Raw genomic sequence first — 57,671 nt, 5'->3', positions numbered from 1 at the left:
CTTGAAAGCAAGGGGAATATGGCCGAAGTCGTCGGCGTATAAATCTTAGCTTATACCAGACATATTACAACGCGAAAAACATCACCAGGTCAGCATATTAGTCTTCAATTCTGTATGGCCCGATGCATTAAAGGTACGGAAAATATTAAGTATGGGAAACCCCAAAGAAGTGCAGGATGAAAAACCAGTTAATGCCCCGTTTATTGTGGGTGTGGGTTCTTCTGCCGGTGGCATCGAAGCTCTGATTCGTCTGGTATCAAATTTACCCGATAAGCTTAATGCCAGCATAGTAATTGCACAACATTTGTCGCCAAGTCACGAAAGTCAGATGGCCGATATCTTAGCCCGCGAAACAAATTACGACGTGCGCGAGTTAAAAGACGATACCAAACCTGAGGTTAATATTATTTATGTGGGCCCTCCAGGGCGACACATTGTTTATCGCGAAGGCCGTCTGCGATTAGACAAGCACCCAGACGAAGTGACCCCTAAGCCATCGGCCAACATTTTGTTTGAATCCTTAGCCGATGAGCTGGGTGACCATAGTCTGGGCGTGGTGCTATCGGGCACCGGCAGCGATGGTTCGCGTGGCCTGCGTTCAATTAAAAGCGCGGGGGGCTATGTCATAGTGCAAAGCCCGGAAACTGCTAAATATGACGGTATGCCAACGGCTTCATTACAGGCAGTAGAGGCAGACAGAGTATTGTCACCCGATGAAATTGGTCACGAAATTGCCAACTTTTGCAGCAGTTTGCTAAAAAGTTTTTTTCCTAATTCAGAGCAGGAAAAAAGCCGCATAATGACTGAACTGTACGAAGTGGTGCGTGAAACCACCAAAATAGATTTCAGTTTTTATAAACAAGCGACACTATTACGCCGGGTCAATCGCAGGCTTATTGCGACCAAAAACAAAAAATTAGAAGATTACCTAAAGCAGCTGCACCACGATACCGACGAAGTGAGGGCGCTTTCTCGTGAGTTACTGATTTCAGTCACAAACTTTTTTCGCGATAAAGAAGCTTTTAAATCTATTCGTAACTTTATAAAAGAAACCGTAGATAAGAAAAAACCGGGAGAAAACGTACGGGTGTGGGTGGCTGGTTGTGCAACCGGCGAAGAAGCATATTCATTAGCTATTTTGTTTTTAGAAGAAATTAGTCGCCAGGAAAAAAACCTGACTTTTCAGCTTTTTGGCACCGACATTGACGAAAATGCATTAACCATTGCCCGAAAAGGCAGTTATTCGGCCCATTCGGTCAGCAGTGTTGATTCAACGCTGGTCGAAAAATATTTTCGTTTTGAAGATGACTCCTATTACCCCACCAAAAAACTTCGTGATGTCATTACATTTTCGCGTCAGGATATTACCCGCGATCCGCCTTTCTTGCATTTAGATATGATTTCATTTCGAAATGTAATGATTTACTTCAATACCGAGCTACAGCAACGGGTATTGTCACTGTTTCGTTATGCACTGCTAAATACCGGCATATTATTTTTAGGTAAATCAGAATCTATTGGCCTTAAAGAAGACTACTTTGTGCCGGTAGACCGACGTAGCCGAATATTCAGAGTATGCCAAAATTCTAAGCGTCCCGCGGTTCCGCGCATGCTAAAAGGTGTGGTTACCCCCAGCCGGCCCCGAGAAAGCACCGGGCAAGGGTATGAGCGTCTTTTTAATGAAACTATTATTAAAGAATTCGGGGCCTCGGTTTTAGTTAATCCGCAATTTACTATTTTGCATTCACGGGGCGACTTACAACCTTTTGTGAATTTTCCATCGGGTGCACCTGATCTTAATCTGTCAAAACTGATTGTTTCAGAATTTGCTGCCGAGCTTATTTCATCGTTTAACAAGGCTAAACGGGAAAGCGAGGTAGTGATTAGCCGCCCTCGTCAGGTTGAAAAGGACGACCGAAATCATTGGAAACTGGCGGTTATTCCGCTAGACAGTCCAGACAATAATTTGTTTATCGTCAACTTCAGACGCAGCGAAGAGATAACGAACGTTTCTCCAAACAGCTCCTACAACACCGACAACGCTGACGTGGCAGAGCTTATTGCCGCCCGTGAACAGCTGCAAACCCTGACCGAAGAAATGGCCGCGTCTGCCGAAGAAATGCAGGCGTTAAACGAAGAAGTTCAGGCAGCGAATGAAGAGCTGCAAGCGAATAATGAAGAGTTGGAAGCCACCAACGAAGAGTTGCAAGCGACCAACGAAGAACTTATCAGCGTTAATGAAGAAAGCATGCGAAAGTCGGGCGAGCTTTCCTCTATCAATGGTGAGCTTGAAAGTGTGTACAACACGTTAGATTTTCCTTTGTTTGTATTTGATGATGAGCTAAAGGTAAACCGGGCTAACGATGCTGCCAGCCGCAAATACCACTTAAATAGCGGCATTTATAAAAAGCGTCTGAAAGAGCTGCATGTTCCTGAATACTTTATTGATATTGAAAGTAAACTGCGTGCGACCATCAAAACATGCCGTAAGATGAATATCATTATTAAGCCCACTGACTCAGAAACGCTAAATTTATTCATTACGCCGTTGATGAACGCAAAACAGCAGGCGAAAGGTGCAATTTTAGTCATTATCGACAACTCTGAGCTGGTAAAAGCGCATGAAGATGTCGAAAAAAATCAGGATCAGTTGCTCTCGATAATGAACAATTCACTGTCTGTGGTGGCACTTAAAGATAACTCAGGACGGTATGAGTTTGTTAACGCCCGTTTTGAAGAGATTTTTGGGGTGACGTCTTCAGATGTTATAGGCAAAACCGACAATCACATCTTTAATAAAAATATGGCCAGAATGCTGCGCGAACGTGATTTGGACACGATGCGTTCATTGTCGCCGGTACGCACGGTAGACGAATTTGACCGCGACGACGGCAACGTGGTGCTTGAAAGTGTCCGTTTTCCTATTTTTGATAACGACGGTACCGTTAAGTCTATCTGTACTCAGGCAAATGATATTACCCGTTCTCGGCACGCTAACGAACAGCTCAAATTAGCCGGCAAGTTATTTGACCGTACCGGTGAAGCCATTCTGGTTACCGATGAAGAACGTAGAATCATTACTTCAAATCACGCTTTTACTGAGCTGACCGGATACAGCATTGATAAACTTGTAGGTAAAAATCCGCGGGATTTTACTGCCGATATTTATACCCCCGCGTTTTTTGAGCAAATTGATGAAGCGCTGAATTTACAGGACTATTGGCAGGGGGAAGTGACGTATCTTAATATCGAGGCTGAAGAAATAAAGTTGTGGGTCACCATTAACGCGGTTAAAGATAACGACAATCAGCACACCAATTTTGTCGTGACCTACAGCGATGTGAACGAGATAAAAAATGTTCAGCGCAAGATTGAGTTTCTGGCCACCCATGACGAGCTTACGCGCCTGCCCAACCGCAGTGTGTTGATGGAGCGTCTGGGAATGATGCTGACTACCGCAAAACGTCAGGAAAGTATGTGCGCGGTGTTGTTTTTTGACCTCGACGACTTTAAGAAAATTAATGACAGTTTAGGTCATAACGTGGGCGATTTGCTGCTTAAACAAGTCTCAAGACGGCTACAAAAATGCATTCGTGATACCGACATACTGGCACGTATGGGCGGCGACGAGTTTGTGGCTATTTTGCAGTCAACCAGTGTTAATGAAATAGACGAAGTTGCCCAGCGCATCATCAAAGTGATTAATGCGCCGTTTGAAATAAACGAACACACTTTGTTTGCCTCGGCCAGTATCGGCATTTCTGTTTATCCTAACGACGGGTACGACAATTTTGTATTGCTGAAAAACGCCGACACCGCCATGTATCGGGCTAAAGAATTGGGGCGCAACCAGTATCAGTTTTTTACTGAAGAAATGAAACTGGAAGCCATGCACAAAATGGAAATTGAAAAGGCGCTGCGTAATGCGTTAGCGGAAGGCTTGTTTAGTATTGCGTTTCAGCCTCAGGTAGATGTAAATACAGGATCGATTGTGGGTCTTGAAGCATTGCTACGCTGTAACAGCGAAGATTTAGAAGGCACTTCGGCGCAAAAGTTTATCCAGGTGGCAGAAAGAGGGCGGTTGATTGAAGAGATTGGTTTGCATGCGCTTGAGTTGGTATTTAAAGAAATAAGTTTGTGGCGTAAGAAATCTATCAGCGTGCCCAAAGTAGCGATTAATATTTCGGTTAAACAATTGAAAGACGAAAGTTTCGTCTCGCACGCCGAATTTATGATGAAAAAATACAATATCAAGCCAGAACAGCTAAAGTTTGAAATAACCGAAAGCGCAATCGCAGAGCGGATGGATATCCTGATTGATGAGCTTAACAAGCTTGAAAAATTGGGGATAACCTTAAGTGTGGATGATTTTGGAGTAGGTCAATCGTCGTTGTCACAATTGCGTCGACTACCTATACATGAGCTTAAAATTGATAAAAGCTTTATTGCTGGCATGACTGAGTCTGACGAAGCTCACAATATCACTCTGGCTATTATACGCATGGCTCATGCTCTGAACTTGCAAGTGGTGGCTGAGGGCGTTGAAAACGCCGCGCAATTAGACATTTTAAAGCTGGAACACTGCCAGATTATTCAAGGGTTTTATTTATATGAACCTGCGGGCAGCAATGAGATTGCACAGATGTTATCGTCGGCGCCTAAAAACGCACTATCTACCTAATATGGTGAAACCGGAGGTTGTATGAATGTCAGCCAGTTGTTAGCCAACTGCGAAAAAGAACAATTACACTTATCGGGCAAAATTCAGTCATTTGGCGCACTCATTGTACTGGATGAAGAGTCGCTGGTGGTAACTTATGCCAGCCGTAATATTGATAATTTTATAGAAGGCGGAGTACAAAACGTACTGGGCGCCGATATTGGTCAGTTAGAATGGCTACGCGAAGACATGCTAAGCGACTTGCCGCAATCGCCGGGCCAGCGAGTGACGTTTTATGATTATGTCGTAGGGCCACACATATGCCATATTCGCTTGATTCGAAGTGAAGGGACCGTGGTCATTGAGCTGGAAGAGGCGCACAGGCCCCAGTCATTTATGAGTTATCAAGCACTGGAGGCCAGGCTATATCCTGGTACTGATGAAACCTGGAATGAAAACGATTATTTCGAAAGTTTACTAAGTACATTGCATGAAGTTCTGCCCTATCAACGCCTTATGTTATATCGTTTTGAAAGTGACTGGGTTGGTGAGGTCGTGGCGGAATCAGTCTCGCGCGGCGAAAAAGATTACCTGGGGTTAAAATTTCCTGCATCAGATATTCCGGAAATAGCAAGACGTCTGTATTTTCAAAATCCATCAAGACTGATCCCTGATGTGAAAGCTACGGCGGTTGACGTGGTCGGGCTGGCGGATAATACAGTCGATTTAACCTGGTCCGATTTACGCAGTGTGTCGCCGGTACATTTGCAGTATCTGTCAAATATGGATGTTGGCGCGTCTTATTCTATTCCACTTATTATTTCGGGCAAATTGTGGGGCATTGTGGCCTGCCATAATCCACAATCGGTCGCCATGGATGTGACCAGCCGTCAGACTGCCGAAAAACTGGCCGCACAATTTTGTACTTTGTTTAACTCCTATCGCTCCAGGCAGCGTTTAATCCTGCTGCGCAACATTGAACAGCGTGTAGATGAGATGGTGCGGGTTCTTTCCGGGCAGGATCCCCAAACAAGTTGTCAGTTTTTGGCCGATATTTTACTGTACGAATTAAACGCGTCTTCTACCGCTTTGCTGTTGGGCGGAACCTGGTATCAGGCAGGACCTCGGGTAGATGAAAAATTATTGAACCAACTCGACAGCGAAGTAAAGTACGAATTTTCTGACTATATATTTCAAACTCAGAATATTACTGAAAACTATGGTGATGAATTAAACCATGCTTCTATACGCGGCGTGCTGGCGATAAAACCAAACTTTGAGACCATGGCATTGCGTTGTTATGCTTTCAGGATGCCTGAAGCACAGTATTCGCAATGGGCCGGAAACCCAGATAAAACTGAACAAAAAGCCGATGCTTCAGGCACTTTGTCGCCACGCTCATCCTTTGAAAAATGGGTAGAAGCCCGGGGCGAGAGCAGTCGCGAATGGACCCGCGAAAACGTGTTACTAGCCAAAAAAGTACGCGCAGTCATACTAAAAGAAGCGGATAAGTTTTTGCTGGCAGATTAACCGGGGAAGTTTTTAGCATAAAGTCCAGTTTAAACGACTTAACACACTTTGTTACGGCCCCGGGTTTTGGCTTTATAAAGCGCCTTGTCAGCACGATCCAGTATGGTTTCCCAGCTTGCATCATGATTGTAAGCAGTGGCAACCCCAATACTTACCGACAGTGAAATACAGACCGATTCGTTAAATGGAAAGGCAACAATTCGGGCTCTGATATCTTCGGCAATCTTTAAGGCAGATTGTTGAGTTGTGTTTTCCAGCAATAAGGCAAATTCTTCCCCGCCCAGCCGGCAATAAAAACTGGCAGAGGGGGCGGCCATCCGTATTTGAGTAGTGATGTGCTGCAAAACCTTATCGCCAATACCATGGCCATAGGTGTCATTGACCATTTTAAAATGATCGACATCTACCACCAAAATGCTTAGCCGGTTACATTGAGTAAGCGCGTTTGCAAAAAGTTTTGGAGCCTGGTGCATTAATGCCCGGCGGTTTTGCCATTGTGTCAGGCTATCGGTAAACGAAGCGGTATGCAGGGCTTGTTCTTTTTCCCACGTGATCAGATAAGCAAAGCTCATTGATGACGCCAGAATATACAGCATTACAAACAACGCCCCTACCTGGTGCAGTTGCAAGTTCACCGCAACTTCCAACCCGACAATATTCAGGGTAAACACGAAGACTCGAACCAATAACTGAGCACAAAATAACCCCAACACCAACAGTAAAGGGCTGAAACCGTTGTGTGGTTGGCAGCGACGGTATCGAAGAATGTAGAAAATAGAGCCTGTTAGTACGAATAAGATTAAAAAATGAAATACGATAATACGCAGGGTTAGTGACTGCGCTATGGCCGGAACAAAATGAAACAACAGGGTTATTACAGCTACGATAACGGTGAGTTTGTAGCCATTTTTTTGAGTAATATGCCGTCGTATGCCACTGAATATGAAGCAATGTCCGAGTAAATACAACGTGTTGGCAATACCCGGGCTTAGTACCGCCGGAAAATAGGTAGGCAATGGCACTACATTTAACAGGCTTGAAATAAAAAAGCAGCTCATCGCCAAAACCCAGTCAGCGGTGGCCGAACTACGGGGGCTTGTTCCCTGTAAACCTATCATGGTCGCCAACATTACAATACTGATCAGCATTGTGCACAACGAAAGCGTAAAAATATCCAAACAACTAATCCTTAACGTTTGTAACTTATGTATGCCTTTTTTCCTGTCTAACCTATAAGCGTAGTGGTAAATAATGAAAAAAGAAAAAAAATTAATAAAAAAGTCCCCGTTAGATGCGTTATTCAAAACATAGACAATTTACACTATCCTGAGCCTCGCCAATGAGTTTCGCTTTAATGCCTTAAAATAATCAGCTTAAACATGCGCTTGTCTAATGTACGCCGGAAAGTAAGAACCAGCCATTTTTTAACTTTTAGTCGGATTATAAAAAAGAGAAGTGGGGCGGCCAATGAATCAGACAAAGCCATATTTAACATTTCGCCGTTTAATAATTTTTCAAATAAGATTGTATTTACCCGCAACATAACGAAAAATATCAGCATCTGAAATGTTAAATGGTTAAAAAATTGTCTGTAGTACGTAAAATAAGTACGGTGCTTGCCGTTCTCGTCGTATTGTTGTTTGGTCTGCTGGTACTTGCCTTAGATACCACTGCACTCGTTAAGTCGACAGCAGCTGAACAAATTGGTGAAGCAGAGACGGTAAAGCAGCTTATTCGTCAGGTAAAAGACAGCATTTCGGACAGGCATAATGCCCACACAATCGAAATTAGCGAAAAGCAGGCCGCCAGTTTGGTTGGTTTTGTACAGCGCGCGATACCTGATATTCAGGGCAATGTAGAAATTACCCGCCAGGAAAGCCAGATTCAGGGTACGTTAGCTTTGCCGGTGCTCGGTCAGACGGTATATTTTAATGTCGATATGCAATTGCTTCCCGATAATAAACTTAATGTTGATTACGTGAAAATAGGCAGTTTGCACTTACCCGGCTGGTTTGCGGTGAAATTGGTCGAGTATTTTATCAATGGCTATACCGACAGTGAAATTGGTAGCAAAGCACGCGAACAGATTTCCAAGGTTACCATGCAGCCCAATGTGGTGGCTGTTACGATAGCGCCGATGGATGAATTTTTAAAAGAGCTTAATCATATTCGTACGAATTTAGGGAGCCATGACAATGATGAGCTTACCGAGCTTACAGGGTATTACTTACGCTACATCGCTGGCCGTGAGTTGTCTTTAGCCAAAAAACCTCAGCCTTTCAATCTGTATTTAAAGCATATAATGGCCCGCGCCCGTGAGCAAAGTACCCCAGATAACGTTTTGTTGCATAACAAAGCCTCAATTTTGGCGCTGGCAATTTTTATCGGGCATCACCGGGTGGCCAATTTGGTCGGCGAAGTACAGCCCGATAGCGAAAAAGCATTAAAGCCCGCAGCGCCTGCACTACTGCGTAACCGTAACGATTTGGCTCGGCATTTTATTATATCGGCCGCCATTAAAATGGTAAGCGAACAAGATGTTTCTTTTGCGGTGGGCGAATTTAAAGAGTTGATGGACCGGAGTATGGGCGGCAGTGGCTATAGTTTTGTCGACTTAGCCGCAGATATGGCGGGCGTAGAGTTGGGGGGGCTATTAGGAGATATTGATACCGCTCTGGCCACTCAGGATGCCTTGGCTAAAGCACCCAGTGAAGATGTCTATATGCCTTCAATAGAAGGGCTGACTGAAGGTTTGAGCAAACAACAATTTATCGAACGCTACGATGCGGTCGATAGCAAAGCGTATTTAAACGAAGTGGCAAAAATACGCCAGCGGCTCGCAGCCATGCCTTTATATCAGCGTTAGCAGTGTCTGAGTTATACCGTTTGTTTGAATTGATCCAGCGTTTTTAGTGCCAGTTGAATTTTTTCGACAAGTGGCACTAAGGCGGCTTTCATTTGTTGCTCATCCAGTTCTTTAAGCGCTTGCCAGTCTTCGGCAATTTCCTGAACATAGGGAGTGAAACGTTTGGCCTGAGTACGAAACCCGCTGTCAGTGGCAAAAATCGCCGAAAATTTTCCTTGCTTAGCCTGCTGCAAAGCATCCAGTTTATTATCTGCATCTACCGCTTTGCGATAAAGGGTTTGAATGGTGTCTTGAAGTTGTTGATGAACCGCTTGCATCGCGCCCCTTCCAATTATTTTCTAAAGATAAGCCTGTGCAGGCCGATAGCTTGTTGAGGCGGGCAATATTGCCTGCTTTTTAGTTTTGCTACAAGCAACAAAGGAAAACAGGTATGGATATATCAGGAGCGGGTGGCTCTGCAACATCCGGTGCCTCGCTTGAGTTGGCCTCACTTAAACTGGCAAAAAGTCAGCAAAAACAAGAGGGACAAGCGACGCTTCAGCTGCTCGAATCAGCCGCTGACGTACCAAAGTCCACATCAGCAAACCCGGCGGTAGGAGCCAACGTTAACACCTACGCTTAGTTTTGCGGTTGTAAAAGTAAATCGATGGGCGTTTTGCCGGGCTGGCCACCAATTTCGCGCGTGAGCTTGGGAACCAAAAAGCCCGGCAAGCGCTTTATCATTTCATGCATAATTGCGCGCGCCTGAGGCTCAGTAACCTCAAAATGTGCCGCTCCCTGTACTTTGTCTAATAAAAACAGATAATAAGGCAAAATTCCTGCGTCAAACAACGCTTCACTTAGCGCTACCTGCGCTGTACTACTGTCGTTAACGCCTTTAAGTAATACGCCTTGATTAAGCACCGTAACGCCTTTGGTTTTAAGTATCTCAATGCGCTCTTTTAGTATACTGCTTACCTCATTAGCATGATTAATATGCAGTACCAATACCGGCTTTAACCGGGTTTGGGTAATCCACTGCACAAACTGCGTATCAATACGCTCGGGCAAGACTACCGGCAGGCGGGTATGAATACGTAACCGAGTAACATGCGGTATAGCTTCAAGTTGTGTGGTTAGCCAACCCAGAAATTCATCTTTGGCCATCAGCGGATCGCCGCCCGAATAAATAACCTCGTTAATTTGCGGGTGGGCTTTGATGTAGTCGATATTCTGCTGCCATTGCCTACGGCTAAGCGCATTTTCAGCGTAAGGAAAATGTCGCCTGAAACAATATCGGCAATTTACAGCACAGCCTGTTTTAATCAGCAACAGCACCCGGCTTTGGTATTTATGCAGCAACCCTTTACTGGCGGTATCATGTTCTTGCAGTGGGTCGGGGCTGAATCCGGCTACCTCGTTAAATTCTGCGTCTAGGGGCATGACCTGCCGTAACAAGGGGTCTTGCCAGTTGCCTTTTTCCATTAACCCGACAAAATGCCGGGGCACCCGCAGTGCAAATAGTTTGCGGGCGTCGCCATGATGGGCAAGGGCTTCGGTGTCGAGTTGTAAGTGCTCAAGCAGTTTTTTAGGGTCTGTAAAGCAATAAGACAACTCTTTTTGCCAGTTATGCTCTACAGTCACGCTATTTTTAGGTATTATTTGCACCACTTTGTTCTTTACACCTTTTGTTTTAGCAGAGGATTTATGGCTAATTACAGCACTAATGAGTTCAAAGCTGGCCTGAAAATTATGCTGGATGGCGAGCCTTGCAACATCATGGAAAATGAGTATGTCAAACCCGGTAAAGGGCAGGCATTCAACCGCACCAAAATTCGAAAACTAATTTCAGGTAAAGTACTTGAAAAAACATTTCGTTCTGGCGAATCAGTTGAAGGCGCCGACGTGCTTGATACCGAACTGGCCTACTTGTACACCGACGGTGAATTCTACCATTTTATGAATAATGAAACATTTGAGCAAATCGCTGCAGATGAAAAAGCGGTAGGCGAAAACATAAAGTGGCTGGTAGAAAACGATGTATGTACCATTACCCTGTGGAATGGCACGCCGATTACAGTAACCCCGCCTAATTTTGTAGAGCTGGAGATAACCGAAACCGATCCGGGCTTAAAAGGTGATACTGCCGGTACCGGTGGTAAGCCAGCGACCTTGAGCACTGGCGCGGTAGTACGTGTCCCGCTGTTTGTACAAACCGGCGAAGTGATTAAAGTGGATACTCGTTCAGGTGAGTACGCTTCGCGCGCCCAAAAATAACTTTTTGATATAGCAGGCAGCGCATGGCTGCCTGTTTGTTTAACATTACCTGGCTGTTATCAGCCGTCAGACAAGACTTTGTTTGTATGAACTGGCAACCTACCACCGACCATTCTCAACGTATGGCCCGGGCGCAGCTAATGCGCTCTATTCGTGAGTTTTTTTACCAGCGCGATGTATTAGAGGTCGAAACTCCGCTATTAAGCCGCGGCACCGTCACCGATTTGCACCTGAGCGCCTTTACCTGTGAATTTAATTTTGACGATTCCGGGCAATCTCTTCCTTTGTACTTACAAACATCTCCCGAATATGCCATGAAGCGTTTGTTGTGCGCCCAAAGTGGTCCTATTTATCAGCTTTGCAAAGCGTTTCGGCATGAAAGCGCCGGGCGCTGGCATAATCCCGAATTCACGATGCTAGAGTGGTATCGGCCCGGGTTTGACCATGGCCGGCTAATGCATGAGGTTGATGAGTTATTGCAAGAGACTCTTCACACTGCCCCTGCTGATAGGCTGGCCTATCAGCAGGCCATGCAAACCTACGCCGGACTCGACCCCTTAACCGCATCACATACCGCTTTGGTTGATAAGTTACCGATACTGAATATTAATATCGATAATGCCAGTGAGTTATCTTATGACAGTTTATTGCAGTTGATATTTTCGACTGTGGTTGAGCCGGCGATAGGACAAGACAAACCCTGCTTTATTTATAGTTTTCCGGCATCGCAGGCAGCCTTGGCACGCATCAATACCACCGATCCTAAAGTGGCCGACCGGTTTGAGGTCTATTTTAAAGGCGCTGAATTAGCGAATGGTTTTTTTGAACTCGCCTCGCCGCATGAGCAGCGTGAACGTTTTAAGCAGGACAATGCACTTCGGTCCGAAGCGGGTTATCCGCAAGCGCCGGTCGATGAACATCTGCTTAGCGCACTGGAAGCCGGGCTACCCGATTGCGCTGGGGTGGCGTTAGGCGTCGACCGATTGCTTATGCTTAAAACCGGAGCAAGCCATATTCGTCAGGTCCTTAATTTTGGGATAGACCGGGCCTGACGTAGCTGGTTTCTTATCCCCCAGAGGTCACCTTCCCGGCTATTTTTTTGTCCATCGCCTTTAAATTCTGCAGCGTTCATTTATTCCCTTTAAAACAATAGCTTGTTATCTATTGCCGCCTTCTTTTTCTGGATGAATAAAAGGGCGGAGGATTGCCGTCATTATTTCTACCCCAGACGACAAGCGCTACAATTCTGCCGATAAGCCGCCATTGACAAACCAATAGAATCACGTAAAAATGTTATAACATAACACTTGTTGCAGCACTCAAATAATAAACGCGGAAAATTCTATGTATAAACGTAAGCTTATTGCCTCTTCAATTCTTTTGGCGTGTTCGCCGGTAATATTGGCAAATACCATTAGCGGTACGGTTACCAACGAAGCAGGAAACCCCGTTGCCGATGCCAAAATTAGTGTGGAAGGCTCACGTAAAGTGGTTTATACCGATAATAGCGGTCGCTACCTGTTAGAGAATGTTTCACCGGTAGATGTTCACCTGCATGTATCTTCTTCAAATTACCTGCATGGTGACCGGGATTTAGGGGCGATAAAAAGTGACAAAGTTATCGATTTTGTACTGGCATCTTCTTCGGTAGAAAACATCACCGTGACCGCTACTGCCATGCAGTCTTCAATTCTGGAGTCGGTGACCCCCGTTTCAGTATTGGGCGCAGATGAATTGCGTAAGCGTCAGGCGCCCACTTTAGGCGAAACACTTAAGTCTACCCCCGGCGTGCATAGCACGTACTACGGGCCGGTATCTTCAAGCCCGGTTATACGCGGCAATGATGGTCCCCGGGTAAAAATTGTCCAAAACGGCCTGGATGTGTCAGATGTATCGCGGATTGGTCCTGATCATAATGTTGCCGCAAATACCTCAAGTGCCACTCAGGTTGAAGTTTTACGCGGCCCGGCGACACTGCAATACGGAAGTGGTGCCATTGGGGGTGTGGTGAATGTGGTCGATAAGCGTATTCCTGAAAGCGTTCCACAGCAGTTAGAAGGTGAAGCCGAAGCGCGCTACTCAACGGCTGATAATGGTAAATTTGCAAAAGCGGATATTACCGGCGGTAAAGACGCCATTGCCTATCACTTTGATGGCTTTACCCGCGATACGCAGGATATTGAAATACCGGGTTTTGCCTCGGCCGCACCCGATGGCGACGAGCCTTACGGGGTTTTGGAAAATAGCTCGATGGAAACGACCGGTTTTACCGGTGGACTAAGCTATGTGCAGGATGAAGGTTACATCGGCTTTGCGGTAGAGGGTTTGGATAATCTTTATGGGGTGCCCGGTCATGCGGCTCATGGCGAAGAAGAGGCCGAAGAGCACGATGATGAGCTTCACAGTGAAGAAGCCCACGTAGAAGGCACTCAAATAGATGTAGAGATGACCCGTTATCAACTGGCAGGTGAACTATATTCGCCCGTGTCCTTTTTAAATAGCATCAAGTTTGCCGGTGCCTACACCGACTATACTCACGTTGAGATTGAAGACGGGGCCATTGGTACGCGCTTTAACAATGACAGTACCACTATGCGCCTTACCGCCAATCATATTAAAGTTGACGGCTGGCACGGTATCGTTGGGGTGCAGGCCAGCACCAGCGACTATGAAGCAGTAGGCGATGAAGCATTTTCACCGCCCACCCAAACCGACACTTATGCGCTTTACGTGGTAGAACAAAAAAGCTTTGGCAATCTGACCGCTGAACTGGGTGCCCGGATAGAGCGCACCGAATACGAGGTGGGCGATACTCAGATTGATTTGCACTCAGCCGCTCATGATGAAGAACACGAGGCTGAAGAAGCGCCAATGTTGTTTTCATTTGATGACTATCAGTTTACTTCTACGTCGTTCTCGGCAGGGGCTAACTGGGAATACAAACAAGGTCAGTCGATGGCCTTGACCGTGTCGCGTAGTGAGCGTGCCCCCAGTCAGCAGGAGCTGTTTTCAGGGGGTGCACACCTGTCGACTCAAACGTATGAACTGGGTTTGGTTTTTGATTTAGATAATGACGGTGAGGTGGGCTCGTCGTTACAGGAGGTCAACGAAGAAGTTAGCACCAATATCGATCTGACTTTTCGTAAGTATACCGGAAGCTGGGGTTATACCGCGTCGTTTTTCTATAATCAGGCAGATGATTATATTTACCAGTCTGACACGGGGTTAATAGCAGAAGCCGGGCATCAGGAACACGATGAAAGTGAACCACAAGAACATGCAGGCGAAGAAGCTCAAGATGAGCATGAAGAAGGCTTACCGGTCTTTGTCTTTAATCAGGCTGACGCGGATATTTACGGTATGGAAGCTGAAATTTATTACGATATAGACACCTCGTGGAGGGTAGAGGTATTTGGCGATATGATTCGTGCCAAGCTGGATAATCAGGATTTACCTCGTATTCCACCTTTGCGTGTAGGCACCCGGTTAAGTTATACCGGTACGCAGCTTAGCGGTGAAATAGGGGCAACCTACAATGACGAGCAAGACAACACGGCCCCGTTTGAAAGTCAGACCGACAGCTACACCCTGCTGAATGCCAATGTTCAGTACGAAATGATGTCAAAAGGCATAAACTGGGTATTATTTGCTAACGCCGATAATCTGACTGACGAAGAAGCGAGGGTGCATACCTCTTTCTTAAAAGACAAAGCGCCCCTGCCGGGCCGTAACTTTACGGTCGGTGTGCGAGCATTGTTTTAAGCTCAGCACTGCGCCAGTAAAGCCATATAGCCATGAAGCCGACTTCTTCGGCTAAACTCAGGGATGAGCCGGCTAGCCTTCCTTGATATACTTTTGCCAAAGTATGTTTAAAGCAGGTATAGGTTTTGACGTTAAGTCAGTTGCAGCAATGGTTTGGCTCTTTTGATCATCAACATCTGATTTTAGGGTATGGCTCGCTTATTAACGCCGACAGTCGTCGGCGCTTTTCTGACATGACCCACAATGGATTGTTAGTGCATGTCAGTGGCTTCGCCCGAGGCTGGATAACACGCAGTTTACAGGAACAACAAACCTACGTTGGCGCCTGGCCCGATGCAAACGCCAGTCTTAATGCTTTGATGCTACCTACCGCACTAAGCCCCTCTTTAGCCCGCCGTGAAAAAGATTACACATTTGTGCAGGTGTCAGCGCAGGCGCTGACCACCGAGCTGGACTCTCACGCCAACAACTGGCTTCACGAGCAACTAGCCAGTAAAAAAATCTGGATCTGCCAGTCTTTGTATCAGCAACACGCTGACGCTGAGTATCCGGTTTCACAGTCTTATGTTGATACGTGTCTTGCCGGTTGTCTGGAACGAGGCGGCGAAGCCAGCGCCCGGGAATTTATTCATACAACCGCGTACTGGCCATCCACATTAAAAGATGACCGTCGCCAGCCTGTTTATCCACGGCCAGGGCGTGTAAGTAGGGCCCAGCAACAACAAATTACAAAGCTACTTAATCAGGCGCACTGATTATGACTTATGAAATGAGCACCGGGCGCGTGGGGTTACGCCAACCGGTAGAAGACGACGCTTCCTGGCTGTATACCCTGAATAACGATCCACAATGGGTAAGATTTATCGGCAATCGAGGGGTGCATACTTTGCGGGGAGCCAAACGTTATATAACGGTGACCCAAAATCATTTCAAACAGTGGGGCTACGGGCTGTGGGTGGTGTCTCGCCACATTGATAACAAACCTATGGGATTGTGTGGTCTGGTTAATCGCGGCATTTTTAATAGCCCTGATTTAGGCTTTGCGCTGCTTGAAGAATTTCGTGGTAAAGGGTTTGTCGGTGAAGCCGCGACGGCGGTTTTACAACGTGCTCACAACCATCATAAATTTGCGACGATTAGTGCGCTGGCTCACAGACAAAACACCGCGTCGTGCAATGTGTTAAACCGTCTTGAGTTTTCGCACTATGGTCAAATTTGTATACCGGGTCTGGCCCGCCAGAAGTTGTTCTGGCGGGCCCTGGGGTAAATATTATTGATTTGCTGGTAGTACGGTCGCTTTTTCTAAAATAATGGGTTCGATAGGGCTGTTGGGTTCGCGCAGCCGCAGCTGATACTCAGTTTCAACCTCCATCATTTTGTCGACCACTTCCTGGCCTTCTACAATCATGCCAAATACGGCATATCCCCACTCTTTGCCAGGGTCCAGTGATGGGTTATCGTTCACATTAAAAAAGAACTGGCGCGTAGCCGAGTGTGCGTCATTTTGTCTTGCCATTGCAATGGTATAAAGCTCGTTTTTCATGCCATTGCCTGACTCGTTAAAAATCTCCGGATAACTGGGCTTTTCGTCATAGTCGGTATTATAACCGCCACCCTGAACCACAAAGCCCGGCACAACCCGATGAAACAGGGTGCCGTTGTAGCCATGCTTTGACACATAGCGTAAAAAGTTATTAGTGGTAATAGGTGCGCGGCGACGATCCAGCTCTACCACAATGTCGCCCATGGATGTCTGTATTTTTACCTGAGGATAAAAATTGTCTGGCTGCACATTGGAGCCATCTTCTTTATCTTTTGCCATTGCCGGAGCTGCGGCAAAAATCAGAATTAATAATAAATAACGAAGCATACAGGGTCCTTAACTTAACGTTTGGCTGCACTCAAAATAACGAATTTACGATTACTTGCAAGTATCTTTACCCCGCCAAACAGCTTTTTGAGTTTAATATGGTATTCCAGGTGTCGGTTAGCCACAACGATAAGGTGGCCGCCACGACGCAGCACCGTCCGGCTATCATTAAACATTTGCCAGGCAATATGATCGGTTACGGCGTTTTGTTGGTGAAATGGCGGGTTGCATAACACTTTGTCGTAGCTTTGCTGGCCCTCGTTTTGTAGCAGCGTTTCAAGACAATTACTGGCCACAAACTGACATTGCTGCTGAGCCTCGGCAAAGTTGGCAGCAACATTGTCGCGGGCACTGGCCAATGCCATAAACGACTCATCAACAAACGTCACTGCCGCTTCTGGCGCCATTGCCAGTGCATTGAGTCCCAAAATGCCATTGCCACACCCCAGGTCGATGACCTTCTCATGATTAGTCACATGCATATGTTCAAGCATAAGACGAGCGCCAATATCTAGCGACGCACGCGAAAACACATTGGCGTGATTATAAAGGGTCAGCGACAATCCGGTGCTGGCTGCCTGACGCCATTGAGTTGGATAAGGAGAAGGTAGTGGCTTATTCAGGGTTTGTTCTTGCGGTTGACAAAAAATAAGGCGAGATTTTTTTTGCGCCAGCGAGGTAGTGGTAGGACCAATGTACTTTTCAAGCAACGTAAGTACGGTTTTGGTGACGCTTTTTACTTTACCTGCTGCGATAATTTGTGTGTGTTCGGTTATTTTTTCGCGTAAAACCAGCAACTGCTGCTCTAATAATGCCAGGGTGCGCGGAATTTTGATCAGCACCAAAGCAGGCGTAGCGGGTAAAGCTGATAGCTCAGATACCGCCCTCACCGGGTGGTCCACTAAACCTGAGTCATGACACCTTGCCGATAATTGATTATTTTTCAGGTTCGCATAAAGCGAACGGTGGGCAATCCATGAATCGCTGTACCAATGAGGATTTGCTGATGCGAACCAGGTGCCCAGTGCACCGAAATCATCGTTTAGTATGATACCATTGCCCTGCGCAAAAACGATATCGTGAGTGGCTAAATGCTCGATGATCAGCTCATCGGCACTGTCCCAGGCTTGTAATGATTTATGCTGATGTTTGGCCGGGTAGCGAATCAGATTGAGTTGTTTGTCCAGCAACGTAAAACAGGTATTCATAGGCAATCTTTATGGTTGAATCAGGGGGGCATATGCAGCTTGGCTTATTTGGGGACGCCGCGGCATCTGAACGTATAATTAAGCTGGCCCTGCCTGATGCAGATGTCAGTTATCAGGCAAACTGGCTGGATAATCGCCAGGCCACTGCGTTTGCAGCCCGTTTAAAAACAGAATTACAATGGCAGCAGGATACCATTAAACTGTTCGGCAAGCTGGTAAAAATTCCACGTTTACAGGCATGGTATGGTGACCCTGAGGCCCAATATCAGTATTCGGGACTTACCATGACTCCGTTACCCTGGCACCCGTTGCTAAGCCAGTTAAAACAACGTCTTGAGCACCACTGTGATTGTCGCTTTAACAGTGTGCTGGCAAACTGGTATCGTGATGGCAATGACAGCATGGGTATGCACAGTGATGATGAGCCCGAGCTGGGGGCAACGCCAGTTATTGCGTCGCTAACATTGGGACAAGCCCGGCCCTTTGCCTTTGTACACAAAGCGTCAAAAGTGCGTACTACCCATACTTTGGAGCACGGCAGTTTGTTGGTGATGCAAGGCGAAACACAGCGTAATTATCGTCATGGTATTAACAAAACCAGCCGGCCTGTCGATGACAGAATCAACCTGACCTTTCGCTATGTCTATCCGGCTTAAGAAAACCTTCACTAAATAGCAGGCTATTATGAACATTCAGGATTTTATTGAACAAACACTTGATCGCGAACTGACACCTATTTTTTTAGACGTGGCCGATGAAAGTCACATGCACAATGTAGCGCCAGGCGCTCAGAGCCATTTTAAGGTCACCGTAGTCAGTGCCAAGTTTGAGGGCGAGCGTCTGATTGCCCGACACCGTCGGGTAAACACCTTGCTTGCCGAAGCGTTAGCCGGACCGGTTCATGCCCTGGCCCTGCATACTTATACGCCCTTGCAATGGCAAGAGCGAGGACATGAAATTAATGTGTCGCCTCAGTGTCTTGGGGGCAGCAAAGGCGGATAGTTTGTATATATCTTTACAGCAAGGCCAGTTCACTAAGCACACTGAAGGCCAAAGCCGTGACTGGCAATGAGACCAGTGTGGTTACGGCAATAATACTGGCGGCAAGACTGGGGTCGCCCCCTAAGCTACGCGCCATTACGTAGCTGGCCGCCGCGGTAGGAGCAATACTTAGCAGTAAAATTACGCCTAACTCCATGCCCCGAAAATTCAGCAGGTATGCGGCACCCACCAGCACCATCGGGTAAACCAGACATTTACTGATCACCGCAATACTGATGTTTTTTCGATTAATTCCAAATGCCCGAAATTGTAAGGACGCGCCCGTACAAATAAGCGCCAAAGGAAGAGTAAGCTGAGCAAAATACTCGCCCGTGGCCTGCACCAGCGTAGGCAACTGAAGTTGCAGATAAGAAATCGGCAGCGCCAATAAAATAGCGATAATCAACGGGTTGGTAGTGATCCCCAACAAATGCTGCAGTACCGAGCGTTGCACATCAAGGTAAAAGTTTAAAACAAACACCGACAATACATTAAATAAAATTGTTACACCGCCCAGGTATACCGAAGCAGTGGCCAGACCTTCTGTGCCATAGGTATTGGCGCAATATGCCAGTCCAATTATGCCCATGTTCGCGCGAAAACCGCCCTGAACAACCACCCCACGGGCATTGGAAGGGGTTACTAACGCCTGGCAAAATGCCATTAACAGCGCAAAATACCCCAGTGTGCCTAACAACCCTACCAAAATAAGCTTGCCATTAGCCGCGCTGTGAAAATCGGCCTGTGCAATAGACAAAAATAACAGAGCTGGCAAGGCCAGATTAAATACAAGTTTAGAGCCCGCCTCGATAAATTTTTCATTCAACATACCGCGCCGAAACAAAAAGTAACCCATAAGCAGCAATACCAGCACCGGGCCCAGGGTGTTAGTGATAAATCCGTACATAAAAAAAGGGGCTAGCCTTAACAATGAAAAGTCTGTGGCAAGTATATCAAATAATAATGGCTGCTATGCACTATGCACAATGCACTTTAAGCAAGGCGTCTTGTTAAAATTGTGAAGCGTAGTGGGTAACTAAAAATAGTAATTAAATAACCTGACAGTCTGCAACTCCCACAAATACAAAGGTAATCTGTTGGTAAACTTTACCAGTATGCATAGCAAGGAACAGCAACCCCGACAACTTTGTTATGCATCAAAAAATAAGCAATCGTTTTTTAGCCACTCTGGCCACCGGCAGTCTGGTGGTTTTTATTGTGTTAGCCTGGTGGGTTACACAAACACCAGTTCCGGCTATAGACGAAGCCATTATTACAGGGTTGCGTCATATCGACGATTTGTCTGACCCGATAGGTCCAACCTGGCTTGAAGAAGGCATGCGGGATATTACCGCTTTGGGCAGTAACTGGGCGTTATTGTACCTTACCTCTGTCAGTGCATTGTGGCTGGGAGTTACCGGGCGAAGCAAGCTTGCCTGGCAGTTGGTAGTGGGTATTTTAGGGGCGCTGGTGGTTGCTTTTGCTTTAAAATATGGCTTTACCCGGCCTCGCCCCGACCTGGTAGGACACAATACCAAAGTGTTTACCAGTAGCTTTCCGTCTGCTCATGCAATGATGTCTTTTATTACCTATTTTACGCTGGCGGTGATAGTGGTCAGATTAAGCCATCGCACTAATATCATTACACTGATTTTTTCTATGGCGGCGCTTACCACGCTGGTGGTAGGAATAAGCAGAGTGTATTTAGGTGTGCATTGGCCTACCGATATTATTGCCGGATGGGCAGTGGGGGGATTATGGGTAGCCGTATGGGCACGACTGACCCGGGATCATACACATGCGGTGCAACGCTAACGCTGCACCGAAACTTATGCTCTGACGGTGCGTAAAAACCAGCCTACAAAAACCGAAATTAAAAAACCAAAAAATGAGACCAGACCGGTTACGGTTAACAACGAACTGGCGATATCAGCAGACTCGCCAGTTTCATCACTGACCAGCATTCCTGACGACTGAAATATAAACAAAGCGGCGACCGACAATAGTAAAATAGTAGCGGTTGACGTTATTGTGGCTCGCCAAAAGGCATGCGGGGCGCTCCAGTGTATAACCCCAGCAATGACGACCGACAATCCTGTTAATAAATAAGCGACCAAAATCTTTATCCTCTATATAACTCAATAGAACCGGCAAATGTGCACCGGTAGTTAATAACCAATAGTGTGCCTTCGCCTAAGCCCGGATGCAACGTTGACGATGTGCTTTGGCACTTAGGCAGTCCCCATAACCAGCGATACAAATGCATGAGTTTTAACAATCTATTAAAGGACTTCAACCCAATATGGTGATAGAATCGCCGCCCGTTTTTTAACCAACAACCTTATTGGAAACACATGTTTGACCTGATCACCAATAAAGACAGCAATGTGAAAAATGATGTGCTGTCAGGGATTACCGTTGCTTTGGCTTTGGTTCCTGAAGCGGTCGCCTTTGCTTTTGTCGCGGGCGTAGAGCCTATGATAGGCCTTTACGCGGCATTTATGATGGGCCTGATAACCTCAGCCATAGGCGGTCGGCCCGGCATGATCTCTGGCGCTACCGGCGCGATGGCCGTCGTTATGGTTGCTTTAGTTGCCCAGCACGGTGTGGCCTACCTGTTTGCCGCTGTGGTGTTAGCCGGGGTGCTGCAAATACTTTGTGGAGTATTCAGGCTGGGTAAATTTATTCGGCTGGTGCCTTATCCGGTCATGCTGGGCTTTGTAAACGGCCTGGCCATTGTTATCTTTTTAGCTCAGTTAGGGCAGTTTAAAGTATTAAATGCAGCAGGCGAATGGCAGTGGATGGAAGGCAGCGCCATGTATATTATGCTGGGACTGGTAGCGCTGACTATGGCGATAATTTACCTGCTACCTAAGCTTACCAAGGCGGTACCTGCCTCATTAGTGGCTATTATTGTGGTTACGGTGTTAGTGCATGCACTTAATCTAGAAGCACGTACGGTTATCGACTTTGTACGCGACTTGCTTCCCGCTGACCAGAAAGCCACGGCGACCTTAGCCGGCGAACTCCCCAGCTTTGCTATTCCTATGGTGCCCTTTACCATGGATACCCTGATGATTATTCTGCCCACCTCAATTATTTTGTGTCTGGTAGGTTTAATCGAATCTTTACTTACTCTGTCTTTAATTGACGAAATGACTGACACGCGCGGCCATGGCAACAAAGAATGCGTAGGCCAGGGTGTGGCTAATACGGTTAATGGTTTCTTCGGTGGTATGGGCGGTTGCGCTATGATTGGTCAAAGTATGATCAATATCAACTCTGGCGGCCGTGGTCGTCTTTCGGGCATATCAGCCGCGTTAGTGTTGTTAGGTTTTATCCTGTTTGCCGCACCGCTCATTGAAATGATTCCACTGGCAGCGCTGGTAGGGGTTATGTTTGTGGTGGTTATTGCGACCTTTGAGTGGGCGTCATTTCGCATTATTCGTGGTGTAAACCGCGAAGATGCGTTTGTGTTATTTTTGGTGACCGGAGTCACGGTTATCGCTGACCTGGCCATTGCTGTTGTGGTCGGTGTGATTGTTTCGGCCCTGGTGTTTGCCTGGAAGCATGCCAAACACATTGAGGTTAAAAATCATATCGATAACGACGGCTGGAAAGTGTACGAGCTTAACGGCCCGCTGTTTTTTGGCTCGATAACGCACTTTAAAGACTATTTTGATGTGATTAACGATCCGCAGGATGTGGTCATTGACTTTGACAACAGTCGTATCTGGGACTCGTCGGGTATTGATGCCCTGGATAATCTGGCTGATAAATACGAACAACAGGGTAAAAAGCTGCATATTCGCCATATAAGCAGCGACTGCCGGGCGTTACTTAAAAAAGCCAACAAGTTTGTCGAGATAAACGTGGTAGAAGACCCGCGTTACAAAGTGGCTTCTGACCAACTTGGGTAAATAAGCAAAGTGGCTCTGCTGAGGCGCTACGCTTTTTGCTAAACATCATCAAGCTCATATCGATATTGTCGCTATGAGCTTTTTTTTGCATACGAGTACGCCGGGGCTGACTTTGTGGTTGGCGCTGTCGGTGCTAAAGTAATGACTACAATACCAACACTGTGAGTAAAGGCGATGTCAGTGCCATTTAGTGAGTTTATAAAGATTATCGGCAAGGGCAAGAAAGGCAGTCGTAGTCTGACCCGTGAAGAAGCTTTTACCGCCATGAAAATGGTACTGAAACAAAAAGTCACCGGCGAGCAGCGCGGCGCATTTTTGATGCTCTTACGTACCCGCGAAGAAACACCGGACGAAATTTGTGGTTTTTTAGATGCCTGTCGGGCTTTAGAAAATCAGGCCGTGAAAGCGTTACCTGCAACCCTTGATATTGGTTGCTATGCAGGCAAACGCCGACAATTACCCTGGTACTTACTGGCGGTGGCGTGTTTGGCTAAAGAGGGCATTCCCATCTTTTTGCACGGCGCACAAGAACCCGGTTCGGGCCGTTTGTATGCCAGTCACGTTTTACCTCAGCTAGGATTGACCCCGGTAGGAAATGTCGCCCAAGCTGCCAATCAGTTACAATCTCATTGTGCGACCTACCTGGACCTCGGGCTGGTTCTTCCCGCTTTAAATGACATTATAAAGCTGCGAGAAGTTTTTGGTTTACGTTCGTGCGCCAATACCCTGGGCCGGCTACTTAACCCCAGCGCTGCGCCGTATAGTGTACAGGGCGTTTTTCATACTCACCTTGACGACAAACATGGTCAGGTAAATCAGGCTTTTGAACATTACGATGCGTTGTGTTTTCGCGGTGATGGGGGCGATCCGGAAGTCAACAGCGAACGTGAAACCACGTTGTTTATCACGCGTGCACAAAATACCGCTGAGGTCACGTTGCCAATGACTGAAAATGGCTGGGCAATGAAAGACAAAACAATGAATGTCGACGATATGCTGCGCTACTGGCAAGGCGATATCACCCACAAATATGCAGAGCATTCGGTGTTGCCCAGCCTTATCAGCTACTTAATGCTGATTAACCAACTTGATTATACCCAAGCCGCGGCCAAAGCTAATAGTATGTGGCAAAATCGTGATAAAACTCAGCTGCCTTTTGGTGGCAAAGCCTGATCTGATTCTGGCATTGGCGTATACCTAAATAACAATGCACACCTAAGTGTTAATTTGTCAGAAGCAATGTTTAGGAGACACGTATGCAATCAATTAAGTTGGCAGATGGCCGCAGTATTCCCCAAATCGGTTTTGGTACCGCCGCTATCGGGGAGATGCACCAGGATGATGGCTATGTAAAAGATACGGTATTAAAAGCGATTGATGCGGGTTACCGGCACCTTGATACCGCCTCGTTTTACGGCAACGAGCGCAGTGTAGGGCAGGCAGTACTAGAGTCGGGTATTGCCCGGGAACAATTTTTTATTACCACCAAGGTGTGGGACACCCAACAAGGCTATCAGTCTACACTTACGGCGCTGGAGCAAAGTCTTGAGCGATTACAGACAGATTACGCAGACCTGTATCTGGTGCATTGGCCCTATCCTGAAAAAACACGTCCTACCTGGCAAGCTATGGAAAAGCTGCACAGTGAAGGTTTGGCAAAGTCATTGGGTTTATCGAACTTTCGTAAAACCGATATTCAGCAATTGCTGAAGTTTGCCGAAATCAAACCGGTTTACAACCAGTTAGAATTGCATCCGTATCATACACAATCGCAGCTAAGCGAGTTTTGTCAAAGTAAAGGCATGGTGGTGTCATGCTGGTCACCGTTAGGTTCAGGCTCCTGGAGTGGGGTGGCTAAAGATGAAAAGCCGATCACTGACGATACTATTGTAACGCTGGCTGAAAAATATCAGGTTTCTGTGGGTCAAATTATATTGAAATGGGACTGTCAGCGCGATCGCATTGTTATTCCTAAATCTGAAAGCGACGACAATATTAAAGCAAATCTACAGTTAGATAGCTTTACTCTGACCGACGACGAATTGGATAAGATAGATGGGCTGAATAAAAACCACCGCTATGGAGGTGATCCTGATACCGCGTGGAAAGACAATCTGAACAATCCGGTACCTTCGCGCTAACATGAATAAAGATGAGTGATTATAAATAGTTACCATAAATAGCCGGTAACTATTTATTTTTTTTAGAAGATGTTTTTTAGAAGGTTTTTATTATCAACCTTCATGAAGAGCATGAGGCCCTGAATTAGGCTACCTTACCCAAAAGAGGAAAGGGGGCAATGAGACCAGAGAATTATTTGCCCCTTCGCTTATAAATAAATGAAAAAAGACTAGACACGCACTAATAGCAGATGTATAGTCACCGCAGCTAAAGAAAGTACTCAAATTTACATCCTTCATTTCGTTGTTTTACTCGTAACTCCACGTCCTGCGGTTTATTTAAGTTCAAGTCTATATTTAAGCTACTCTATGCCTTGAAGGCGTTATTATTTAAAATTTTAGGATACTATTATGTCTAATGTAACTACAGGAACCGTTAAGTGGTTCAACGAAGATAAAGGTTTTGGTTTCATCGAGCAGCAAGGCGGTCCAGATGTGTTCGCACACTTCCGTTCAATTGTTGGTGATGGCTTCAAAACTCTTAAAGAAGGCCAGCAAGTAGAATTTACTATCAGCCAAGGCCAGAAAGGTCCTCAAGCTGAAAATATTCAGGCTATCTAATTATCCTGCCGGGGTAACCTGGTTAAAGATAATTCGATACCAAAAAAGGTAGCTTCCTAGCTACCTTTTTTATGTCTGAAATTTACCATTATTAATGCCGAAGCCAGCCTTTTTCTACCGCCAAATCAGTTTGTTCGTTCACATAGTTCCATAATTTTGGAGCACATGTCTGCAAATGCGCATTGCGATCTAATATTTGCTGTTGCGAAACATTATGTCGCGCCCAGCTGCCGCCCTCATTTTGCATATTCTGAAACACGGGCAGGGCTCTATCCATTGCTTTAGCAAACCTGGCATCATGGGTTTCAGCGGCTTCAAATTCTAACCACAGTTTTAAATAATGTTGTGCCTGCTCTTCGGGTAGTAAGCCAAAAATACGTTTGGCTGCCGCCAATTCCTGAAGTTCCTGTTCAGCGTGATCGCTGGCATCGGCAAAAGCAAACATATCGCCGGCATCAATCTCAACCAAATCGTGAATTAATATCATCATAATAACTCGGGACACATCAATAGGCTGTTCTGCGTACTCAGCGAGTATCAATGCGCTTATCGCCACATGCCAGCTGTGTTCGGCGCTGTTTTCCTGGCGCTGGTCGTCGTGGGGCAAACGAAGCTGTCGCTTGATAGTTTTAAGGCGATCAATCTCAATAATGAATGCCGCCTGTGGAATTTGGGTCATAGTAGGTCCAATATTTCATTTAACATAAAAAACGCGCCCTGAGGCGCGTTATAAAAAGACAGATGTGCTTGGTGTCAATTAGCTTTTATTGCTTAACCAAACAATCAGATCAACAATGTCATCTTTAGACATGTCAGAAGTGAATTGGGCCTGATAGCGACCATTAACAATAAAGTTAGGCACACCACGTACATACTCACGATACTGATCTAAGGTTTTATTGTTTTTCTTCATCATGTTGTTTACGCCAAAGCTGCTGGCCATTTTATCAAACTCAGCTTTGTCTACGCCATTGACGACAAAAACATTACGCAAATCATTCATGCCGGTGATACTGGCACGTTGCTTATGAATATAATCAAAGATGGCACTATTCAATGAATCTTCTTGCTTTATAGCTCGGGCAATCATCATTGCGCGGGTAGCATCATCTTGAATTTCAGTAGAAGTAAAGCCCATGAAATTGACATGAATCTTATTGAACTTCGTGTCTTCTCCTACTTTTTCTTTAATGTCTTTTACTAAAGGTTCAAACTGATAACAGTGCGGACACCAATAAGAAAAGAATTCCAGAATTTCAGGGCTGTCTGTTGCTGGCTCATCTAACACTGTGTAGTGAGTGCCTTCTTTCCATTTGTTATCTGCGGCGCAGGCTTGTAAAGGTATTAATAAAGCCATCACCAATAACAGGGCAAATTTTTTCATGCATTGCTTTCCTCTTAGCGTAATTGTTTAAAAGGTTACCACAGCGATAACATTTCGCCTAGCCACCTGTAAAAAGTGTAAGACTAAAAATCTCGGGCTAGACGCTTAACGCCAGGAAGGCACCGCTTTGACCTGGGTCATGCTGCCTATTTTCGACACCGCATCTAAACATAATGTGGGGTCGTATATAGGCACTGAGAGAATAACTTCATCAATATCGGTAGCAGCTACAAAATCACTTAACTGTTGCTCTACGGTTTGCTCGTCGCCGACCACTGCATAACGTAGCGTATGATTAATCGCTGCTAACTCGTGTTCCTGTAATTTTGCTTCAATACTATCTACCGGCGCAGGCATGGGTTCATTACTGCCTCGGCGCAAATTTGCAAATTGTTGCTGTACCGAGGAAAACAAATACTGAGCATGTTCGTCTGTATCGCCTACCACCGCCATTACACCAGCACTTACATAAGGTTCAGACAGCTGTGCTGACGCAGTAAAGTTCATTTTATAGATACGAATGGCATCGTGTAGTGCTTCTGGGGCAAAATGAGAGGCAAATGAATAAGGCAGGCCTAATTTGCCGGCCAGTTGCGCTGAATACAAGCTTGAGCCTAAAAGCCATAATGGCACATGGCTACCTGCACCTGGTATGGCGATAACATTCATACTGTTATTTTCATCTTGTAGGTAAGCTTGCAGTTGCGCGACATCAGCCGGATAGTCTTCTACCGAAGCTTGTAAATTACGCCGTAGCGCCTTGGCGGTTGCCATATCTGTGCCCGGCGCACGTCCCAGCCCCAAATCAATTCGACCAGGAAACATTGCTGCAAGAGTTCCAAATTGCTCGGCGATAACTAAAGGGGAATGGTTGGGTAACATTACGCCCCCTGAGCCAATACGAATCTTACTGGTGACATTACCTACTCCAGCCAACATAACGGCGGTGGCGGCACTAGCAACGCCTCGCATACCGTGATGTTCTGCCAGCCAAAAACGTTCAAAGCCAGACGCTTCGGCGCACTGAGCCATTTTATGGGTCTGGGCAATAGCATGTTGCGTGGTTTGATTTTGACCTATATGGGCTAGGTCTAACACAGAAAAGGGTACGGGCTGAGACATAGACAACTCCAATTTAATGCCGATGCTCAACTAGGTTGGGATAACACAAAATAAAACAAGAAATAAAACCAGTATTGCGACTAACTGAGGGCCTTACACGTTCAATACCTGCCTGACTTTAGCGCCCCGCTACAATCCCAAAAGGCTGCTCAACTAAGACAGTTTTAACCGCAAGCCAACATGGGTGCAGGTTGAATCCGGGCTTTTAGTTGCGTGCCAGCAGGCGTTTGCGTACCGGCAATACCGTAACGGGTTTGCCCCACATACTGCCACCGGCCATATTCTTTTTTGAAAGTGTGAACCGACAGATGGGTTGTGTCTTCAAGCTCAATTAAAACATCACCGTCGATGTCCATATAACAATATGCTGGAATACCATTGTGTAACGTCACTTTCATATAGCCTTCATCAGAAACGGTACTGATTTCCTGCACCTGATGAGAAAATGTTTCACAAAACACTGAAATTACAGTGGTAACATCGGTATTTAAAAGAACGGGTCCTATAGCAACCTGTTCAATATTGGCCAATAGACGTTTCATTTTTAAAGCCTCCAGGCAAGGTTTAGGGTGAACGTTAAATCCGGTTTTCACCAAGAGCCATAAATTAATAGGGAAAACTGCTACACCTGTGCGAACAGGATTGGATAACGATTCAGGAATGAGGCATGTAGTCTACCACAAAAGAACCATTTTCAATATCGCTGCGCAATCACAGCAGAGCGCCAGGGAATACCAATAAAATCAACTAAAACAATTGATTGAGTGTTTTCTGGTCATGATGTATGTAGATATTTTGATTAGATTAATTTAATCTAATCAAATAAGAAGCTAAGTAGTTATACCGAACATTTCGACGTGAAGTTGTCAAAAAATACGGTATTTCTTCCGCCGGCTTTCGCTTGATAAAGCGCTTGATCCGCCCGGTTTATCAAGCCTTGAATAGACTCATCTGCATGGTAAGTGGTACAGGCACAACCTATACTTACTGTGACAATACCCTCAGTTTTGTTGGATGAAAATTCTATTTTAAGCTCTCGTACCGCCTCTAAAATTTTTAGTGCGGCGGCGTAACAGGTGTGCTCGGTTTTTGATGGTAAAATAACCGCAAACTCTTCGCCTCCGTAACGGGCGGCTAACCCTCCGTGGGAACGCATTGTATTGTTTATCGTTTGAGCTATCTTGCGCAGAGCCTCGTCACCACTAACATGACCGTAGGTATCGTTGTAACGCTTAAAAAAATCGACATCAATAATAAGCAAACTTAATGCGCGCAGATTAAATTGCGCATTGGACCAGTCACGAGCCAGACTGATATCAAAAAAGCGGCGATTTGCAATACCAGTTAACCCATCAATATTGACCTGCTTTTCAAGGGATTTGTTGGCCTCGATTAATTCTTTTTGCAATAACTGTAATGTACGCCGGTTATTCACATTGATTAATGTTTCGCTGACCATCTCGCCAATGAGTTTCAGGTAGCGTACCTCAAAATGACGCCAATGGTGGACGTGCGATAAAATATCGCAACCAATAAACCCGAACAAATCGTCGTTTAAGTATACGGCGACGCACAGTACCGACCGAATGCCTTCGCGTTCAAACTCTGCTTGTTCAAGATGTGCTTCTGTAGGTAGTTTTTGTACATCATCAACCTTAAATACAGCTTCTGTCTTTATTGCCGCGTCAAAATAAGGCAGGTGGTCAAGCGGCATTTGCTGTAACTCGTCTTTATAGGGCGTTACCCCCGGCGCCGTCCATTCGTGGGTGTTATCCATAAATCGTTTGTCATGTGAAAAGCGGAACAAATAACAGCGATCGGCGTTAAAAAATTGGCCGAACGAGCCCAGGCTTTGTTCTATGAGCGAGTCGGTTTGATTCGATTTGGCATTAATCAATTGGGTGGATATTGAGGACAACAACATAGAAAACGACAAATGACTGGCTAAAGAAGCGTTCATCATTCGTGATTCTATATCCTGAACATCATCAATACTAACTCGTATAATAAGATACCGATGCTGATTTTCGTAACACACATGTGTGCTATGAAAAATACAGGTGTAACGGGTATCGCGCGCGACAATATGTACCCGCTGGCAAACTTCGTTCGCGCGCTCGGCTACCACCAATGGAGAGTCTGAGCTGCAAACAGCTTCGCCCGAAAACGCATTAAAAAAAGAAAAGTGTGACAGAGTATCAGATTCAGACAACATAAATTGCCGCCGAAACTCAGTTGAAAAAGCATAGGTCTTTGAGTTTACAGGTTTATAGATCAAACATACGGGAAGCTGCTCTAATATGGCCGCATAATCTTGTTTCATCGTTGAATAGGATGTCCTTTTAATGCGCAGAAGATTTGTCAGGGGATAAAGTAACCTCTATCGAGCTGCTGCGCGAGTATCAAAATTAGGAATATCTGATAACTATAGTCCACCGTTTGAAAAGCGCCATGCCAACAAAAATAGCCGAACATGGCGAGCAAAGATATAAAAGCGGGCTTAGAATGAGTAGCTTGCCGTCAGACGCAGCCGTCGTTCGTTTTCGCTATAACCTACGATATCCTGATAATCTTCATCAAAAGCATTATCCACCCTTAACGCTAACTTCCACGCCGGGGTAAGCTGATAACCCACATTAACACTTACAAGTGTATAAGGTGACAAATTGACAACCTCAGACATAGCAGGGAAGGGTGGGAAATAGATATCCTGCCGGGTACCGGTATAGGCAATTTTGGTGTAGGCGCTTAGCCCAGGCAGAGGCAACTGTGCAGACACGACAAGTGAAGCCTGGTGCGCAGCCCGGCGTAGCTCTGCCTGGCCGGGCTCCTTAGCGTCAAGATAGCTGTAGGTAGCACGAACATCCACGGCCTTGGAATGCCATTGTAATTGTGCTTCAACGCCTTCACGCTGACTGTCGGTGTCTTTGTTGGCCGCCGTGCTAAGCATGGTCACAGGGTCAAATACAAAGCCATTGATTTCATCTTCAAGTTGCGCATCAAAATAGCTTAATTTACCTGACCAACGAGTATTCCACTGTGCCCGTGCACCGACTTCCCACTGCTGGCTCTGTTCTGGTTGTAAGTCGGGATTGCCGGCAAAGGTATCCGGAAAAAATCCAAAACGTTCGGTAAAGGTAGGATTTTTAACGGCCTTAGCATGACTCACAAATAACTGGTACTGCTGCGTGGCTTGCCAGGTTAAACCAGCACGATAACTTAAAGAGTTATCAAACTCGCTGTTTTGATCAAAACGTAGTGAAGCGGTGGCTATAATGTCTTCAACCAGGGTTTTACCGGCCTCGGTAAAAACACTGGTGGTGTGATTTTGCTGCTTTTGGTTCGGATCACCAAACGTGTTTATACCGCGCTGTTCAAACTGACGCAGGAGATGTTCAAGACCGCCAGCCAGCTGCCACCCCGCGTATTGAAAACGGTTTGTCCAGCGCAGCTGATAGCGCTCGCCGGTGGTGCCGCCATCAAACACACCACTGGCAGTGCTGTTATTTTTATCCTGGCGATAATGCAACGCCACATCGCTTTGGTAGTCGCTGCCAGAAGGGGTAAAGTGCCAGCGCAACTGCCCACTAATTTGTTTACCGTCGGTAACGTTCGCAGCATCGACCGGCAACCCTGTATTAACATAATCAACGGCGTCATAATCGGTCACGTAGTCAACCAGCCGGGCGTTAGCCAGAAACTGGTGCTCGTCACTGGCTGCCCAGCGTAATGTACCACCCGTTGAAATATTGCGGTATCCGTCATCTTCGTCGCCGGTCAAAGAAATATTGTCACCCGCAGTTTCGAAGAAACTTGCATAGCTTGAAAATTGTAAATTGCCAGAAGTACCAGACGCATTCAGGGATATTTCGGTGGTATTGTCACTGCCAACGCCCACTTGAACTTGCTGCTTAGGAGACTGACTTTGCGCGGTTGTGGTAATGCTAAGAACACCACCAATAGCGCCACTGCCCCATAAGGCACTTTGCGCACCCTGTAACAGCTCAATGCGGGTAATATTCAAAGCGGTTAAATGGGCCAAGTCAATCGCGCTGCCCTGGCCTATATCATTGGCAACCACACCATCAATAAGCACCAGTAAATGGTTAGTTTCGCTACCACGTACCCGAATTTCAGTTAATGCGCCAGGGCTACCCGATTGAGCAATAGTTATTCCAGGCAGGGCGCGAAGTAAGTCGGTGACTTGTAACGCCCCAGAACGGGAAATTTCCTGCTGATCAATCACCGTACTGGTGGCCGGAAGCTGGCTTAAGTCAAAAGGCAAACGAGTGCCTGTTACGGTAAGGGTTTCAATATCTGCCGGAGCAGGGTTAGCTATTGCGGGAGCCACGGCCAGGGCATAACTTGTGATACCGGCCGCTAAAATGTTACGGGACATTAGGTTTGTCATGAAGTTTCTCGTTTGTACACTCCGCCCGAGTGTCATTCACCGAACCACCGCACCAAGGCGGGTGGACTTATCAGGCCGGTATCCGGGCTTTCTCTCTTTTGGTCTGTGACCAAAGTTATGTCGACCTTCCCGTGGTATGAAGCACAGTGGTAAGAGTTAGTAAGTAAATACTAATGAACATAAACCCAAAGCTGGGAGAGATTACCGTTGCGGGGGCAGCGTCAGCATTGAACTGACTTCCCGTTTACCCTGCGCTACTGGCAGGCACCTGAACGCGGCGCAGTATACAAAAATTCAGGCGGCGGAGCAAAAAAGCGAGCAAAAAAGAAGGGAATATCAATAAGGTAATAGCCACAAAATGACCGCGTAACGCAAACCTTTGCCAAAGGTGACCAACGCTAAAAATAAAGTCAGCCTTACCCGAATAACGCCGGCAAGCATGGTTAAAGGATCGCCAATAACCGGCACCCAGGCAAAGCACAATGAGGCAGCGCCATACCTGGCAAAACGCTGCTCTGCTTGCTTAAACTGCTGTTCGCTTATTTTTAACAACCGCTTAAGGCCGGGCCGTCCGGCTTTAAAGCCAATAATATAATTAACCCACGAACCAGCTACATTACCAGCAGTAGCCGTGACCCATAACGACAATGGCGCATAGTCATTTTGCTGAAGCGCAATCATGACTGCTTCAGAACCTAGCGGTAGCAAAGTGGCAGCCAGAAATGCACTTACAAACATGCCTGCCAGACCCAGACTAGTAAACATAATTATAAATGTTACAAGCCCAGACTAAGCGGGGGTTCCTGAAGCGCAGACATTTGTTCTTTTAAAGCCAGAATCTGGTTTTCCCAGTATTTATCTTCAGCAAACCAGGGAAACGCGCGTGGAAACGCAGCGTCTTCCCAGCGTTTGGACAGCCACGCCATATAATGCAGCATACGCATAGCGCGCAAGGGTTCGATTAATGCCAGCTCGCGGCGGTCCAGCTCGTGAAACTCTTCATAAGCTTCAACCATGGTATCGAGCTGCAGAAGCTGCTGTGACCGGTCGCCACTTAGCATCATCCACAAATCCTGAATGGCTGGGCCCATACGACAATCGTCTAAATCAACAAACAAGGGTCCGTCACGCCACAAGATATTACCTGGATGACAATCGCCGTGTAAGCGAATCAGGCCGAAGGGACGATACTGCCGGCAGGTTTGTTCAATAACTGGTTCGGCAATAGCAAAAAATGCGGTTTTCAGATGATCTGGTAACAGCGAACTGTGTTCCAACTCAGCTAAGGGTTGGGTCAAAAAATGCTCGGTATCCAGGGGCAAGCGCTGTGTGAAAGATTTGGCTTGGGCCACCCGGTGCATGCGGCCAATAAAGCGGCCCATCCATTCAATCTGGTCAAGATTGTCGATTTCAAACTGACGTCCGCCAACCGAGGGAAATACAGCAAAACGAAAACCCTGATAGGTGTGCAACGTAGTCTGGTTAATAACTAACGGAGCCACCAGCGGAATCTCAGCATCGGCTAACTCTAAAGCAAAGTCATGTTCTTCCAGAATCTGCTCATTGGTCCAGCGAGCAGGCCGGTAGAATTTCACCACCATTCGCTGCCCATCCTCGGCCTGAAACTGATAGACGCGATTTTCGTAACTATTAAGAGCTAATAAGCCGCTTTGCGGAAAAATACCGCATGACTCTATTGCATCAAGCAACACATCGGGGGTTAGTCCGGTGAAAGTAAAATCTGACATAACGTCCTATCGATAAAGGAATTTACTAGGTTCGGTCAGGGTGATGATATCATCTTGATTCACTGAGCTTACCGTAAACTGAATTTCTGTTACCGGATCTTCCAGATTATAAGCATCGGTGGCAACTGAAATCGGCAATGTGGCTATCTCGCCCCCGGTTACGGTAATTTGCTGTTTGCCGATAAACCGATAGTCAGGCAACCCGCTTACTGAAATGGAATAGGTTTGCGGAGACTGGGTTTTGTTCATTATTTTTAAGGTGTACACATTTTCAATAAGACCGTCGTTGGTCTCGCGATACAGTGAATTACGATCGCGAATAATGTCGACATCAAGGGGCACCCGCCATACAAAGTTAACCACCAACACAGTAATCATCAAAACCAGTACCACAAAATAGCCAATAAGCTTCGGCCTGAAAATCCGTGTTTTACCGCCGGAGAGTTCTTCTTCGGAAGTAAACCGGATAAGCCCTTTGGGGTAATTCATTTTCTCCATTACGCCATTACAGGCATCGACACATGCGCCGCAGTTTATGCATTCGTATTGCAAACCATTGCGAATGTCGATTCCGGTCGGGCATACCTGTACACATAAATGACAATCGATACAATCGCCCAAACCTTGCTTATGCGCGGTTTCACGGGCAAGTTTGCGGGGGCGGGGGCCGCGTCCTTCGCCACGATTAGTATCGTAAGCAACGGTAAAGGTATCGCGGTCAAACATGGCCGATTGAAAACGGGCATAGGGACAAATATGGGTGCACATAATTTCGCGCATATAGCCGGCGTTACCATAAGTACAAACGGCAAAAAACAAAACCCAGAAGGTTAACCAAAACCCGGCATTCAGGGTGAAAAAATCAACAAACAATTCGCGGACCGGCGTAAAATATCCAACAAATAATAAACCGGTAAGAATGGCAATGGTCCACCAGCACACCTGTTTCGCCGTTTTACGCCAGAATTTGTCCGCATCCATGGGGCGCTCATCCAGTTTAATTCGCTTATTGCGGGTACCTTCAATTTTTTCTTCAAACCAGGTAAACACATAGACCCAGGTAGTTTGCGGGCACATAAATCCACACCAGACCCGACCTGCAAAGGTAGTGACAAAAAACAGGGCAAACGCCGAAATGATAAAAATATAGGCCAGATAGGTAAGGTCTTGCGGCCACAGCGTAAGCGAAAATAAAGTAAACCGCTGTTCTGCCACATCAAACAACACCGCCTGATGTCCGTTATAAGTAAGCCACGGAATAATGGCAAATAACGCCAGAAAAAACAGCCCAAAGAAACGACGAAAGGTTTCAAGCGGACCTTTCACCGCCCGAACATAAATTCGGCTACGGGCACTATGGTGTTTTTTTTCAGTGGTGGCCGGCTTATGCACTTTTACCGGTGTAATATTTTTGACCGGTATTTTTTCGCTCATACTTTTGCCCCGTAACAAAACGCCTGTGTTTTCTACCTGCACTATAAACTGATTAGTGACGTGGGTTAATTAAAAAACCGCTATGTTGGTAATGTAGGGGTGGCGGGATACGCTTATAAATTTACGTACTGGCAATGTATAAGATTATTTATAAACTCCTATGCGAAGGTATAAACACGCCTATTGCTCGTCACGATGAAGTTCATCTATGGTGCCTGAATCACTTTATCATCACTTGATGGACTCATTGTTTATGCAGCGCTGGCTTCTCATTTTATTGCAGCTTGGAATACTGGTGCTGGTACTGCGTATGCCCATGGTGCAGGGCTGGCTAAAGGCAGGGTACTATCAGGCTTCTGAGGCGGTGAGCTCAATCTCTCGATGGTCAGAAACACGCATGCTGGATGACTTAAAAGACGATCTTATGGGATGGAGCTCAACCTTACGCCCGTATCAGCAAGAGTACCTCGACGGGGTATTAAAAGACAGGGACAGTATAAATCGTTTTCATCAGACATTTTGTATGTCTGCGGATAAAAACCCTTATTTAAAAGGAGCGTCGCTGGCTTTTCTTTGTATGCAATTAGAAAAAACAGAGTTGCTTAACACCCATTAGCCAGCAATTGCTTTGTTCAGCTTTTATTCAGATATAGCCTGTTAACTTTTTACCTTGTCTTTCAGTCTGTACGTAGTTAAACGTGTGTACCTTAAAAAGCAGACATTTTTCGCGTTCTATTTAAATTTTTATAAAAACTGAACTAGAGCGCAGAACCGACACTCTTATCACTGTGTATTTTTAAGGCATTCCCAGCGGAGGCTATTATGTACAAATTTGTTGCAGTGCTGGCACTTGCTTCAGGCCTGATAAACGGGCCAGCAAACGCCGCACAGGTTGAGGTAACATGGCAAGATCCTGACACTTATCAGGATATCCATCCTTCGAATCAGTCGCGTCAGTCTTTTCGCAAAATGATATTTTCCGATTTTGAAGAATATTTCGGCAAATTGGCAGAAGATCTGCCCGAAGACCAAACGCTGTCATTAACCATTACCGACCTGGATTTAGCAGGGCAGGTGTGGCCATCAAGCTTTGTAGGTGGAATTGGCGGCACAGATATTCGATTGGTGAAATCGGTTTATATTCCGCGCATTAATTTTGTTTATACGTTAACCGATGCCAGTGGCAATACGCTGCAAAGTGCCGAAGTAAAGCTTAAAGATATGGGCTTTATGGATAGAGGTGTACGCACTAATCGTCGTTACAGTAATTTAAGTTATGAAAAAGCCATGTTTAAAGACTGGTTCGATAAAACCCTGGAACAAACCGCAGCTAACTAACATCATATTTATCGCTTTTCAGGCCGGCTTGATTATCTCGTCACTGTTTTTTCAATTGCCGGCCACCTCAATTGCCTTTCCTGCTTCTTTTTTCTACGCAATAAAACTGCCTTCAATGTAACGATTTTATTGGCCTTAACTCCATGTTGGTCAAAAAGTTGTCATTAGTTGTCGAAAAACTGTCACTTTTCTGTAGCATATCCTTCGTACCCTACCTGAACTTTTGGACAGTTTTTTAAAAAACAAACAGGAATTGCACCATGAAAATCATAGCTCTGCTTCCTATTGCATTGTGTGTATCTGCGGCCACCAAAGCCGATGTACTTATTTCACAATACATCAAGGGCAGCAGTAATAATAAAGCGATTGAACTGTATAACACCTCTGACACCCCTATTAATTTGAAGGACTATACCCTCTCTTTTTATTCCAACGGTAAAACCTCGGCCAGCACTGTTATTGACCTTACGGGCAATATTGAACCTAACCGCACATTTGTTATCGCCGATCAGAACGCAGTATCTGCCATTACCCAAAAAGCCAACCAGCTTAGCGGGCAAAACTTTTTCAATGGTGATGATGCTGTGGTACTGGCAAACGGCAACACGGTGGTCGACAGCTTTGGGCAAAAAGGATTCGATCCAGGCTCGCAGTGGGGCGAGGGGCTAACAAGTTCGCAAAACAACACCTTAATTCGACTTGAAACGGTGGGCCAGGGTGACATCAACCCTGAAGATATCTTTACTCCGGCCTCACAATACCGCGGGCTGGAAAATGATGATTTCACCGGTTTAGGCGAGCATACTTTTGCGCCTCAGGATAATGGCGGCGGCGATAATGAGAGTCTTGAAGGGGTATGCACCAACTGCCCGGATTTAGACAAAGTTGCATTGGCGAGCGACTTTAATGCTGCTGATTATTACGCTTCAGTTCAATCTGAAATAGACGCGGGAAGCAGCGAGACGGTAATTCGCCAGCGTTTAAGTGAGACACTGGCTAGCGGCCATCGCCAGCTAACCTACAGCGAAGTGTGGACCGCACTAACCGAAACTGACGAAGATCCTGCCAACAGCAATAATGTTATTTTATTTTACTCTAACCGGTCGCTGGCAAAAAGCAGGAATGGTTCAGGGGCGGCCTCGTCTAATCCTGATAACTGGAACCGCGAACATAGCTGGCCCAAAAGCCATGGTTTTTCTGAACGCAATAACGAAGCCTATACCGACATTCAGCATTTGCGTGCCACCGATATTTCGGTAAACAGCAGCCGCGGCAGTCTGGATTTTGATTACAGCGATGCTCCTTTGGCCGAAGCTCCGGAAAATCGGGTCGATGGCGATTCATTTGAACCCCGTGATGCCATTAAGGGCGATGTGGCCCGAATGATGATGTATATGGACGTGCGCTATGAAGGCAATGTTGATGTCACACCTGACCTGGTATTAGTGAATTATTTAACCGCCAGTGGCGATGCTGAGCTAGGCAAGTTGTGTACTTTATTGCAATGGCACGAAAGCGATCCCGTTGATGCCAGCGAGCTTGAGCGTGTGAATCGTATTTACGAGTATCAGGGCAACCGAAATCCGTTTGTAGATAACCCGCAGTGGGTGTCGATGCTTTACTCAGCTCAGGTATGTAATAACAGCACACCCGACCCGGTAGAGCCTGAGCCCGAACCAGCACCGCAAAATTCTGCTGCGCCACTTATATTAACCGCAGTGTTTGATGCCACGTTACCCGGCGGGGTACCTAAGGGTATCGAGCTGTTAGTGACCAGCGATATTGATGATTTGAGTGTGTGTGGCGTGGGCTCCGCCAATAACGGGGGCGGCTCAGATGGCCAGGAATTTACCTTTGATGCGGTAAGTGCCAGTGCCGGTGATTATCTTTATGTGGCCAGCGAGAGTGATAACTTTTCTGCATTTTTCGACTTCGCTCCCGATTACACCACCAGTGCTGTGAACATCAATGGCGATGACGCGATTGAAGTTTTCTGTGATGGCGAAGTGGTGGATATTTACGGTGATATCAATACCGATGGTAACGGCGAAGCTTGGGAATATACTAATAGTTTTGCCAACCGTATTGCCGGTTCTGCTTCAGCCACCTTTGAGGTAGGCCAATGGAATGTTCCGGGCGTAGATACGCTTAAAAACCAAACGACTAACGCTGGAGCAACGACGCCGGTTCCGGTCGGCACATTTAGCCTGAGCCCGGCGACGCTGTTTTTCTCAGAGTATGTTGAAGGCGGTGGTTTTAACAAAGCATTAGAATTGGCAAACCTGGGCGGTACCGATGTAGATTTGGGTGCTTACAGCATTCAGATTTTTGCGAACGGTAATACCACACCCAATGCACCCATAGCGCTAAGCGGTACGTTAGGCGCAGGCGAGGTTTATGTGGTGGCGAATAATCAGGCAGCCAATCAAGTGGTTGCTGTGGCTGACACCCTTACCAGCGCAATAAGTTTTAACGGCGACGATGCGGTGGTATTGCTTCTGAACAATAATATTGTTGATTCTATCGGGCAAATTGGCGTTAGAACCGAATGGGGCAGTGGCAACACCTCTACCAAAGACGCCACATTGCGCAGACAAGACGGCATTACGTCAGGCGATGCCAACGCCTATGACAGTTTTGACCCGGCCACCGAATGGAACGGTTTCGCCAAGGACACGTTTGACGATCTGGGTCTTTACAACAATACCGGTGGTAACTCAGGCGGTGATAACGCGCTAGGCGCATGTTATGAAGATGCGGTACTCATTCACGCAGTACAAGGCGATGGGTTTAGTTCGCCGCTTACAGGTGAAAGCGTGATTGTAGAGGCGGTAGTGTCTCACGTTACCCCAGGGTTATCGGGTTTCTTTGTACAAGAAGAAACCGCCGATTATGATGGCAACAACAATACTTCTGAAGGTGTTTTTGTTACCGGAAACCCCGGCGAGCTGATGGTGGGCGATGTGGTCAGACTTAAAGGTCTGGTAGAAGAGTTTTATGGTCGCACTCAGCTGGTTGCTCAGGGCGAACCTTTGGTCTGTGCTAATGCCAGCGCCTCAGTAACACCGATAGACATAAGCTTGCCACAATCATTTGAAGGTGAGTTTGAAGCGTACGAAGGTATGCTGGTAACCAATCAATCCGACTGGTTAGTGAATAGCGTGTTCTCGTATGCCCGATTTGGAGAGATTGAAGTTGGCTCTGAACGTTTGTTTACTCCGACCCAGCTGTTTGAGGCAGGAACACAACAAGCCTCTGACCTTGCCAATAGCAATGCGCTGAATGTACTGTTGATTGATGACAACAGCAACAGTGGGTTTGTTCCAAACGAGTTGTTGTTACCCGGCGGCGTGATGCCACAAAACCCTGTTCGCCTGGGCGACAAAGTAACTTCGGTCACCGGCGCGCTTGATTACGCTTTTGGAAACTTCCGAATTCAGCCGGTTAGTATGGTCAATATAGCGACTGAAAACCCTCGTACTGAGTCACCTCAGCTTGAAGAGGGTAACTTACGCATAGCCAGCTTTAACGTACTGAATTTGTTTAACGGTGATGGTGAAGGGCAGGGTTTTCCTACCTCGCGTGGTGCCGATACGTTCAGTGAGTACGAGCGTCAGCAAGCAAAAATTGTGGCGGCCATAAGTGCAATGGACGCAGATATTATTGGACTGATGGAGCTGGAAAATGACGGTTTTGGTCCATTAAGCAGTATTGCTCAGCTAACCGATGCTTTAAACGAGGCCACCAGTGACAATCGTTATGCTTATATTGATGCCGGCGTGCCCACCATTGGCAGCGATGCGATTACCTCTGGTTTGTTGTATCGCACCGATAAAGTCTCAGCAGTAGGTGCAGCACAAATCTTAAGTGCTGAAAACAGCATTACCGATGAAAATGGCCCGTTGTTTGCCTTTAATAACCGTCCTTCACTGGCGCAAAAGTTTCGATTTGAAGCCACCGGCAATACCTTTGTGGTCGATGTAAATCACTTTAAATCGAAAGGTAGTTCGTGTAGAGAAGAGGGTGAAGATACGTTGGCCGGAAACTGTAATGTAACCCGTACTCGTGCGGCAATTGCATTAACTGCCTGGTTACGTTCGACCTACCGCGACGAGCCAGCTGTGGTGCTGGGCGATTTAAATGCTTATGCCAAAGAAGATCCCATTGTGTACCTGACCAATACCGGCTTTACCAATACGGTTACCGCTTCACAAGAAGAACCAGCCTACAGCTATACCTTCAGAGGCGCACTGGGTACATTGGATTATCAGCTTGCTAACCAGGCCATGACCGACTTTCTGGTCGACGCGACAGTCTGGCATATTAACGCAGATGAAATACCTGGGTTTGACTATAACGAAGAAAGAAAACCCGATAGCTGGTTAAATACCTTACGGTATCGCGCATCAGACCATGATCCGGTATTGGCCACGTATCAGTTCGCGCTGATTGGCGACTGGGATGGTGACGGTGATGTAGATATCCGAGATAGCACCGGTTTACTGACTGCATTAATTCGTCGTTTGCCCATCGATGACAGCTTCGATATCAACGGTGATGGCCGTATCAATACGCGCGATGTTGCCGCTATTCGTAAGCTATGTACCCGCACAGGCTGCTCTACCGGTGATACACCTAACCGCCAGGGGCGAGAGGGTCGGTTAAGTCGTTGGGGTGGCCGTTAGGTCGCTCTAGACAGACGTTGGTGGTGCTTTTGCACTACCAACGCTGACTCCATACTACAATTTGCAGCATTAAAAAAAGCCCGCTTCGTTACGATGAAGCGGGCTTTTTAATTGAATTAAGTGTCAGCTTATTCCAGCACTAATCAGTCATAATTAGTCAGAATACAGGGTTACCGATAATCAAACTCACTGCCACTAACACTCAATACAGACGCAGCGCCCGCCTGCATTGCCACCTTATGGGCGTCGCGGCGCGGTAAAATACGCGCCTGATAAAAGTCACAGGTTTTTTGTTTGGCGCTGGCCAAATCAGTGTTGTCGCTTTGTTTGGCAGCATCGGCCATGCTGTACCACAATACCCCTACCAACGAGTAAGCTGTGTAAGCCAAATAGTCACAAGCAGCACTGGCTACATCTTCAGGCGCTAAACCTAAACAATCGGCAGAGGTAGCACGCCAGTCGTTTAATAAGGCGTTAGCCTGCGATTGCATTGTAGTGTCGGTAATGGCTTCTACCCGTTTACTTAGCTCATTAAAGGTCGTTTCCATCATCTGACCTTTATTACGGGTAAGCTTTCGGCCAATCAGGTCAAGCGCCTGAATGCCGTTGGTGCCTTCATACAACTGGGCAATACGCACATCGCGCATAAGTTGTTCCATGCCCCACTCGCGAATGTAGCCGTGGCCCCCAAATACCTGCACGCCCAAACTGGCTGACTCTAATCCCATATCGGTCATAAAGGCTTTGCACACAGGCGTTAAAAATTGCAACACCTGCGAGGCGGTAGTCTTTTGGTCGTCATCGCCAAAACGTTCGGCGTCCATATAGCCTGAATACAATACGGCCATCGCCCGGCAGCCTTCAGTCAGCGCTTTTTGGGTAAGCAGCATACGCGCTACATCTGGCTGAAAAACAATAGGGTCGGCTTTGTCATCTGGGCATTGAACCCCTTGAGGCGCGCGCGACTGCACACGCTCCCGGGCATAAGCCAATGCCCCCTGAAACGACGCTTCGCTGGCGCCAAGGCCTTCTAGGCCTACCTGAAAGCGGGCGTCGTTCATCATGGTGAACATACACACCAAACCCTGATTTTCTTCCCCTACCAGCCAACCGGTAGCTCCGTCGTAATTCATGACACACGTAGGGCTGCCTTTAATTCCCATTTTATGTTCAAGGCTGCCGACCGATACCGCGTTGGCTTCGCCAGGCTCACCTTGCCCATCAGGTAAAAATTTAGGAACCAGGAACAGGCTTATGCCTTTGACACCCGCCGGAGCGTCCGGGGTGCGAGCCAGCACCATGTGGACAATATTGCTGGTCCACTCATGATCGCCGCCGGTAATAAAAATTTTGTTGCCCGTGACTTTATAACTGCCATCGTCCTGTGGTTCAGCTTTGGTAGACAGCAGTGCTAAGTCAGTTCCGGCCTGAGGCTCGGTCAGATTCATGGTGCCGGTCCACTCGCCACTGATTAACTTAGCTAAATAGGTGTCTTTAAGCTGCTGTGTAGCATGACGGGTCACTGCTAACACCGCGCTTTCTGTCAGCATGCTGGTTAAACGCCAGCTCAAGTTAGCCGAATGCAACATCTCATGCACCGGAACCGCCATCGAATAGGGTAACTCCTGACCATCATACTCAGCGCTGCCCAGCATACTGTTCCAGCCATTGGCTATGTATTCGTGATAGGCCTGGGCAAAACCATCCGGCGTAGTAACCTGACCCTCTTTCAGCGTACAGCCTTGTTCATCGCCGGTACGATTTAGCGGAGCCAGTACATCTTCGGCAAACTTAGCGCCTTGCGACATAACCTCGCTCGCCAGCTCAAAATCAAAGTCTGTCACACCTAGTGACTGATAATGCGAATCCAGCGACAGCCAGTCTTTCAAAAGAAACTGATAGTCTGCTAATGGTGCCTGATACTGTGGCATAGCCCACTCCTGATAAATTTAAACGGGTGTTTGAATTTTTGATTATACGCAGAAAACACAGCGCGCCAAGTATGCGGTTAACATTTTGTAAAAAGCTTAATGTAGCTAAGCATAGGAGAGCATTATTGGTAAGGCCAGGGTTGTAACTCTTTGCCGCAGGGATTGATGTTAAGGAGCGCCGAAAGGCAGAAGTTGCGGACCGTATTGGGGATCGTATGGACACCCACCTTTTGCCAGTCAAACATGGACACTCACTTTTCAACGGGTAAAGGGAAGGTAAAGGGACACCCACTTTTCTGGACACCCAATATTTTCTTTTCCCCATTGCTTTTAAATGTGGGTCTCCACTTTGGCTCTTTTAGTTGTTCAGATTAGCCATTACCACAGCGCCTGATAAGAAAAATGTGAGGCGTAACAAATTACGCCAGCAGTGGTCCGAAAATAAAACAAAAAATCACAAAGCCTCAGGTAGAAGCCTTTTATTGCATACTACTTTATTTCCGGTAACCGTTATCTCGCAGTAGTTCCCCGGTAACACTGTGGTGCGGCCTTGTCGTTTTGCCATCGCTGAAGGCTCTCCATCTAAAGCAGAAACATTAATAAAATGTGTTTCCTGGCGTACTTTGTGCTCGAAAGTGTGAACGTGGCCATACATATGTAACAAAGGCGAGGATCGCATGGACACCCACTTTTACTCTCACCTATTACCGGCTGAAAACGCCAGACTTGGACACTCACATTTCAACGTGTACTACATTTTGCTAGAAGCATTTTGCTGGACACCCACTTTTCTGGACACCCAATGTTTTCTTTTTTCCCTATTGCTTTTAAATGTGGGTGTCCACTTTTACTGTTGATTTTTTGAGCCGCTGAAGGTGTGAGTGTCCACTTTAGTTTCATTGCTTTTAAATGTGGGTGTCCACTTTGGCTCTTTTAGTTGTTCAGGTTAGCCATTACCACAGCGCCTGATAATAAAAAGTGAGGCGTAACAAATTACGCCAGCAATGGTCCGAAAATAAAGCAAAAAATCACAAAGCCTCAGGTAGAAGCCTTTTATTGCATACTACTTTTTTTCCGGTAAGCGTTATCTCGCAGTAGTTCCCCGGTAACACTGTTGTGCGGCCTTGTCGCTTTGCCATCGCCGAAGGTTCTCCATCTAAAGCAGAAACATTAATAAAATGTGTTTCCTGGCGTACTTTGTGCTCGAAAGTGTGAACGTGGCCATACATATGTAACAAAGGTGCGTCACAGGAGTAATCACTCAGACGCGTGAGTTTTTCGTGGGTCATTATAATCGTACGCCGTGGATCGCAGTTTTTGTCTGTATAAATCCTCTCAAATAAAGCCTGTTTATTGAGATGAAGCGCCTCTTTGTTGATTTTCTTTATATCGTTGACGTAGTTTTTGTAAAGACTGCTTTGTTTCAGCTGATTCAAAGTAGAGCTTTTTATCTGCCCTGCCGCCTGCTTTTCTTTTTTGGTAAGCAGGTATTCCTGATGTTTATTTTCAAGCTGTTTATTTAATTCGATAAAGTAGGGATTATTTCCCCAATGGGCCGGGCAGCCGCTAAACCCGGCTAACCAATACCCATCAAGTTCAATAAGTTTATCGTGCAGATGAAGGCTGGTCGCAGAAGCATCGTGATGGTAATTAACCTTGCTGTCCCAGTTTCCCAAAATATAATACACCGGTAAATTCAGCTCATCTAAAATACCTAAAATATCGGTAAATGCTATAGAGCCAATGTCGCCGGCAATCACTGCGCAATCAAAGTCCCCCGGGTCAACGGTATTGACTAAACGCCTGACCGGTTCGATTTTGTTGTGTATGTCTGAAAAGGCAAGAATTCGCAAAATGGTCCCTTCATTTTCTACTGGTAATTAAACAGCCATACCCATGGGTATTAAAGTATTTTATACGTCCTGACATCTGGGCGGACCATGCCGCGGGTAGTCAAATTTATGAAAAATGAACGACAAACCTAATATCATTAATAGTACAGACATCCATTTTCATAAGCTTAGTACCTGTACCCCTTAACGTGGGCTCGGTAATAAGAGCCCAGTTACAAGCAATAACATGGACACCCACCTTTTTACCTGCCTGTTAAGGCTGTGCTATAACCCTTTTCATCAGCTCAAGTTGCAATTGTAAAGCAGGGCGGTCATGCTACCGGGCACAGTATTTCTTTGGGGTTAACCACGATGACAACATCTTCTTTAGTGGCCGTGGTCACCGGTGGCAGTCAGGGTATTGGGCTGGCTATTTGCCGACTGTTTGCTAAAAACGGTTACCAGGTTTTTAATTTAGATATCGAAGACATGGCCACCCCGATGGCGCAGGTCGCCTGGCAACAGTGTGATGTGTCTGACACGCAGCAGGTGCAACAAACAATGTCAGCAGTCATTGAAAAAACCGGTCGCCTTGATGCGCTGGTTTCTAATGCCGGAGTGCACTTTTCCGGTACCATTGAAGACACCAGCGAAGCCGATTTGGATCGGGTGTTTGCCATCAATGTAAAAGGGGCCTATGCCGCTATTAAAAATGCGCTTCCAGTTATGAAGCAGCAACAACATGGCGCTATTGTGATTATGGGTTCAGACCAGTCGCTGGTGGGCAAAACCGGCTCTTTTGCTTATAATATGAGCAAAGCGGCCCTGGCCTCAATGGCTAAAACCACCGCGCTGGATTATGCCAGCTATAATATTCGGGTGAATGCCGTTTGTCCGGGCACCATTGAAACCCCCCTGTACCACAATGCGATAAACCGTTATGTCGAAAGCTCGGGCATTGATGCCGCCGAAGTGCATGCCAGCGAAGCCGCCGAACAACCCCTGGGGCGTTTGGGTCAGCCAGAAGAAGTCGCCGAACTGGTGTGTTTTTTGGCCGGTGATAAAGCCCGCTTTATTACTGGCAGCTTGCAGGTGATTGATGGTGGCTATACTGCCCGCTGACTTATGCAAATTATCGACGCTCACCTGCATTTTTTTGCCCTTGAAGCAGGGCAGTACCATTGGCTACAGCCACAAAATCCGCCTTTTTGGGCTGACAAACATAAGTTGCATCGTGACTTTGATGAGCACAGCCTGTTAATTGATGATGCTCATACGCTAGCGGGAATAGTGCATATTGAAGCCGGATTTGATAATCCCCGGCCCTGGCATGAAATCGACTATCTTGAGACCCACGTTACCCTTCCTCTTAAAACTGTGGCTGGGGTAGATTTGCTAGCTACTGATATGGCCGACACTCTAAAAAAACTGTTATGCAGAACCAGTGTGGTGGGCGTGCGGCATATTCTGGATGAGGCGGCCATCGAGCTACTAAGTTCACCGCAGGTTCAGCAAAATCTAGCTTTACTGGCGCATCAACATCTACATTTTGAGGTACAAATGCCGGTGGAAAATACTCGCGCGGTAGCCTTGCTGTGCGGGATTATCAAGTGTACAGGTCTGCGCTGTATTGTAAATCATGCCGGCTGGCCGCCACAAAGTGCCGATAGCTATCATAACTGGCTAAACAATATGCGCAGGCTGGCCGCCTTGCCACAATGTGCGGTAAAGGTCTCAGGGTTTGAAATGGCTACCTCTTATCGCACCTACAGCGATGCGACCATAAGCCGCGTGCTACAGGCTGTACTGAGCTGTTTTGGCAGCCACCGGGTGATGCTGGCCAGTAACTTTCCGGTGTGTCAGCTAGGCTGTTCTTACCCGCAGCTCTGGCAAAGGTATATCGCTCAGCTTTCGATATTGAGGCTGTCATTCAAGCAGCAACAGGCTGTATTGGCAGGTAGCGCAATGCACTGGTATCAGTTTTAATAAAATAAACCTTTCGCAGGTTTAATAATCAGCTATCGCAGCTGTACGTACAATCCCGTATTCTGTTTCTGATAAACCTATTGGTAAGTAAATGATGAAATCTATTTTTTTAGTGTTGATCAGCGTTTTCACGCTTAGCAGCTGCGCCTCACCAGACTGGCGAACCGCCAGCCGGGAACCTGCCGGTATCGCAGCCGATCCAACGACTAGTCAGGACGCTATCATTGATGTATATGCTGCCGATGCGTTTAGCTGGCGTGGCTGGTTTGCAGTGCATACCTGGGTAGCAATTAAACCAAAAAATGCACGCGAGTATACGGTTTATGAGGTGGTGGGCTGGCGTATTAAACAAGGGCTGCCCGCATTAAAGCAGTATCAAACACCCACGCCTGATCGGTACTGGTATGGCGCCAAGCCAGAGCGTATTCTGACGCTAAAAGGTGATAAAGCCAGTGCGCTTATTCCCGATATAAAACAGGCAGTAGATAACTACCCCTGGGCTGACGAATACCAAATTTTCCCAGGCCCAAACAGTAATACCTTTCCTGCATGGTTAGCCCTGAAAATTCCAGAATTGGGATTAGAAATGCCGTTTCGGGCTATTGGCAGCGGCTATGCCGACAGAATTGATACTCAGGGGTAATCCGCAGCCTTTACTAAGGCTGCGGAACAAACCGTGCTTATTGCATTAACCACATTCTGGCTTCACGGGGTGGCAAATAAAATTTATGCCACTGGCTGGTGATAATTTGCGTATCGCTGCTCAGGGTATCCTGGTACGCCCGGTCCCACCAAAGCCCGGCTGCCGAAGTATCGACCCAGATATCCTGACCTTCGCCACATTTGTTTATCCCTACCACCCCCTGGTGTTCACGCTGAAACAGCAAAATGCAGTCATTATTGTTCAGCACATTCATGGTGCGGCCCTGGGTAGCATTATGAAACTCGACCATGGCGGTAACATCACTGCGGTTGTACAAATTCTCCCAACGCCCATCGCCACTTTCATTATGATCAGAATACATCAGCGGCACCCCGCCATTACGACCTAATATGAATGCATTGGCTAGATACTCATCGGTAGGGTCCAGCAGCTGATACCGAAATCCGTCATTTAACGGAATATCGTGCGTTACGCTAAATGTAATCGCCTGAGCGCCCGGTAACGCCTGCCCATAAGCCCCGGGATCCACCAAATTGTTCATCGACCCGCTAAAACTAAATGCACTGCGTATTTGTGAGAATAAAGGAAAATCATAGGCCGCGTGACCGGTTTGGCTCAGATACGGGGCCAGAAAGTTATCATATTCGGCGCTTCCGGCACCGCCGGTGGTAATGATCTCGCCAAACACATGAGCATTACTCTTTATTTGCGGGGTAAAAACCTGATTGATGTGTGAGTTGGTCATGTGTTTAGCAGCATCAACCCGAAAGCCGCTTACCCCCATGTTTTTAAGCGCCTGTAAGTAGTTTTTTTGTTGTTCAACTACCCAGCTATTGGAGTCCAAATCCGGTAAACCCGGATCAGGGGCAGCGCCACACAAACGGTTGTACTGCACATCGCCTACGTTACTATAATCGCTGATGCACTGAGGGCCCTGAGGGTCGTAGGTTCCATGAAAATCACCACCGCCAAACAAGCCGTTATCAACATCACCAAACAAGGTAATATTGTCATAATAAGGTTGATTTGCTGCGTACTGACTAAGAACGCTACTCCCCGGATAGTTAAGATCGCTACGTTGAGATGCCTCGTTAGCCATATGATTGAACACAATATCTGCGTAGGTTTCGACCCCCTGAGCAGCCAAAGCGGCCACCATCTGCGAAAAGTCGGTGGTATCACCCAGCGGATTGTCGATAACGCGGTAATCCTGGGGTTGATAACGCGCCCACCACTGATCGCCGGTAGATTTATAGGCCGGCGATACCAACACCTTTTTATACCCTAACCGGGCGATTTCAGACGCTTTATTGGCCACATCATCATACTGCCAGTTAAAGGCGTGCAAAATAACATCTGCCTGGGCAGTGGAGGCAAAAAAGGCGCCTGCTACCGCCAGGCTCAGATAACATTTAGTGTTTCGAACCGACCGCCGACTATCTCTCAACATAGTTTCTAACCTTTAAAGTAAAGCATCAGACCTTATGTTTACATCTTGTTATCAATTTATAAACATTATGCATACGTATTCATAAACTTATGCGTGGCTCAAAAGTGTCACAGGTTTCAGGTTTTCAGGGCCGGTAGACAATGCTGCCGGCCCTGTAGCAGGGGGATAACGGCGGGGTTACTTTAAGGCGGTAACGGTCATATTTGGCGAGCGATAAACAATGTCGTCATTTAGCTCAATGCCGATGCCAGGGGTATCAGGAGCACTAATATAGCCATTTTCAGGCTGGGGATCCTGTATACACAATTCGCGGTTCCACGACTTAGTGGCATAGGTATGATGCTCGTGGATTAAAAAGTTTGGAATAGCCGTTTCCAGATGCAGACTGGCCGCCGTGGCTACCGGGCCGCCGCAAACATGGGCCTGAATACGCACATCGTAAATATCCGCGTAATCACACACCTTTTTGGTTTCAGTAAAGCCGCCGCACAAGCCTACATCAGGCTGCAACACATCTATCGACTGGTCTTCCAAATAGGGCCGTACATCCCAGCGATTATACAATCGTTCGCCCCCGGCGATGGGCACATTGACTCTTTTGGCGACCTTGTCATGCAATTTGGCATTAAGGTAGTTCACCGGCTCTTCGTAATACAAACAGCCAATTTCTTCTACCATCTCGCCCAGCTGAATAGCGGTAGAGGCCCCCAGCAAACTATGGCATTCAAAAATAATGTCACCTTCATCACCCATGGCATCACGAATTGCCTGCAATCGCGCCTTAAACAATTTCATGTCAGCACGGCCAAACAACTTGGTGCGATCAAAATGAGTAACGCCATTTTTATCGTAGACAATAGGGTCGACTTTAACCGCGGTGTAGCCGTCGGCCATCGCTTTTTCAGCGGCGCGGCCATAGGCTTCGGGTTGCACCAGCTTGGTGATCTCGGTATCCCAGTCAAATTGAAGCTGGCTGGCATAGCAGCGCAGGTTGTCATTGGTTTTACCGCCCAGCAGCTGATAGACAGGCACGCCCAGCGCTTTGCCCCGAATGTCCCACAGCGCGGTGTCAATGGCGCTCATGGCCGCATACACCACCGGACCGCCACCTAAGCCCCAAAAACTTTCACGCAGCATCCGGCTCCATAGATGCTCGGTATTAAAGGCATCCCAGCCAATCAAAAATGCTTCAGCCATCTCTTTTATCATATGGGCCGCCGCGCTGTGGCCCAGGTCGTAGGCCAGGCCTGCTTCACCTACGCCGGTAATGCCTTCATCGGTATAAATGCGCACAAATACCGGGTTCCACGGCGGGCGCTCAGGACATTCGATATCAAATATTTCTACTTTGGTGACTTTCATGTTTTATCCTTGTGTTCGGGGGCAGCGCCGGTTACTGACAAAATCCGGGATCTAGCCGCCAGGCTTTACGCAACAGGGCGGGCCAGGCTTTCTGGCCGCCGGTTTCGCCTGAATGTACTACGCTGGCCTGCTGATAGATGTTATCGACAATTTTCTGCGGAATAGGGATGACCTCGCCATTAACGCTCATCAGTTCAAGCTGAATTTCACAGGCGCGCTGCAAATCGTAAAAACGCATAAAGGCATCGCCGATGGTGGAGCCTAATGTCAGTCCGCCATGGTTTGGCAGCAGCATATGATTGGTCTTGCCCAGGTTTTGTTGCAGCCGCGTGCGTTCATCATCATTTACCGCCAGCCCTTCATAGCCGTGATAGCTTAATGAGGGCAGCGAAAACATCGAATACTGGCTCCAGGGCTGCAAGCCTCCGGTTAAGGACGCCACCGAGATCATGGCTTTGGTATGCAGGTGCACAATACATTTTGCATCGCTACGCGCTTCATGAATGGCGCTGTGAATCGTAAAGCCCGCCGGGTTGATGGTGGCCGACGTGTCTTGCTGAATATTGCCCTGCAAGTCTACCTTAACCAGGTTCGAGGCGGTCACTTCATCAAACATCAGACCAAAGGCATTCACCAGATAATGATTACTGCCCGGCACCTTGGCTGAGATATGCGTATAGATAAGATCGCCCCAGCCCATATCTGCTACCAGACGGTAACAGGCAGCCAGATCAATACGGGTTTGCCATTCGGCTTCACTTACAGAGTCTTTTAAACTTTCATGGGGTAATTCAAACACCGGACGGTTCTCTTTTATTTTCATCATCAAGAGGAAGTGCTATGCAAAGTATCAAACCGAGGTAGGCCGTACAAGGTCAACGCAGCTATAGGCTATAGTACAAAAGGGAATAATGTAGGTGATTGTTGGTAACAAAGGGGCGGGTGGAAGTAATAAACGGCAAGTTTAAGCCCTGAATCGTGTTGATACCTCTACCTGAAAACAATAACAGTGTTATAAAAAGAGGTCCTGACCGTAGATACAGTCACACCCGAATTCAGATAATAAGTGCACATACAGTAAAAATCGAGATTATATGAAAAAGTTAAGTATATTTTTATTTATATTCTTTTCATTACCCGCATTGGCTAATGATGAATATTCTTTAGAAGAAAAAATGAAAGCGCTTGATACAGAGCTTTTTGAATCTTTTAACAACTGCCAGAACCCCGAAGAGTTAGAGAGACATTCTAGTTATTTTTCTTCTGATGTTGAGTTTTATCACGATAACGGCGGTGTTACTTGGGATCGAGAAAGTATGATTTCAAATACTAAGAATAACGCATGTGGTAACTACACTCGTAAACTTATAGAAAGTACCTTCAGAGCCTATCCGGTTAATCAGTTTGGTGCAATTACCGAGGGTGTTCACATTTTTTGTAACACTAAAACCAAAATATGCACAGGAAAAGCTGATTTTGTAATAGTTTGGCGTAACCTAAATAATAAATGGGAAATTACTCGAGCACTGAGTTACGGGCACCGTGAAAATAAATAGAATTATTATAACAAGGGAGTCGAGCACGGAATTGCCAAATGTTTTCTCGGTTTCGCTTTGCCCCACAGTTTAGCAAACAATTATCAGCCGCTTATGTGGCATTACACATCAAAGAGGATTTGCAATGTTTATAGTCATGTTTGAATTCGTGGTCAAGGAGGGTTTCGAAGAGCAATTCCTCGCTTCCTGGCCCGCTACGACACAAGGTATTTATCTTTTTAAAGGCAGTCTTGGTTCAAGGTTACACAGAGATAAAAATGGCGCTTTTATTGCCTACGCGCAGTGGCCTGATGAAGAAACCTATCGTAAAGCATCTGACATAGCAATGAGTGATGAATACGAGAACCAGCGTAAGTTGATGCGTGACAGCCTCAATCTGGAAGCGACCAAAATTATTTACGAAATGGAAGTAGAGTTCGACTACTTACAGCGTAGAGTGTTTGCTGTATAACAAATAAGTCAAGCTCGTCCGGTAGTGCGGCCCTATTCAGACGTTCTAAGATCTCAACAAGGAAGGTTTTATGATCTACAAAAATACAATATTGCCACTCTGTTTTTTGTCTACGAGTGTACTTGCCGCCAATAACTATGCATCGGTGGAATTAACGTACTTGCAGCCAACCAAAGCGCAAAGCACCTGGCTTCGGGAAAAACAATTTATGCCTCGCTATCCTGTTGAGCTTGCTATGAAAGGTATCGCTGGTTGCGGTATCTTTAAAGTGAAAGTAGATGAAAATGGCCAAACCGAGAGAGTCACTCTCGTGAGCTCAGTACCTGAAAAAATAATTTCACAGCCAGCGGCGAATGTTATCAATGACTGGAGCTGGACATTGGCAGAAGGCAAAATGTCAGCCAGCGAAGAAAAGCTGTTAAGACTGGATTTTTGTATGGGCGGAAGCACGAAAAAAGCGTCTTTGTTAAACTGTAAGCAACAGGCCACTCTGGCATGTAAATAGGGCTCATCTATCTATCGCTTTTTATTGCTTTCAGGCCAGTTAATACACTACCTACCCATCTGCTGGACGTGAGCGGTCTCTCGGTTACTCAAACTGACTGGTCGCTTCTTACACCTGATAGCCTGTTGAATTTAACCCGCTTTACACCACTCACCACCATAATCTTAATTCCTGCCATATTACCAACCCTCACCCTATCGTCTTTTTTTATCGGGCGATCAACAGTATACCCCAAGTGTCTATGATTAAGAGCGCAGAACCAGCTTAGCTGTTACCATACGCTGCAAAATAATATGGCCTTCGATAACTTATCTAACGTAGCGCGCAAAGCGCGGCACGGTCGGCTTTTATCAAATCACTCGGAATTCACATGGCTCTTAAAGCAACCATTTTTAAAGCGGATATTTCCATTACCGACATGGACCGCAATTATTACAATGATCACAATTTAACGATTGCGCGGCATCCTTCTGAAAATGACGAGCGAATGATGCTGCGGATGATTGCGTTTATCGTTAATGCTCATGAGCAACTGCAGTTCACCAAAGGCTTATCTGATGATGAAGTGCCCGATTTGTGGCAAAAAAGCTTCAGCGACGTAATCGAGCTATGGATTGAGCTAGGCCAACCTTCTGAACAACGTATTAAAAAGGGCTGTAATCAAAGTCAGCAGATGATGATTTACTCCTATGCCGACAGAAGCTTTGAGGCTTGGTGGAAGAAGGAACAAAGCAAATTACAGACTAAAAAAAATCTGTCGGTGTTTACCTTACCTGAAGCGCTCTCAGGCACCCTTGCTAAGGCGGTTGCACGTTCTATGCAGATTCAGGTCACTATTCAGGACGGACAAATCTGGCTAACTATTGAAAGCGCTGAAGCCAGTGAATGTATAGAAGTCGAAATTGAGCAGCATCTTTAAAGGCCTCAGGAGGCGAGTAAAGCTGTGAGCTTCAGTGCCTTTTGCAAGATAGCGATTAGAGCCTGGGGGTACCTGTCGGCTGTTTTAACACGACCTGGGCCTGGCAGAGCTAAAGCACCAACCTAGACCAGGGTATTAAGCGATAAAGCCCAGATGTTGGTGGTGGCGGGGCAGCGGCCTTTTAAGCCACCTTTAACCTCGCTTTGCTGTACTAACTCCAGCTTATAGTGGGCCTTGTAATGGTGGCGCACCTCTTCTGCGTTCACCGAAAAGGGCGGGCCGGGCATCTGGCTTTGATCATAGTCAAAACAAATAAGCAGCTGCGGGGCGTGGTGGGTAATCTGGCGCAGGTGAGTGGTATACTTGGCGCGAAGGTCTTCGGGCAAGGCCACCAGAGCGGCGCGATCATAGATGGCGTCAATCTGGCTTAAATCGTGATCTTGCAGGGTGAATAGGTCGCCCACAAAAACCTGAATGCCCTGGGCCGTATACAGCTTACCGCAGCTGCGATCTTCTACCATCGGGGTAATGTTCAGGCTTTCAAACAGTTGCTTTACGGCCAGTTCACTAAGCTCGGCGCCCACCACCTTGTAGCCTTGCTCCATCAGATAACGGATATCCAGCGTTTTGCCACATAATGGCACCAGAATACGACTGCCGGGGGCCAGGTGCAGCTTAGCGAGGTGGTTCACCAGGCCGGGATTGTATTGTTCTTCGTGAAAACCAATCTCGTTTTGTCGCCATTTTTTATGCCAGAACTCGTGTTCCATAGTAACCTCATTAGCGCGTAGAGATGTGGGGGATACTTGTTTGTAGTCAGGCTGTTAACTCGAAAAGCCACGAAGAAAGCCAGATACAAAAAGCCAGTAAAATCAGGCTCCATAGTACCAACATAATCAAATGCGAGGCCGGGGCGCCGCGTACCGAATCCAGTTTACGCTCAATTGTGGCGGGTCGCCAGTAGCGTAATAGCAAGCCCGTGAGCACGGTTAGACCAAAGCCCGTCACATTCCACCAGAACCAGAACAGCGGACTGTCGGTCAGCCAGAGGGTGGTGTTGCAGATAACCCCGGCCAGCAGCGCAATATTAACCTGTATCGAGGCAACCCGCTTGCTGTGTATGCCCAGTAAAAAAGTGGCGAGTACGGGGCCGTAAAAAACTGAACCAATTTTATTGATCGCCTCGATCACGGTGGGGGCAATATTGCCCGCATACAGTGATAACACCAACGTAACCACACCCCATGCAATACCGGCAATCCGTGCCTGTTTAAGATACTGACGGTTGTCGGGTTGCTGGCCGGTGATACGCGAGATATCTTCTACACTTACCGCGGCCAGGCTGTTTATTGCTGAGCTGAGTGATGACATAGCAGCAGCCATTATTGCCACTACCATAAAACCCACCATTCCACTGGGCAGGTACTCCACAATAAAAATAGGCATCATCCAGTCAGGTTCACCGGCGGGGATTTGATTCATCAATTGGGTGTCAGATAAAAACAGGGTGCCAATAACCAAGCCTGTGGCACAGTATAAAGCGGTAATAGGGAAACGTAGCAGAGCCACGCTAATCAGCAGTTTACGTAAGTCACCCAGGCTCTGGCTTGACAGCGAACGCTGGGCTTCAGACTGATCGCAGCCATAATACGAGGCGTACAGCACTATGCCGCCAAACAGCATAGGTAGCAGTCCAAAGTCAGAGCCGCTGAAACCCAGACCGGTAAGATTGACGGTATTTAGTCGGGCTGGGTCAGCCTGCTCTATTACCGCGGCCATACCGCCCATCGCATCAAGGCCCACCCATAAACACAACCCGGCCCCCGATACAATCAGTATCATTTGTATCGCATCGCCATAGACTACGGCTTTCATGCCGCCCATGGCCGAATATATCAGGGTGATCACACCAATAAGCATGATGGCGTGCCACTGAGCCAGACCAATAGTGCCTTGTAGTATTAATGAGATGGCGTAAATCATAATAGCAGTGGCAAAAGAACGACTAAGCTGAAACACCAGACTGATGAGTATTCGGGTAGAGCGGGCGAACCGGCGTTCAAGATAGTCGTACACACTTACCACTCCCGCCTGATGCAGGGTGGGCAACAGCCGCCACAACAAAATGGCCATAGCTGCGGGCAGCGCCAGCTCGTAAGACAACCAGATAAGCCCACCACCTTCGCGCAGACCCACAAATGCCGGGGCCGAGATAAAGCTTATAGCTGACAGCTGGGTTGCCATTACTGACAACGACAGGGCGGGCCAGGATAGGGTGCGCCCGCCTAAAAAATAATCCTGCTTATCTGACTGTTTTCTAAATAAAGCGCCCAGGGCCAACAGACCCAATAGATACGAGCCGATAATCACATAGTCCAGCGTTGCCATAGTTACCTCCTTGTATTACGGGTTGATTACCGGGGGCCTGGCTTTATAAGCTAATGCCTGTGCCCCACAGTAAGTTAGCGGGCGCTCGCATAACCCCGTGGCGGATCTCAAAGCCGTCGGGGCGATCATTTTTAATTAATACCGGGCCATCCAGATCAACAAAATCAACGTCGTTGCACAGCAAAAAGGCCGGCGCCATGGCCAGCGAAGAGGCGACCATGCAACCCACCATAATTTTAAAATCCAAACTTTTGGCGGTGTTATACAAGGTTATGGCTTCGGTCAGTCCGCCGGTTTTGTCCAGCTTGATATTCACCGCCTGATAGCGCTTTTTTAAAGTGCTTAAGTTGTCGCTGGTATGGCACGACTCGTCAGCACACAGGGGCACCGGACATTCATACCCTTCCAGTGCCGCGTCATCGGCTACGGGCAGAGGCTGTTCGATCAACGCGACATTTAAATCTTTTAGCTGGGGCGCCACCTCTTTAAGTAAGTCGATACTCCAGCCTTCATTGGCATCAACAATAAACTGGCTATCAGGGCAGGCGTGGTGAATAGCCCGTATTTTTTCTACCACTTCGTCAGGGCCTAGCTTTACTTTGATCAGCTGTGCCTGACCCAGGCTTAAGGCTTCCTGCTGCATTTGTGCGA

At 46.8% G+C, this 57,671-nt stretch carries 51 protein-coding genes and 1 riboswitch (2 of these 52 running past the window's edge); of the genes, 27 read left to right on the top strand and 24 right to left on the bottom strand.

Annotated elements, in window-relative coordinates; genetic code table 11:
- From parE to JK130_RS01015, 3 genes are all read left to right on the top strand, one after another.
- Positions 1-42, top strand: partial view of a DNA topoisomerase IV subunit B gene (parE, locus tag JK130_RS01025; protein ID WP_218352339.1) — the 3' end only. Its footprint begins 1,857 nt before the window's first position; only the last 42 of its 1,899 coding nucleotides appear in the window; its start codon lies off the left edge, out of view; the stop codon is at positions 40-42.
- Between the two features lie 109 nt (positions 43-151).
- Complete coding sequence (locus tag JK130_RS01020; RefSeq protein ID WP_218352338.1) at positions 152-4,681, top strand: EAL domain-containing protein; 4,530 nt, start codon at positions 152-154, stop codon at positions 4,679-4,681.
- Positions 4,682-4,702: 21 nt separating this feature from the next.
- A complete protein-coding gene (locus JK130_RS01015) occupies positions 4,703-6,190 on the top strand; it encodes a GAF domain-containing protein (protein ID WP_218352337.1) in 1,488 nt (495 codons plus the stop codon).
- 38 nt (positions 6,191-6,228) lie between these two features.
- On the opposite strand, the gene JK130_RS01010 is transcribed toward JK130_RS01015, so the two are convergent.
- Positions 6,229-7,368 (bottom strand): GGDEF domain-containing protein, encoded by a 1,140-nt coding sequence (locus JK130_RS01010; protein WP_218352336.1) that lies wholly within the window; start codon positions 7,366-7,368, stop codon positions 6,229-6,231.
- 395 nt (positions 7,369-7,763) lie between these two features.
- Between JK130_RS01010 and JK130_RS01005 the strand changes: the two genes are divergently transcribed.
- Positions 7,764-9,056, top strand: coding sequence for a YfiM family lipoprotein (locus tag JK130_RS01005; protein ID WP_218352335.1), 1,293 nt, complete (start codon positions 7,764-7,766; stop codon positions 9,054-9,056).
- Positions 9,057-9,067: 11 nt separating this feature from the next.
- On the opposite strand, the gene priC is transcribed toward JK130_RS01005, so the two are convergent.
- On the bottom strand, positions 9,068-9,373 hold the full coding sequence (priC, locus tag JK130_RS01000; RefSeq protein WP_218352334.1) for a primosomal replication protein PriC: 306 nt from the start codon (positions 9,371-9,373) through the stop codon (positions 9,068-9,070).
- Positions 9,374-9,486: 113 nt separating this feature from the next.
- Between priC and JK130_RS00995 the strand changes: the two genes are divergently transcribed.
- Positions 9,487-9,678, top strand: a complete 192-nt coding sequence (locus JK130_RS00995) for a hypothetical protein (protein WP_218352333.1) — start codon at positions 9,487-9,489, stop codon at positions 9,676-9,678.
- Here the strand turns inward: JK130_RS00995 and epmB are convergent.
- Positions 9,675-10,706 (bottom strand): EF-P beta-lysylation protein EpmB, encoded by a 1,032-nt coding sequence (epmB, locus tag JK130_RS00990; RefSeq protein ID WP_218352332.1) that lies wholly within the window; start codon positions 10,704-10,706, stop codon positions 9,675-9,677. The genes JK130_RS00995 and epmB overlap by 4 nt on opposite strands.
- A gap of 36 nt (positions 10,707-10,742) precedes the next feature.
- Between epmB and efp the strand changes: the two genes are divergently transcribed.
- The 5 genes from efp (at position 10,743) to JK130_RS00965 (ending at position 16,341) form a co-directional block, all read left to right on the top strand.
- Positions 10,743-11,312, top strand: a complete 570-nt coding sequence (efp, locus tag JK130_RS00985; RefSeq protein ID WP_218352331.1) for an elongation factor P — start codon at positions 10,743-10,745, stop codon at positions 11,310-11,312.
- A gap of 86 nt (positions 11,313-11,398) precedes the next feature.
- Positions 11,399-12,364 (top strand): elongation factor P--(R)-beta-lysine ligase, encoded by a 966-nt coding sequence (gene epmA / locus JK130_RS00980; protein ID WP_218352486.1) that lies wholly within the window; start codon positions 11,399-11,401, stop codon positions 12,362-12,364.
- A 292-nt stretch (positions 12,365-12,656) separates the two neighbouring features.
- Positions 12,657-15,074: a TonB-dependent receptor gene (locus tag JK130_RS00975; RefSeq protein ID WP_218352330.1), complete on the top strand. Its 2,418-nt coding sequence runs from the start codon at positions 12,657-12,659 to the stop codon at positions 15,072-15,074.
- Between the two features lie 125 nt (positions 15,075-15,199).
- Positions 15,200-15,829 (top strand): gamma-glutamylcyclotransferase, encoded by a 630-nt coding sequence (locus tag JK130_RS00970; protein ID WP_218352329.1) that lies wholly within the window; start codon positions 15,200-15,202, stop codon positions 15,827-15,829.
- Positions 15,830-15,831: 2 nt separating this feature from the next.
- Positions 15,832-16,341 carry a GNAT family N-acetyltransferase gene (locus JK130_RS00965; RefSeq protein WP_218352328.1) on the top strand — a complete coding sequence of 170 codons (510 nt, stop codon included), beginning with the start codon at positions 15,832-15,834 and terminating at the stop codon, positions 16,339-16,341.
- 3 nt (positions 16,342-16,344) lie between these two features.
- Here JK130_RS00965 and JK130_RS00960 read toward each other — a convergent pair whose 3' ends face one another.
- Both JK130_RS00960 and JK130_RS00955 read right to left on the bottom strand, forming a co-directional pair.
- On the bottom strand, positions 16,345-16,944 hold the full coding sequence (locus tag JK130_RS00960) for a peptidylprolyl isomerase (RefSeq protein WP_218352327.1): 600 nt from the start codon (positions 16,942-16,944) through the stop codon (positions 16,345-16,347).
- A gap of 14 nt (positions 16,945-16,958) precedes the next feature.
- On the bottom strand, positions 16,959-18,152 hold the full coding sequence (locus JK130_RS00955) for a methyltransferase (RefSeq protein WP_218352326.1): 1,194 nt from the start codon (positions 18,150-18,152) through the stop codon (positions 16,959-16,961).
- A 32-nt stretch (positions 18,153-18,184) separates the two neighbouring features.
- On the opposite strand from JK130_RS00955, the gene JK130_RS00950 reads away from it, so the two are divergent.
- Positions 18,185-18,808 (top strand): alpha-ketoglutarate-dependent dioxygenase AlkB family protein, encoded by a 624-nt coding sequence (locus tag JK130_RS00950; RefSeq protein WP_218352485.1) that lies wholly within the window; start codon positions 18,185-18,187, stop codon positions 18,806-18,808.
- A gap of 28 nt (positions 18,809-18,836) precedes the next feature.
- Complete coding sequence (locus JK130_RS00945) at positions 18,837-19,154, top strand: BolA family protein (protein WP_218352325.1); 318 nt, start codon at positions 18,837-18,839, stop codon at positions 19,152-19,154.
- Between the two features lie 13 nt (positions 19,155-19,167).
- On the opposite strand, the gene JK130_RS00940 is transcribed toward JK130_RS00945, so the two are convergent.
- Positions 19,168-20,100: an AEC family transporter gene (locus JK130_RS00940; protein ID WP_218352324.1), complete on the bottom strand. Its 933-nt coding sequence runs from the start codon at positions 20,098-20,100 to the stop codon at positions 19,168-19,170.
- A 245-nt stretch (positions 20,101-20,345) separates the two neighbouring features.
- Here JK130_RS00940 and JK130_RS00935 point away from each other — a divergent pair, with 245 nt between their 5' ends.
- Positions 20,346-21,008, top strand: a complete 663-nt coding sequence (locus JK130_RS00935) for a phosphatase PAP2 family protein (protein WP_218352323.1) — start codon at positions 20,346-20,348, stop codon at positions 21,006-21,008.
- A 14-nt stretch (positions 21,009-21,022) separates the two neighbouring features.
- Here JK130_RS00935 and JK130_RS00930 read toward each other — a convergent pair whose 3' ends face one another.
- Complete coding sequence (locus JK130_RS00930; protein ID WP_218352322.1) at positions 21,023-21,310, bottom strand: hypothetical protein; 288 nt, start codon at positions 21,308-21,310, stop codon at positions 21,023-21,025.
- A gap of 237 nt (positions 21,311-21,547) precedes the next feature.
- On the opposite strand from JK130_RS00930, the gene JK130_RS00925 reads away from it, so the two are divergent.
- From JK130_RS00925 to JK130_RS00910, 4 genes are all read left to right on the top strand, one after another.
- Positions 21,548-23,113, top strand: a complete 1,566-nt coding sequence (locus tag JK130_RS00925) for a SulP family inorganic anion transporter (RefSeq protein WP_218352321.1) — start codon at positions 21,548-21,550, stop codon at positions 23,111-23,113.
- 174 nt (positions 23,114-23,287) lie between these two features.
- Positions 23,288-24,286 carry a glycosyl transferase family protein gene (locus JK130_RS00920; RefSeq protein ID WP_218352320.1) on the top strand — a complete coding sequence of 333 codons (999 nt, stop codon included), beginning with the start codon at positions 23,288-23,290 and terminating at the stop codon, positions 24,284-24,286.
- 83 nt (positions 24,287-24,369) lie between these two features.
- Positions 24,370-25,254 carry an aldo/keto reductase gene (locus JK130_RS00915; protein ID WP_218352319.1) on the top strand — a complete coding sequence of 295 codons (885 nt, stop codon included), beginning with the start codon at positions 24,370-24,372 and terminating at the stop codon, positions 25,252-25,254.
- A 390-nt stretch (positions 25,255-25,644) separates the two neighbouring features.
- Positions 25,645-25,854, top strand: coding sequence for a cold-shock protein (locus JK130_RS00910; protein WP_195810360.1), 210 nt, complete (start codon positions 25,645-25,647; stop codon positions 25,852-25,854).
- Between the two features lie 91 nt (positions 25,855-25,945).
- Here the strand turns inward: JK130_RS00910 and JK130_RS00905 are convergent, their stop codons facing one another.
- From JK130_RS00905 to ccoG, 9 genes are all read right to left on the bottom strand, one after another.
- Positions 25,946-26,533, bottom strand: coding sequence for an HD domain-containing protein (locus tag JK130_RS00905; RefSeq protein WP_218352318.1), 588 nt, complete (start codon positions 26,531-26,533; stop codon positions 25,946-25,948).
- A 78-nt stretch (positions 26,534-26,611) separates the two neighbouring features.
- Entirely contained in the window at positions 26,612-27,238 is a 627-nt protein-coding gene (locus JK130_RS00900; protein ID WP_218352317.1) for a thiol:disulfide interchange protein DsbA/DsbL, read from the bottom strand.
- Positions 27,239-27,343: 105 nt separating this feature from the next.
- Positions 27,344-28,360 carry an LLM class flavin-dependent oxidoreductase gene (locus JK130_RS00895; RefSeq protein WP_218352316.1) on the bottom strand — a complete coding sequence of 339 codons (1,017 nt, stop codon included), beginning with the start codon at positions 28,358-28,360 and terminating at the stop codon, positions 27,344-27,346.
- A 164-nt stretch (positions 28,361-28,524) separates the two neighbouring features.
- A complete protein-coding gene (locus tag JK130_RS00890) occupies positions 28,525-28,902 on the bottom strand; it encodes a hypothetical protein (RefSeq protein ID WP_218352315.1) in 378 nt (125 codons plus the stop codon).
- Between the two features lie 296 nt (positions 28,903-29,198).
- On the bottom strand, positions 29,199-30,683 hold the full coding sequence (locus tag JK130_RS00885; RefSeq protein WP_218352314.1) for a diguanylate cyclase domain-containing protein: 1,485 nt from the start codon (positions 30,681-30,683) through the stop codon (positions 29,199-29,201).
- A 177-nt stretch (positions 30,684-30,860) separates the two neighbouring features.
- Positions 30,861-32,771, bottom strand: coding sequence for a TonB-dependent receptor plug domain-containing protein (locus JK130_RS00880; RefSeq protein WP_218352313.1), 1,911 nt, complete (start codon positions 32,769-32,771; stop codon positions 30,861-30,863).
- Between the two features lie 56 nt (positions 32,772-32,827).
- Positions 32,828-33,058, bottom strand: a riboswitch (cobalamin riboswitch).
- A 49-nt stretch (positions 33,059-33,107) separates the two neighbouring features.
- Positions 33,108-33,536 (bottom strand): YqaA family protein, encoded by a 429-nt coding sequence (locus JK130_RS00875; protein WP_218352312.1) that lies wholly within the window; start codon positions 33,534-33,536, stop codon positions 33,108-33,110.
- Between the two features lie 11 nt (positions 33,537-33,547).
- Positions 33,548-34,519, bottom strand: a complete 972-nt coding sequence (locus JK130_RS00870) for a serine/threonine protein kinase (RefSeq protein ID WP_218352311.1) — start codon at positions 34,517-34,519, stop codon at positions 33,548-33,550.
- Positions 34,520-34,525: 6 nt separating this feature from the next.
- On the bottom strand, positions 34,526-35,953 hold the full coding sequence (gene ccoG / locus JK130_RS00865; protein ID WP_218352310.1) for a cytochrome c oxidase accessory protein CcoG: 1,428 nt from the start codon (positions 35,951-35,953) through the stop codon (positions 34,526-34,528).
- A 208-nt stretch (positions 35,954-36,161) separates the two neighbouring features.
- Here ccoG and JK130_RS00860 point away from each other — a divergent pair, with 208 nt between their 5' ends.
- From JK130_RS00860 to JK130_RS00850, 3 genes are all read left to right on the top strand, one after another.
- The gene (locus JK130_RS00860) at positions 36,162-36,569 is read left to right on the top strand and encodes a hypothetical protein (RefSeq protein WP_218352309.1); all 408 of its coding nucleotides are present in this window, start codon (positions 36,162-36,164) and stop codon (positions 36,567-36,569) included.
- Positions 36,570-36,775: 206 nt separating this feature from the next.
- Positions 36,776-37,291: a DUF3016 domain-containing protein gene (locus tag JK130_RS00855; protein ID WP_218352308.1), complete on the top strand. Its 516-nt coding sequence runs from the start codon at positions 36,776-36,778 to the stop codon at positions 37,289-37,291.
- A gap of 260 nt (positions 37,292-37,551) precedes the next feature.
- The gene (locus JK130_RS00850; protein WP_218352307.1) at positions 37,552-41,976 is read left to right on the top strand and encodes an ExeM/NucH family extracellular endonuclease; all 4,425 of its coding nucleotides are present in this window, start codon (positions 37,552-37,554) and stop codon (positions 41,974-41,976) included.
- Between the two features lie 170 nt (positions 41,977-42,146).
- Here JK130_RS00850 and JK130_RS00845 read toward each other — a convergent pair whose 3' ends face one another.
- A complete protein-coding gene (locus JK130_RS00845) occupies positions 42,147-43,907 on the bottom strand; it encodes an acyl-CoA dehydrogenase family protein (RefSeq protein ID WP_218352306.1) in 1,761 nt (586 codons plus the stop codon).
- Between the two features lie 1,028 nt (positions 43,908-44,935).
- The gene (locus JK130_RS00840) at positions 44,936-45,760 is read right to left on the bottom strand and encodes a metallophosphoesterase family protein (protein ID WP_218352305.1); all 825 of its coding nucleotides are present in this window, start codon (positions 45,758-45,760) and stop codon (positions 44,936-44,938) included.
- Between the two features lie 351 nt (positions 45,761-46,111).
- Here JK130_RS00840 and JK130_RS00835 point away from each other — a divergent pair, with 351 nt between their 5' ends.
- From JK130_RS00835 to JK130_RS00825, 3 genes are all read left to right on the top strand, one after another.
- Complete coding sequence (locus JK130_RS00835) at positions 46,112-46,861, top strand: SDR family NAD(P)-dependent oxidoreductase (RefSeq protein WP_218352304.1); 750 nt, start codon at positions 46,112-46,114, stop codon at positions 46,859-46,861.
- Between the two features lie 3 nt (positions 46,862-46,864).
- Complete coding sequence (locus tag JK130_RS00830; protein ID WP_218352303.1) at positions 46,865-47,725, top strand: amidohydrolase family protein; 861 nt, start codon at positions 46,865-46,867, stop codon at positions 47,723-47,725.
- 94 nt (positions 47,726-47,819) lie between these two features.
- Positions 47,820-48,368 (top strand): DUF3750 domain-containing protein, encoded by a 549-nt coding sequence (locus JK130_RS00825; RefSeq protein ID WP_218352484.1) that lies wholly within the window; start codon positions 47,820-47,822, stop codon positions 48,366-48,368.
- Between the two features lie 37 nt (positions 48,369-48,405).
- On the opposite strand, the gene JK130_RS00820 is transcribed toward JK130_RS00825, so the two are convergent.
- The 3 genes from JK130_RS00820 to JK130_RS00810 form a co-directional block, all read right to left on the bottom strand.
- Positions 48,406-49,839, bottom strand: coding sequence for an alpha-amylase family protein (locus JK130_RS00820; protein ID WP_218352302.1), 1,434 nt, complete (start codon positions 49,837-49,839; stop codon positions 48,406-48,408).
- 177 nt (positions 49,840-50,016) lie between these two features.
- Positions 50,017-51,201 carry a mandelate racemase/muconate lactonizing enzyme family protein gene (locus JK130_RS00815; RefSeq protein ID WP_218352301.1) on the bottom strand — a complete coding sequence of 395 codons (1,185 nt, stop codon included), beginning with the start codon at positions 51,199-51,201 and terminating at the stop codon, positions 50,017-50,019.
- Positions 51,202-51,232: 31 nt separating this feature from the next.
- On the bottom strand, positions 51,233-52,027 hold the full coding sequence (locus JK130_RS00810; RefSeq protein ID WP_246587650.1) for a class II aldolase/adducin family protein: 795 nt from the start codon (positions 52,025-52,027) through the stop codon (positions 51,233-51,235).
- 268 nt (positions 52,028-52,295) lie between these two features.
- Between JK130_RS00810 and JK130_RS00805 the strand changes: the two genes are divergently transcribed.
- The 4 genes from JK130_RS00805 to JK130_RS00790 all read left to right on the top strand — a co-directional run bounded on the left by JK130_RS00805 (position 52,296) and on the right by JK130_RS00790 (position 54,632).
- Positions 52,296-52,757 (top strand): DUF4440 domain-containing protein, encoded by a 462-nt coding sequence (locus tag JK130_RS00805; RefSeq protein WP_218352300.1) that lies wholly within the window; start codon positions 52,296-52,298, stop codon positions 52,755-52,757.
- A 124-nt stretch (positions 52,758-52,881) separates the two neighbouring features.
- Positions 52,882-53,208, top strand: a complete 327-nt coding sequence (locus JK130_RS00800) for an antibiotic biosynthesis monooxygenase family protein (protein WP_218352299.1) — start codon at positions 52,882-52,884, stop codon at positions 53,206-53,208.
- Positions 53,209-53,278: 70 nt separating this feature from the next.
- Entirely contained in the window at positions 53,279-53,713 is a 435-nt protein-coding gene (locus JK130_RS00795; protein WP_218352298.1) for an energy transducer TonB, read from the top strand.
- A 370-nt stretch (positions 53,714-54,083) separates the two neighbouring features.
- On the top strand, positions 54,084-54,632 hold the full coding sequence (locus JK130_RS00790; RefSeq protein WP_218352297.1) for a YaeQ family protein: 549 nt from the start codon (positions 54,084-54,086) through the stop codon (positions 54,630-54,632).
- 122 nt (positions 54,633-54,754) lie between these two features.
- Here the strand turns inward: JK130_RS00790 and tmpT are convergent, their stop codons facing one another.
- The 3 genes in view from tmpT to dgcA are tightly spaced (at most 46 nt apart) and all read right to left on the bottom strand, a layout consistent with a single transcriptional unit that may run on beyond the window.
- Entirely contained in the window at positions 54,755-55,402 is a 648-nt protein-coding gene (gene tmpT / locus JK130_RS00785) for a thiopurine S-methyltransferase (protein ID WP_218352296.1), read from the bottom strand.
- Between the two features lie 46 nt (positions 55,403-55,448).
- A complete protein-coding gene (locus JK130_RS00780; RefSeq protein WP_218352295.1) occupies positions 55,449-57,020 on the bottom strand; it encodes a sodium:solute symporter family transporter in 1,572 nt (523 codons plus the stop codon).
- Positions 57,021-57,063: 43 nt separating this feature from the next.
- Positions 57,064-57,671, bottom strand: the 3' portion of a protein-coding gene (dgcA, locus tag JK130_RS00775; RefSeq protein ID WP_218352294.1) for an N-acetyl-D-Glu racemase DgcA. 391 nt of this gene lie beyond the right edge of the window; only the last 608 of its 999 coding nucleotides appear in the window; its start codon lies off the right edge, out of view; its stop codon occupies positions 57,064-57,066.

Origin of the sequence: Alteromonas lipotrueiana (assembly GCF_019249245.1) — a bacterium.
GTDB classification, from domain to species: Bacteria; Pseudomonadota; Gammaproteobacteria; order Enterobacterales; family Alteromonadaceae; genus Alteromonas; species Alteromonas lipotrueiana.
This window is presented reverse-complemented; position numbering and strand designations above follow the sequence as displayed.

Bases quoted from the DNA above. Each gene is read 5' to 3' on its own strand.
- JK130_RS00815 (WP_218352301.1), bottom strand. From the start codon at position 51,201: ATGAAAGTCACCAAAGTAGAAATATTTGATATCGAATGTCCTGAGCGC.
- JK130_RS00890 (WP_218352315.1), bottom strand. From the start codon at position 28,902: ATGAAACGTCTATTGGCCAATATTGAACAGGTTGCTATAGGACCCGTT.
- JK130_RS01015 (WP_218352337.1), top strand. From the start codon at position 4,703: ATGAATGTCAGCCAGTTGTTAGCCAACTGCGAAAAAGAACAATTACAC.
- JK130_RS00910 (WP_195810360.1), top strand. From the start codon at position 25,645: ATGTCTAATGTAACTACAGGAACCGTTAAGTGGTTCAACGAAGATAAA.
- JK130_RS00875 (WP_218352312.1), bottom strand. From the start codon at position 33,536: ATGTTTACTAGTCTGGGTCTGGCAGGCATGTTTGTAAGTGCATTTCTG.
- JK130_RS00905 (WP_218352318.1), bottom strand. From the start codon at position 26,533: ATGACCCAAATTCCACAGGCGGCATTCATTATTGAGATTGATCGCCTT.
- efp (WP_218352331.1), top strand. From the start codon at position 10,743: ATGGCTAATTACAGCACTAATGAGTTCAAAGCTGGCCTGAAAATTATG.
- tmpT (WP_218352296.1), bottom strand. From the start codon at position 55,402: ATGGAACACGAGTTCTGGCATAAAAAATGGCGACAAAACGAGATTGGT.
- JK130_RS00845 (WP_218352306.1), bottom strand. From the start codon at position 43,907: ATGCCACAGTATCAGGCACCATTAGCAGACTATCAGTTTCTTTTGAAA.
- JK130_RS00795 (WP_218352298.1), top strand. From the start codon at position 53,279: ATGATCTACAAAAATACAATATTGCCACTCTGTTTTTTGTCTACGAGT.
- JK130_RS00805 (WP_218352300.1), top strand. From the start codon at position 52,296: ATGAAAAAGTTAAGTATATTTTTATTTATATTCTTTTCATTACCCGCA.
- epmA (WP_218352486.1), top strand. From the start codon at position 11,399: ATGAACTGGCAACCTACCACCGACCATTCTCAACGTATGGCCCGGGCG.
- JK130_RS00860 (WP_218352309.1), top strand. From the start codon at position 36,162: ATGGTGCCTGAATCACTTTATCATCACTTGATGGACTCATTGTTTATG.
- priC (WP_218352334.1), bottom strand. From the start codon at position 9,373: ATGCAAGCGGTTCATCAACAACTTCAAGACACCATTCAAACCCTTTAT.
- JK130_RS00940 (WP_218352324.1), bottom strand. From the start codon at position 20,100: ATGTACGGATTTATCACTAACACCCTGGGCCCGGTGCTGGTATTGCTG.
- JK130_RS01005 (WP_218352335.1), top strand. From the start codon at position 7,764: ATGGTTAAAAAATTGTCTGTAGTACGTAAAATAAGTACGGTGCTTGCC.
- JK130_RS00995 (WP_218352333.1), top strand. From the start codon at position 9,487: ATGGATATATCAGGAGCGGGTGGCTCTGCAACATCCGGTGCCTCGCTT.
- JK130_RS00870 (WP_218352311.1), bottom strand. From the start codon at position 34,519: ATGTCAGATTTTACTTTCACCGGACTAACCCCCGATGTGTTGCTTGAT.
- JK130_RS00935 (WP_218352323.1), top strand. From the start codon at position 20,346: ATGCATCAAAAAATAAGCAATCGTTTTTTAGCCACTCTGGCCACCGGC.
- JK130_RS00915 (WP_218352319.1), top strand. From the start codon at position 24,370: ATGCAATCAATTAAGTTGGCAGATGGCCGCAGTATTCCCCAAATCGGT.
- JK130_RS00880 (WP_218352313.1), bottom strand. From the start codon at position 32,771: ATGACAAACCTAATGTCCCGTAACATTTTAGCGGCCGGTATCACAAGT.
- JK130_RS00830 (WP_218352303.1), top strand. From the start codon at position 46,865: ATGCAAATTATCGACGCTCACCTGCATTTTTTTGCCCTTGAAGCAGGG.
- JK130_RS00945 (WP_218352325.1), top strand. From the start codon at position 18,837: ATGAACATTCAGGATTTTATTGAACAAACACTTGATCGCGAACTGACA.
- JK130_RS00825 (WP_218352484.1), top strand. From the start codon at position 47,820: ATGAAATCTATTTTTTTAGTGTTGATCAGCGTTTTCACGCTTAGCAGC.
- JK130_RS00885 (WP_218352314.1), bottom strand. From the start codon at position 30,683: ATGAAACAAGATTATGCGGCCATATTAGAGCAGCTTCCCGTATGTTTG.
- JK130_RS00855 (WP_218352308.1), top strand. From the start codon at position 36,776: ATGTACAAATTTGTTGCAGTGCTGGCACTTGCTTCAGGCCTGATAAAC.
- JK130_RS01020 (WP_218352338.1), top strand. From the start codon at position 152: ATGGGAAACCCCAAAGAAGTGCAGGATGAAAAACCAGTTAATGCCCCG.
- JK130_RS00950 (WP_218352485.1), top strand. From the start codon at position 18,185: ATGCAGCTTGGCTTATTTGGGGACGCCGCGGCATCTGAACGTATAATT.
- JK130_RS00920 (WP_218352320.1), top strand. From the start codon at position 23,288: ATGTCAGTGCCATTTAGTGAGTTTATAAAGATTATCGGCAAGGGCAAG.
- JK130_RS00960 (WP_218352327.1), bottom strand. From the start codon at position 16,944: ATGCTTCGTTATTTATTATTAATTCTGATTTTTGCCGCAGCTCCGGCA.
- ccoG (WP_218352310.1), bottom strand. From the start codon at position 35,953: ATGAGCGAAAAAATACCGGTCAAAAATATTACACCGGTAAAAGTGCAT.
- JK130_RS00925 (WP_218352321.1), top strand. From the start codon at position 21,548: ATGTTTGACCTGATCACCAATAAAGACAGCAATGTGAAAAATGATGTG.
- JK130_RS00900 (WP_218352317.1), bottom strand. From the start codon at position 27,238: ATGAAAAAATTTGCCCTGTTATTGGTGATGGCTTTATTAATACCTTTA.
- JK130_RS00955 (WP_218352326.1), bottom strand. From the start codon at position 18,152: ATGAATACCTGTTTTACGTTGCTGGACAAACAACTCAATCTGATTCGC.
- JK130_RS00835 (WP_218352304.1), top strand. From the start codon at position 46,112: ATGACAACATCTTCTTTAGTGGCCGTGGTCACCGGTGGCAGTCAGGGT.
- JK130_RS00790 (WP_218352297.1), top strand. From the start codon at position 54,084: ATGGCTCTTAAAGCAACCATTTTTAAAGCGGATATTTCCATTACCGAC.
- JK130_RS00975 (WP_218352330.1), top strand. From the start codon at position 12,657: ATGTATAAACGTAAGCTTATTGCCTCTTCAATTCTTTTGGCGTGTTCG.
- JK130_RS00820 (WP_218352302.1), bottom strand. From the start codon at position 49,839: ATGTTGAGAGATAGTCGGCGGTCGGTTCGAAACACTAAATGTTATCTG.
- JK130_RS00895 (WP_218352316.1), bottom strand. From the start codon at position 28,360: ATGTCTCAGCCCGTACCCTTTTCTGTGTTAGACCTAGCCCATATAGGT.
- JK130_RS00850 (WP_218352307.1), top strand. From the start codon at position 37,552: ATGAAAATCATAGCTCTGCTTCCTATTGCATTGTGTGTATCTGCGGCC.
- JK130_RS00800 (WP_218352299.1), top strand. From the start codon at position 52,882: ATGTTTATAGTCATGTTTGAATTCGTGGTCAAGGAGGGTTTCGAAGAG.
- JK130_RS00810 (WP_246587650.1), bottom strand. From the start codon at position 52,027: ATGATGAAAATAAAAGAGAACCGTCCGGTGTTTGAATTACCCCATGAA.
- JK130_RS00780 (WP_218352295.1), bottom strand. From the start codon at position 57,020: ATGGCAACGCTGGACTATGTGATTATCGGCTCGTATCTATTGGGTCTG.
- JK130_RS00965 (WP_218352328.1), top strand. From the start codon at position 15,832: ATGACTTATGAAATGAGCACCGGGCGCGTGGGGTTACGCCAACCGGTA.